Below are 57,671 nucleotides of genomic sequence, written 5' to 3' on the forward strand. Positions count from 1 at the left end.
GTTCATTGACGATATTTCCTCCGTAATCAAGTGCTTTTTCATACCACGGACGGTTGGCTAGCGCTTCTTGTTCCTTTGCAATCTTGCGGGCTTCTTCTTGATCCTTTTTGATTTTTAGATATTCAGAAGTTTGCTTCTCAATATCGCTTTTTGCCTTGTAGATTTCGCTATTTTGATACGATTTCTTGTCAAAATTCATAGGCGAAATGGATTTTCCGTCATTTGTCGCATTGATCATTTCTGCGTACAATGCCATTGTAGCCTTCTCCTCAGTCTCTGACAAAGCATATTCATCTTTTAGATTTTGATCAAGTTCTATTAAATCTTTAACCGTTTTCTTGCGTTCATCTTCCGCATCTGCAATCTTTTCGTCAAAGGTTTTACTATCAAATACCTCCAGAGAAATGAGGTCATCAATATTCTATTAAATCTTTTACCGTTTTCTTCCGTTCATCTTCCGCATCTGCAATCTTTTCGTCAAAGGTTTTACTATCAAATACCTCCAGAGAAATGAGGTCATCAATATCTTGAAAAATCGTTTTGAGTGCCTTTTGTTGATCCTTTACAATGCTTTTGGCGTTTTTGATGCCCATATGTACAGCGTTGTCTAAAAAGTGTTCTTCTACAAAGGTATCGCCGCCAAAGTTTGTATCATCAAGCGTTCCAGAAACACCTTCATGAAAGGCTTTTTGCTTATCAATAAAGCTGATGAACATGTCCACATTTCCTGCGAGTTCTTTATAGAAGCTTTTAATGTTATCGGCACCTTTTCCAGTGAAGTCGTCACCTAGATTCGCCACGCCCTGTAGCGCTTTTTTTAAATCAACCATTTCTTCACGGAGTGCCTGATAGTGTTTCGCCCTTGCATCCATGGCACTGGTTAGTGCTTTTGCATCAAGTATCTTACCCAGAAAAAGCCACTCCCTCCATTATTGATCATAAAGTCTATTTTACCTTTCTCACCGAATTGGAAAAATAGGCTTTAAGTTGCAAAAAATGCAGTCTGTATATTTTTATACAGCAGAAAACAAGTGACAATTGAAATGATTTTACCTATTCAACAAAAAAAGTCAGTCTCCCTAATTGGAAGACCGACTACCTGCTATTTAGAAAAAGCGTTTAAGGCTTTTCTTGAGTGGAGGGATATCCAGCTCACCTTTTTCAAAGAATTTTTTCAATAAATATTTACTAAAGCCTGCTGCTTGTGTGTAAGTGATTTTACCAGGTAACGGTGGTTCATTGGTCACCGCAACATCAATGATCACAGGTTTATCAGATTGAAGTGCTTGATCAAAGGCTGGAGCTAGTTCTTCATGTGATGACACCGAGATTCCTTTACCACCGCATGCTTCTGCAAATTTTGCAAAATCAATATCTTCCAGCTCTATACCATAGTTGATGTTGCCTTTTACCTGTTGTTCATATTCAATCATACCAAGGTTGTTGTTGTTTAAGATCACAACGACAATTGGCAGTTTATATTTTACTGCCGTCACAAAATCTTGCATCACCATTGTGAAGCCTCCGTCACCACAGACAGCAATAGCTTGGCGGTTTGGTTCGTTTAATTTAGCTGATATTGCGCCAGGTAAACCACAGCCCATTGTGGCAAGCCAGCTGGAAATAATGAAATCCTGCTGCTTCATTTCGAAATGACGTGCCATCCATACCGTCACATTACCGACATCAACTGAAAGTATGGCATCATCATCTACCGCTTCTTCTAATCTAGCGATGACTTGCTGCGGTTTAAGCGGTGATGTGGCAATAGATTTTTCCTTATCCATTTCTTCTCGCCACTTCATCATATGCTCTGTGCAAGCTTCAAGGAAACCGCGCTGCTCTTTATATTCAATATAAGAGGTTAGTTCATGAAGACCAGTCTTACTATCACTTACAATCCCCACTTCTACTGGATATCTTTTACCGATCTGATCCGGTTTGATATCCAATTGAATGGCAGGTGTGTCTTCCGGTAAGTAATCCCTATATGGGAAGGAGGTTCCAAGCATGATTAATAAATCGCACTCTTCCATCGCTTCATATGCAGGCTTCGTCCCGATCTGACCTAGGTTCCCTAAAAAGTATGGATGCCTGTCTGGAACAACACCTTTTGCAGGAAGTGTAATGACGATTGGTGCAGCTGCCTTTTCTGCAAACGAAAGAAGTTCTTCTTTAGCATTTCTTAATCCTTTTCCTGCTAAGATGACTGGCTTCTTCGCATTGTTAATGAGTTGAGCAGCCTTTAGCAGTTGATCTTTCTTCGGCCGCACATCTCCCTCTACATAAAGAGGTGATGTATAAATGGGACTCCGCTTAATTTTCTGAGAAAATAAATCATCTGAGACAGTGAGAACCGCCACCCCTTTATGGGTATAAGCAGCTTTGATGGCTTGATTCAATAAGTCAGGCAGAGCTTCTGCTGTTTGTACTTGCTGATTAAAGACAGCAACATCGTCAAACATCCGCTCTAATTTGATTTCTTGAAATGCATCTCTGCCTACTTCAGTTGAGGCAACCTGCCCTGCTATCGCTAATACAGGTGCACCGTCCGCTTTTGCATCGTATAGTCCATTTAATAAGTGGACAGCACCTGGCCCAGCAATTGATAAACAAACACCAAGTTTGCCTGTTAGTTTCGCATCAGCTGCTGCTGAAAGTGCTGCCACTTCTTCATGTCTTGTTTGTATAAATTGAATTTTGCTTGATTCATGCCTTAGTTCTTCGATTAATTCGTTAATACTGTCGCCGGGCATTCCATAAATATGTTTCACGCCCCACTCTTCCAGTAGCGCTGTTACTTCTTTTCCTGCGGTTCTTTGCGGCATGTGAGAAAACTCCTTTTTTCTTACTCCATACCACCGCACCCTTTTGATCAAACGTTTCAACTTGCTCTTGCTACTTTTTAAAGTGATATGGAAGAGTGGCGACAACAATATCCCGTTTCCATAATAAACGGAATCTTAATAAGAAAGCAGATTGATTATGCAAAATGGTGTGCCATCTTTTTTTCGGAATAAATTGAGGAACGAGCACCATCACTCTATATTGATGTGCATTTGCTTTCGCTTCAATCGTTTCAAGAAATTTATCAAGCGGGTGAATGAGACTTCGATAAGACGAATGTAAAATCACCAGACGCACATCACTATTCAGCTTTTCCCAATCAGCTTCAATTTTCTTGTCTTTCTCTTTATCAAACGATACATGAACCGCTATGACCTGGTCTGATAAGGATTTTGCATATTGCACAGATTGTTCGACGACACGTGTGACACCTGCTATTGGGACGATGACCACATTTCCTTTGATTTCGACAGGCTCGGTTTCATTCAATAAACGTAATTGTTCTCCAACAGACAGATAATGTTTCTTAATAGAATAAAAAATAAATAGAACAATTGGCATGAAAACAAATACTGGCCATACAAGATGGAACTTGGTCAAAATGAGAATCATGAAAACCGTAAATGAAATAAGTGCTCCTACGATATTGATAGGCATTTTCACTTTCCACCCCTGTGGTTTTTCACGAATCCACTTTACACACATACCTGTCTGAGACAAGGTAAATGGAATAAACACACCGACAGCATAAAGTGGAATGAGGTGTTCCGTTTTCCCATCAAATAGCCAAATGAGCAGCATAGAAGCTACACCTAAAAAGATAATACCATTGGAATAACCGAGCCGATCTCCTCTCACTGTAAACATGCGCGGCATATATTTATCTTTTGCTAAGTTGACAGCCAATAATGGAAAAGCTGAAAAGCCTGTGTTTGCCGCTAATATTAAAATTAAAGCTGTGACAGCTTGAATGACATAGTAGAAAAATGTCCGTCCAAATGTGTCTGATGCAATCTGTGACACAACCGTTTCTTCTGGCTTTGGGGAGATGCCAAAACCAAACGCAAGCAATGTCACTCCTACAAATAGAACGGCCAGTAATCCCCCCATCATCAATAAAGTTCTCGCTGCATTTTGTGCAGCTGGTTTTTTAAAGGATGGAATTGTATTAGAAATCGCTTCAACACCAGTTAAAGCAGAACAGCCAGACGAAAATGCCTTTAATAAAAGAAATAACGTGATGCCTGATACATGTGTGCCAAATGCTGTATGTTCAGGTGCTGGCGGCACTTGCCCAGTTAATAGTTTAAACCCGCCCACCCCAATTAAAATGAGCAATGAAAAGACAAATAGGTACACAGGATAAGCCAAAATAGATGCAGACTCTGTCAGTCCACGAAGGTTTAACACCATAATCACTAGGACTAATACGATTGAGATCATGACATGATATGGATATAGAGCTGGAAAAGCCGATGTAATCGCATCGGTCCCAGCAGAAATGCTCACTGCTACGGTTAAAATGTAATCGACGAGTAATGATCCACCAGCAACCAGCCCTGGTTTTTCACCTAAGTTTCTGCTGGAGACGACATACGCCCCGCCGCCTTCTGGATAAGCATAAATAATCTGGCGGTAAGATAGAATTAACGCCATTAAAAGAATTAATACACAACCTGCAATCGGGAGTGAGTACCAAAACGCTGCCGCACTAACAACTGATAGAACAATTAAGATTTGTTCTGTACCGTATGCGACTGACGACAATGCGTCTGATGACAATAACGCCAAAGCTTTGATTTTTGATAGTTTTTGTTCTCCTGCTGCCTGTGATTTTAATGGTTTACCAATTAAAATACGCTTCATCAAACTGTACATGTGATGCCCGCTCCTTTAGTGTCAAACGATTTGAGTTACAAAATTTGGATCGCCAAAAAGACACAGAGGCAATAGAATGCCCCTGTGCCTATTGTTTAGATCACAGGTTGGTCTTTGCTCTCTTTAACGCTTACGAGGTTAGCTGACGGATTCGGGCGCATGAGATTTTGCCCTACCTTAAAAGGATTCACCCCACGTGGTGTTTTATACCACCACAATTGGTTCCCCCGCTCATCGAAATGATTCAGCGATTGGTCTTTTATAAAAGAGATCATACTCCCGTTTGACACCAAAGTAAAGAGATTTTTTCAAGGTCTTTTGATCGTTTAGAACTCAGTGTTTTTACGGTTTTTTCGTACGAAATAGACAATCATCACAAGCACAAAAAGGATGAGTGCAGCGATACACACAAAGTAAATCCAAGCCTCGCTGCTGCTTTGTTTTTCATTTGTTTTCAGACTGTTCGATGTGCTGCTGACGGATTGATGATTAGAAAACACGCCTTTGTTTTTACTCTCTATTGCAACTGTTGCTTTTTCTGTATTAGTTTGAAGAAATTGCATGACTGCATTTGACACGTTAGCTTCAGTTGCAGTCATTCCTGAAAAGACTGTCATTGTCTGTTCTTTATTCCAAACAGATGGCTGCGTCCATACAATTCGAGCCGTTGTTTCGTTGATCATGCCGAAAGAAGATACATCATACTGATCCTTTTTCACCGGAACAACGAGATCGGCTGCGTTTTCTTTCAGAAGAGAGAATGTTTGAATGCCTCCGATGAAAATGAGAGGGTGATTTTTCAATTGTTCATTTGTCACTTGAGAAGCTTTTATTAAATGATATTGAGCTACTTCTGGCTGACTAAAAGATTCCGTCAGCATGGCCATTTGATTGATTGTTTCACGCTTGATTTGATCTGGTATGATGATCAATGTATTTTTTGAAGTGAACGGGAGCGGCCATGCGGCTAAATCTGGCTTTTCACTCGTTGTTCCTTCTGGTATTTGTAAAGTGCTATTTTTGTCAATGAATATCCAGCCTTCTTCATCTGTATGTCTGCAGGATTCCATGTTTTTAAAACCACTTGTGACAAATTGCAAATCAATATATTCATTTTTTTGAAGTATCTTTGAATCTACTGGAATCGAGACATGATAGAATCCATTCGCATCTTTGTTGCCTAGTTTTGTTAATGGTACGTCGTGCGGTTCGTCATTGATCATAACAGTTAACCGTTCTGTTTTGCTTGCTGCTGTATCAGATTTTTTGAATGAAAGATTGAGCTTTGCACCTGATTTTTGGTTAGCCAGTAGCGCTTTCGGATAATAGTAGTGGTCGGATGCCGTCTTGTTGGTCCCAACCGTGACATCATCTCCGCCAAAATCTTTCAAACGAATCTTGTGAGATGGTTTAGACGTTTGAGTTGCAGCCTTTTGAAGCAGCAGGTCTGTTCCAGTCAGTTGATCCGTTAATTCTGACTGAGTCAGAACATTGATTTTTTCAGCGATTGTCACAGGCTTTTCCGCTGTCACCAATAAAATGGGCTGTTCTGTTTTCTTTGCTGTCAAAGTTCTCATCGCTAACGTAAGATGACTGCTTTTCGTTTTAGTTCCTGCACCTTGTTCAATCGTTTTCATCCGTCCATCCCAGCTTCCTTTAGCTCCCACAGCAATCGTTGGGTGAGCCACTTGCTTGATGTCCTTTTCTTGGATAAGTTTGATCTCTTTTTGGCGATCTTTGTTTTTCAACGTACGGTATACTTTGATGGCTGCTTCTAATTCAGCTGCATCCGGTGAATTAGGAATGACAATGTCTGTCTGTTCTTTCTGATCACCTGTTTGAATAAAAGGTGATGGAAAGCTATCTAATGTGAAATCTTTCGTCTTGATTCCTTTGAATGTAAGTTCACTTTCAGGATACACTTTTAGCCAATTGGCAGGTGTCTCTTGGTTGATACACACGCCTTCTTTTAAAACACCATAAAATGTGACCTGAATGCGGTGAGTACCTTTTTTCAATTGTGCTTTATTCAACTTGATTTGAATCGACTTCTTCTGGTTTTCCCCTGATACAGGGATGGTCTTTTCGATCTCTCCATCAATCATAACAGTGAATGAGGAAGGTGAAATCAATAATGGTGAAGCCTCTATATTGAACGTCAATGTGCTTGACTCTGTTTTTTCCTGATCCACTTGATAGGTAAATTCAGTGCGGTCTTCTTGTCCATATAAGGTCACTACATCTTCTGATAGATGCTGCGTTTTTGTTTTGCTTTCTTTTGAAGGTTGAACCCAATCATCTTTGACTTGAACTCGGTTGGATTGCGCCATTGCTTGACCTGCCATGAAAAAAGGCTGGATCGCTAAGGATAATCCTAATATATAAATTAACCACTTTAACGATTTCAATATGTCACCCGCTTTTCTTTTGTTGTTGATTGTAACGCTCGGTTTTGTACCATTTCACTTCTTGTTTCAATAATCGGCTTTTCACCTCTACACATAAGGAGTACACAACAAGCGCAATCCATACTTGGGAATAGGTAAAGTACATGAGAACGACAATGAGAATGTTTTGTTTGGTCAGCTCTGTTTTCTCTATGCTTAACGTAATCATCACTTCTGTTAAAAAGAGGAAGAAGGCTAACCCCCATAGGATGAGTGCCACAGCTCCAACAGATAAGTGAAGATCAACGAATAAGTTTACGATAAAAATGCCGTTGGAGAGCAGTACACCAAAGAAAAATAAGAAATACGTAAAGAAAAAATAAAATAAATCGAAAATCATTCGTTTTCGTTTTAATTTCATAAACTGTCTTAAAAATTTGAGCACAACATATTGGTTGCCTCTAGCCCAGCGTGTTCGTTGCCGCCACCAGACTTTCCATGTTTCAGGCTCTTGTTCCCATGTAATCGCTGCAGGAAAGAACCGAATCACATAGCCCAGGTTATACACACGAATCGTTAATTCAGTGTCTTCAGCTAGTGCATGGACATCCCAGCCGCCAAGCTCTTCTAAAATGTGCCTGCGGATCGCAAAGTTGGTGCCTGGTATTGTCGCAATGCCAAACCATTTCCATCTCCCGCCTTGCGCCATCCACTGGAAGCAAATGGTTTCAATATTAATGAATTTGGTCAGGAGGTTTTTGGCTGCATTAATGACCCTGAATTTCCCGACAACAGCACCTGCTTTAGGATCATTCAATAATCCAAGAACCAAATGGTAGACGGCTTTCTTTTCAGGCATATTATCTGCATCGTATACACAAATAACGTCTCCTGTCGAAGCCTTTAAGCCCTCATTCAGTGCAGTAGATTTCCCCTTCCCTGCAAATGGCGGCTTTGTTTCAATCATATGAACATGATCGTATTGCTCACTAAATGATTGCACAATCTCCCCTGTATGATCAGTGGAATTGTCATTAATCACAATGATTTCAAGAAGGTGTTTGGGATAGGATAACTGGACCATGGCTTTTAGCGTCTGACGAATGACCAATTCTTCATTATGTGCTGGAATGAGAATGCTGACGGTCGGCAGATCTTTCCCTTGTTTCGTCCATTTAGGCAGTACTTTTTCGTAAGTTAAATAGTGCTGAAAGCCTCCCTGCATCAGAAACATATGATATAGGAGCATGATCCAAATCAGTATTAATGATAGGTAAAATAAGATATCAGCCACCTGATTTTCTCTCCTTAAAGATCCGTTTTTTCATCGTCAGCCTTAAATACAATGTGTAAAAAGCAAATGCCACAATAAAGAGCAGCACCACCATTGTGAGTATTCGAAGCATATTTTCCATCCCGCTTCGTTTGTTTGTTTTTGGTCCGGCTATATTGGATTGCTCTATTTGAATATGTCCATTTCCTGTTGTTTTGATCTGGACATTCTGAGTTTGAACAATCTGTTTTGTTTTCTTTAAATCTAGCCATTCACTAGAAGGGATCCCATCCATTTGTGTGATTACATCTTGCAGCCCATCTATCCCCGCTTCCACATCATAGGACAGCCCAATGGCGGCGGATTGGATATGCTGCATGGATTGAATTGTTTGCTCAGTCAGTATGTTTGCACCTTCTTGGTCAGACGCTGTATCTATAGACTGTTCAGGATATAAAGTCATGCCATGAAGCATGGCGGGTGTCGACAAAAACGGTGATGCACTTCTTGTTTTCCATGTACGGTCTGAGAGCTGCACCTGTCCAAATAGACTGGACACATGGCGGGAAATCACTTCATAGCCTTGCAGGGAAATGGCGTCATTTGGCACTTCAAATGCAAGTGGATATAACCCCTGCTGCGTGAGCAGTTCAATGCCTTTTGTCAGCTTTTCTTCTGTATAGATGGCTTCTTGATGTTGATTGGATGTGATATACGCATTAAAATCTTTTTCATTTGGAAAAAAGCTTTTGTTCAGCTGCTGATCAGCTTTCTCTGGTTCATTTGACGTAACGGGCTGATCGTACTTGACATCCCAAAATTCAAAGCCTTTCCCCGACTCATCCGCTCGATACGTACGGCTAAACCCATGAAGAACGACACTAGCTCCATTGCTTTGCAATTGTGTTAACACGTGGACAAGTTTAGGCCGGTCACTGAGCGTCACTTCATCCCCTGTTGCTGGATCAATCCATATAGGGGTCACCGCCAGCAGAAAAGGGATATGGCGAGCTGTTACGTATCGTCCAAGTTCAAGTAACTTCTTCTCATCCGTGACGGGGTTAATCTCCCCAATTTGTAAGTACTTTGTCGTCGTTTGATTAGAAGCCGGCAGGAGACTTTCCATCACCTCTGCAAGCAGCTTGTCGTGCTGAAGGATATTTAGCATTCCGATATATGCCGCACCTTCTTTTGTTTGAATCACAAATGGCTGCTCAGCTTGATTTTTCTTCAATAAGAATGTACGTTGCAGATCTGTCCCTTGAACCGTCTGAGCTGTGATTCCTCTCTCTAGCTGACGGTATTCTTGATCATCAGTATCTTTGATTTGACTGATGTGATCTTGTTTGTGAAAAGTAAGCTTGGAGAATGGGCGAAGCTGTTCCGCATTGTGTCCTATTGCAATTAAGCGTTTTGATTCGTTTATGAGACGTACGGTTTGTGCTTTCAACGTTTTCTTTTCTTCACCTATATAGATAACTTGCTGAAAGTCATTGAGGTTCTTTTCAGTGATTTGTTCATCAGATAAAATGGTCGTTCGTGTGGAAAAATGCCCCACAAGTACATCAAGCATATGAACAGTTGGCGTTGCCTCACCTGATTGTGTGGAATAGACGATGAGGGTCCTGGACTCTTTCTCAAGTGCACCGGCTGATGTACTGTCTTTGATCGAAAGCATAGAGAAAAGAACGAATAACAAACAACATTTCGTCAAAACATTAAAGTTCATTCATCATCATCTCGTTTTCTAGTTCTTCTAAAAATTGCTCTGGTGTCCGATAGTCCGAGCTGCTTGTTAAATGACAGACATGAAAAGTTAAGGTCACTTCACGACCATTTAGCAGGACATGCGTTTGCAGTTTGTCCTTTAGCTTTTCAAGAACGATCGAGACGTTTTCTGCAGGTGTGTGAGTGAGCAGCAGCCCGATTCGTTCTTCGGATAATCGAAATTTCTTATCCGTTTCTCTCACACTTTCGCGTATCTTCATACTGAGTTGCTGGAAAAGATGCTGCATTTCTTTTTCTCCATATAATGTTTTGAATTCAGCTGAGTAGTGCATATGAAGAAGGATAAAGACGAATGGCTGTTTGTATCGTTCTGCTCGTTTCATTTCCTCAGATAACTCGAGCCTCATCCGCTCTGCATTGTCAAATCCTGTGGTTGAGTCAATCGCTACAAATTGTTTGATGGCCCTCTTTTGTTGGTCAATGGTGTAACGCATCGTTTTTATTCGCTCATGCACGTTTCCAGCAGAAATAGCAAAAAAGAGAAGCGCCACGCCCCATATCACGACATCTTGCAACGTTTGATTAGAAAAGAGTGAATTTGTGTGACCAAGCTCTGTAAAGAACATCCCGCTTCCTATAAAGAACAAAATCAACAAAGTAAAAACCAATGCTGGCAAAATACCAAATAAAATGCCGCATCCTATCACGACAAATGTGAGTGTGATGATCATGACACTCTCCGCATCACGTCCATTCAAGTAGCCCATAAATAAAATGAGTCCCGCAAACGTGAGGAGCAACGTATAATACGTGCGATAGGTGTTACTGAATAACCTTTTCATTTAGAAGCTCCCTTTCTGCAATTAGAGGCAATAAATTATCAAATGAGTGTGTATCTTTTTCGTTCATATAGCCTCCGTAATAAGGCTTGAGAGGATCTTGGATTTGCAGCTCTTTCATTCGGTGATAGACGTCTTTTGCAAAATCATCTTCTCCTTGTTTGAGTGCATATAAGATCACCAGTGCATAGACTGAAGGCGATTCATACGTCACTGCTGGCTGTAATGTGCTCAGTTTATATCGTCCATACAGTTTTCCTTCCTTTTGGAAGTTGGTTTTCAGCCATTTCATGATGACTGATGTATCAACCTGTGCACGTTCGGCATAAAGAGCCGTATAAAGCTGGTCGATCAAGTTGATTTCCTGATCAAATGAGTAGACTTTCTTCGCTATGTCATAGGATTTTGGAAAAAATCCTTTTTGTCTCGGTGCATTTTTTAGAATGGCCAATTGGCTGTTCATCATTTGTTCTGTGAATAGGTGGAGGGATACTAGTTCTTTGATTGCTTTTGGGTCAATATATGAAAGTGTGATTGTATGTGAAGTTTGCTTTGTCGATGCATCATAATAGTCGGTCAACATACCCTTGAACATGTTTTTGTCTTTTAACGCTTTTGCGATTTTTTTGGCTGTGGTTTGATACACTGACTTCTGCCACAATTGATCTGCTTTTTGAAGTGCTGTTACTACACGTAAGTCATCAACTAAAGCATTGACTTTGCTTTTTTGATGAGATTCGATTTGCCAGCTAAGAAGATCATGTTCCAGTAAGAATTGAGTGCGCAGGACGTCTACCTGTTGATCAAAAGATGTTTGATCTTTTTTTCTAACAAGATAATCCATCCAAAGTCCGAGCGATTCCGATAAGTAAGTAGGCTGCTCCGCAAGCGAGGTGCGAATCATGCCTTGATCTGTCATTAAGTGGTGAGTCATAAAGTACTCTCCTGACAATACTGGCTTTGCAGGTTCTGGTTGAGCTGAATGTTGCTGCTGTTTCCAGGTACATCCGCCTAGTAGAATGACAATGAGTATAGCGATAGCTGTACGATATATGGGTGTATCCATTCGTGTCCCCTTTCAATCCTTGTTCTCTCTAAGCATCTAACGATTTATTATAGAGCGTTTCTGTTTAAATGAAAATAAATATTTTATACCAAATTACGAGTCTTTTCGCTTACATATTCCCATTTACAGAAAAACAACATGTCAAAATACTCTAAAAAACAAAAAACCCATGCGAATTCACATGGGTTTTTACACAACTATTGATCTAATTTTAGTTTCTTCAATTGTTCTGCAAGTGCGTTATTGATTGGTTCTTCCACTTTCTTTTGTTTCTTCATATATTTGGACACATCGTGCTTACTGGCTCGTTTTTGATTGGATTGTGATTTGCGTTTTTCGAAAACAGACAGTTTCTCTCTATGACCACAAACACAGGCAAATATTTTACCATCGCCTTCTCCGCGCAGCTCAAGCTTTTTATGACAGTTCGGGCAGCGTGCATTTGTTTTCTTTGCCACATTTTTTCGATGTCCGCATTCTCTATCCTGACAAACAAGCATGGTGCCGTTTTTCCCGTTCACTTTTAACATGAGTTTTCCGCAGCCAGGGCAATGTGTGCCTGTCATGTTGTCATGCTTAAAGGTTTGGTTCGTTTGTTTGATTTCAGATACGGCTTGTTTTGCATATGACTTCATTTCACTCATGAATTGAGAAGCTTTCAATTGGCCTTTCGCAATTTTAGAAAGCTTTTGTTCCCATTCCGCTGTTAACGCAGGTGACTTTAAATCTTCAGGTACTAAAGAAAGAAGCTGCTTCCCTTTCGATGTGATGAAGATGTCTTTGCCTTTTTTCTCAATTAAGAAGCTGTTAAACAGTTTCTCAATGATATCAGCTCGAGTTGCCACTGTCCCCAATCCACCCGTTTCGCCAAGGGTTTTCACTAAGTCTTTTTCCTTGTTCTCCATAAATGCAGACGGGTTCTCCATGGCAGATAAAAGGGTCGCTTCGTTAAAACGAGCAGGAGGTTTCGTTTCGCCTTTTGTCTCTTTTAATTGGCGTACGTCAAGTGACTGCCCCACTGTTAATGCCGGCAAGTGCTGATCTGCTTCAGCTGATTCCTCGTCTTCATAGGAATCATCGTACACGGCTTTCCAGCCGGCTGATTGCACAATTTTTCCTTTCGCTGTGAATGTCTCACTGCCGATCTTGGCGATCACTGTTGTTTCCTCATATTCAAAAGGAGTCATCAGTACAGCGAGGAATCGTTTGGCAATGAGGTCATATAATTTACGCTCTTTATCACTTAATGCACCTGGATACAGCTCTTCCTCGGTTGGAATGATCGCATGGTGATCTGACACTTTGGCATCGTTGACAAAACCTTTATGTGCTTTAATGCCTGATTGTAAAATACGATTCACATGCTGCGCGTAAGGTCTAACGTTCATTCCTTTGATTCGATCTTTTAATGTGGGAACGATATCTGCCGAAATAAAACGTGAATCTGTACGCGGGTACGTCACAAGCTTATGCTGTTCATACAGACGCTGAAGTGTAGACAGTGTTTCTTTTGCTGAAAAACCGTAGCGTTTATGGGCATCGCGCTGCAATTCTGTCAGGTCATACAATCCTGGAGCAAAGGATTTTTTCGCTGTTTTTTTCAGCGCATCAATCACTGCAGGTTTTCCTTTACAGGCTGCCAAGCGCTCCTTCACTACATCCTCTTGGAATGTACGGTTTTGTTTTGTCTTTGCATCCTGCCAAGTCAGCGTCAGTCCGTCTACTTGTGCCGTCAGCCCAAAGAACGGCTTCGGCTGGAATTGCTGAATGTCTTCCTCTCGCTTGGCGATCATAGCAATCGTTGGCGTTTGCACACGTCCACAGGATAACTGCGCATTGAACTTCGTTGTCAGCGCTCTTGTTGCGTTGATCCCTACAATCCAGTCGGCCTCTGCACGGGCCACCGCCGAGCGATACAGGTTATCATACTCTCTGCCGTCTTTTAATCGTTTGAACCCTTCTTGAATGGCTTTGTCTGTAACAGACGAAATCCATAGACGTTTTAGAGGCTTTTTCACATGTGCTTTTTCAAGAATCCACCTTGCCACAAGCTCCCCTTCACGTCCAGCATCTGTTGCGATGACAATGTCTTTCACATCTTTTCTCGCCAGCTGCGCTTTAACCGCTTGAAACTGTTTCCCTGTCTTTTTCATCACGACAAGCTTGAGTGGTTCTGGAATAATTGGTAAATCCTCTAGACGCCAGGATTGAAATTCTTTCCCGTAGCCTTCTGGATCAGCCAGTGTCACCAAGTGGCCCAGTGCCCACGTGACAATGTATTGATCTCCTTCTAAGAAGCCATTTCCTTTTTTATGACACTTCAGCACACGTGCAAGGTCACGTCCTACCGAAGGTTTCTCTGCTAATACAACTGTTTTTGACACTAGATTTCACATCTCTTTCTTCTATCCATCCTTTTATTATAGCAGACGTGGAGATGTGGTTCTAATGACTGAACATAAATGAGAAATAGAGCTGAAATACTAGTGTAAAGACAACACACTTGAAATAGAGACATATCTACACTGAAACGTATTCAGAAAGTACCACGAAATAAGAACTTGTAGTGCCGCATAGGCACCACCCCGTCAAATTTCCGTTCCATCATATGTTTTCCAGTCATACAAAAAACCCCTCTGTATTCAAAAGGCGTTAGAAAAAAGAATTTAGCATTTATGACCTAGCTCATTTCATGATATCGATTAATCTTTAAAATCCATCACAGCTGCAATTCTCCCATTTTTTAAAAATAACATGAACATATTTTGAATTTTTCGTAGATTTCAGCATGTCCAGACGATCTTTCGTTTATATTAGAAGATGAGAAACTAGCTTTTATACAGGAGGATTTGTATATGCATACAAGTATCAGCCGTCTGAGACAGGCGGGTTTTATTGAGGGTATGTCTCTTTTAACCCTTCTTTTAATTGCCATGCCTCTAAAATATTTTGCGGATATTCCGATGGCGGTCACCATTGTGGGCTCTCTTCATGGCGCATTGTTTGTAATCTATATGCTCATTTTGGCATATGTGACCTTTAAAGTTCGCTGGCATTTGAAATGGTCCATCGCCGGATTCTTTGCGGCATTCATTCCTTTCGGCAACTTCGCCTATGATAAGGTGCTTCGCCAGTATGATACAAAAGCTTAATCAAAAGGGCTAAAACGAAATTCGTTTTAGCCCTTTTTTTCACGCTGGGGAACGCTTTTTTAAATCGATGCATATTTCACAATGGCTGCTTGACGCGTCATGTCGTGATACGCCACCCATAATTCATCACCAGGCAAGACGCTAGTGATTGGATCGATTGGCTGCTTCACTTCATACATGATGCCATCTCTCTCAACCTGAATGATCGCTAACGGCTGGTTGCCGATGACACCGGAAAATGAGACATGGGTCACTTTTGCACTTCCTTGTTTCTCTTGCATAAGACTGATTTCTTTATCCAGCTCTTCTTGTTTTGTCTGCATCGTGATTTGAGTTCCTGGCGCGACCTCCATATGGTCAGGGATGAATTGACTGACCGTTTTTGTGATGGATTGATCTCCGCTAGAAACCGTCACATCCAGCATAATAGGCTTCTGATCATGAATTGTGACTGGATATTGTTTCACCCGCTGGATAGTTCCTGTTAATGTCACGTCTTTCCCCGCACGATTCCGCACTTCATGCCCATAGGCTGCCATTTTCAACTGACCGCTGATGTCAACGAGATCGGCTTTTTCTCCTGTTCTAAACTCAAAACCAGCGGCTTGAATCATCGGAATGGTATACCTTTTCTGATCTGCTTCAAATGTAAGCGATAAGACGGTGCCTCGTCCTACGGTTCCATATGATTCTATGTTTCTTAAAATAGCGCCTTTGATGAACTTTGGCTCGCTCGGCTGCGAGAAGTCACCCTCTTTTAAGAGCATCGCTTTTTTCTTTTTCGGATTGTAGAGAATGGCGATACGCTGACCCGGTTGCGGTATCTGAGTATAGGATACAACCGTTTTAACCGCCTTCTCGATATTTTCCCCATCATATTGAAATTGAAGCTGCATGTTGACCAGCGGCTGTTCATTGATGTAGGTACCCGTTTCTTTGACAGATACAATATTGGCTTCTAATGTGACACTGTCTTTTATCTTGTTCTTTCTCACCAGTCTCAAAATCGGCGGCAGGAAGATCGCTAGCACAAATAACAGCAGTGGGATAAAGAGCCATATCGCCCAGTTGAGAATGAGTGGTCCGCCCTTCATGACATATTGTATAAAGGTGTCAACAGACGTTTGGTGGGCTGGACTGGCATTTTCGATTGAGATGACCTTTTGCAAAGGAAATTCCTTTAGCTGTTTGCTTTTCGCCTCAAATGCCCCTGTTAATTGGTTGCCAAGTGAATAATAGAGCCAATTGCTCTTCACATTTTTATGAAAAGAGAGATCTTCTTTTTGTAAAGATTCATATGACAACGACTGAAAAAGCTTGCTGGCAGACGTCGCCTTATTCGTGCGATGATTATAAATATAACCAGTCAGCTTGCCTTTTGCTTCGTCCTTTGCTGTAGAGCCTGCAAGAAGAACTTCTTCTTCATTCAGCTGGTAGATAAAGGTTTGGTAAATCGGTTTTGGTGTTGGGACGACTTCCCCAAGCCTTCCCTCTGCATCCACTTTCCTTGGTCTTTTTGGATAGGTGGATTCGACAGCGACAGCAACGTTTTGTGATGATCCGATCGTTTTTTGCAGCTGCTGCACGACTTTATCTTCAATGAGGCTAAACGGTTCAGCACTTTTGGAGACATAGACCCCAAGCTGATGCTTCTCGTTTGAGATTCCGCTGACATACGCCTTCTGGTCATTTTTCAAAGTCAATTCAAACATGGGGAATGGGGTCTGCCCTCTAAAAGAATTCATGACGACATCGATGGAAACAGGTCTTGCTGGCAGCTTCAGCTCGTTGAGATTGTGCACATGAAACTGACCATTCTTTAGCTCACCGAGGACCGCAGCAGCGCCTTCCTTTTCTCCTGTAAACAAGAGTCGTCCATTCCATTGATATGTATTCGTTTTTAAAAATGAGGGAATCTGTAATCTTTGCTTAACGAGTTCTTTCTTTGCTCCGCTAGGAGACAGTTTCTCGATCAACAGCTGCTCGTCTTTATTTTTTAAAGCAAGTAAGAGATGGTTCCCTTGAATAGATGGCAGCATTTCATTAAACGTATCGCTTTCCGTGGTCCATTCACTGATTCTTTTTCCTGATTGAGGATCATACATTGCAAAATGGAGCTGCTGGTTTTTTGATACAGCACTCACTACTCGTTTTCCTTCATCGAATGTAAACATTCGTTTGACGTCATACTCTGTTACTTTCCCTGTGGATAAATCATCTTGATAATGGTTCCACACCAAAACACTAAGAATGATCGCTGGAATAAAGAAGACAATATACCTGAGGAAAATCACTGGTATTCTTTTCACTTGATCGCTTCCTTTCATGGAGTTCCTTTTTCTTATACGTCAGTGCAGCGAGAATGTTTCATGCTAGAAGAATACCATTCCAACTTTCTAAATCCATATTTTACATATTTGATTGTTTACGATAAAATCCAATCAGATTCAAAAAAAGGATGTTATCTCAATGGATAAGCTATCATCGATCATTCTAGCGGCTTGGCTGCGTGTTCCCCGTTGGTTCAAGCAAGGGGTGCTCGTATCTATGACCATTTTCTTTTTTTATATGTGCTTTGTAAAGGGGCTGACTAGCTGGTACACCTTGCCGCCTGTCACTTTGCTCGCATGCGCCATATGTTCCTTCTTCATCTGGATGGTGTGGCTAAACAGTCAAAAAAACAAGTAAAAAGGAGAATTTCATGAAAGAATCCATCTTTTATTTTGCTATCTCTTTTGTTCTTCAATGGGTTTGGTTTGGGGTTGTGCATCCAGATAGAGGCGTGACACTGCTGGACATGTTGACCTTCTCTATTTTGTTTACGGTGATGTTCTTTTTTATTGGCCGGATTTGGAGGTATCAGAAGAAAGGGCGAAGGGAGTGATGATGAAGCATTTCCTCTTTCTGTCGATGAGCAGTTCTATTGTGAGCGGAGAATCCTGTTAAAGGGGATGTCATGCGGATGGTGTCCGCTTTTTTTCTTCCTTTTTCCTATTTTATTGTTTAAAACGTAAAAAGGCTGCCAAATAGATGGCAGCCCGTTTCTTACTCTTTTCATGCAAATAAATAATCAATGTTTAATCTCCGTCACGGAGTGTATGAATTAAGATTCGATCATATCAGTGTGTCATATGTGTTCCGAGTGAACCTACGTTTGAAAGTAAACGCCATGGAAGTTCTGGATAACAAGACAACGAAAGCCCTACCTCTCATTCGTCCTTACGGCTCCGAAGCCGTGCCAGTGTGAATTGTAAATCAAAACGTCTTTTTTCCATTCTTCCGCTTTTATAGGGGGGCGGTTGCAGAAGGAAAAGAATAAGTTTGTTCGCTTTGACAGCGTCTCGTTCTTATCAAGTAGAAGCTCTATTGCTTCTCATTATGTCATAGAAAAAAGAAAGTTTACTTTCTTTATTTATTTGCTATTTCAACACTTAATACAGAACTATAACACGTTCCCCCAACTTACGCAAGTGTTAAAGTGATAATTCTGCTGGTGTCCGGTTTCCTTCGTTCATATAACGAATGGAGGTTGGGTCAATCTTAAGGATCACTAGGTTTGGATCATCTTTTCCTTTAAACCATTTCTCCATCTCATCAGACCAAAGGCGGTCGATCAGTTCTGGATCATCAGTTAATGTGGCTTTACCTGCGATTTCTGCATATGTGTCCCCAAATCCTTCACCTGAATAACCAATGAGAATATGAACATTCGGATTTTTTTCAATCTCATCAGCTTTATGTGTTTCTTTGCTTGTTGGTGTATATAATGTCAGTCCTTCATGGAAAAAAGTCATATAGCGGGTATGCGGCTTATCTTGTTCAACAGTCGCCAATGTTCCGACTTTTTGTTCGTCTAATAAATTCATTACCTTTTGTTTTAACTCTTCTTGTGACATGTATCTTCACTCCTTCAAAATGTCATCCGTACTCTTAGGTTTCCACGACAACCCATTCATTAAACAAAGAAATGTGTTTTTCATAAAAAGACATCTTCTAGCTGATGCTATAAAAAACGGATACATTGAAAGGGGAAATTGAATATGCATCATGAAACGATGTTCCATTTGAGTTCACTTGTTATTGCAGCGGTTGTTGTGGGCATTATCATATGGTCTGTCTCATCTGTACAGAAGAATCGGAAGAAATACTAAACATACCGCCCAATCAAATCTGGGCGGCGTGCTATTGATCATGTATTCATAAAGGAACCGCCGTTGACGTGAAGTGTCTGTCCCGTCATATAAGACGATTCGTCCGAAGCAAGCAGTACATAGCAGCCTACATGCTCCACAGGCTGTCCTGGTCTTCCCATTGGTGTCTCGGCCCCGAAGCTTTCGACACTGTCTTCATCAAATGTAGATGGAATGAGCGGCGTCCAAATTGGACCGGGTGCTACACCGTTTACCCGAATTCCATCTTTCACAAGCGACTGTGCCATAGAACGAGTAAAGCCGTTGATGGCCCCTTTTGTCGCCGTATAATCAATGAGCACTTTGTTGCCTCGATACGGGTTAATAGATGTTGTATTAATAATGGAACTTCCCGGTTTTAAGTAATCGAGTGCCTTCTTCGTAAAATAAAAATAAGAATAGAAATTGGTTCTAAAGGTTTGGTGAAGCTGTTCACTAGAAATATCTTGAATACGTTCTTTCGGATGCTGTTCGGCCGCATTATTGACTAAGATGTCCAGCTGTCCAAAGGCTTCAACTGTCTTTTCTACCGCTTTCTCGCAAAAGGCTTCGTCCCCGACATCCCCTGCAATTGTTAAACATTTGACGCCTTCCTGTTCTACACGTTTTTGCGTATCCTCTGCATCCTCATGTTCATTTAAGTATACGATCGCGACATGAGCTCCTTCTTTGGCATACGCAACAGAAACGGCACGTCCAATTCCGCTGTCTCCACCTGTAATCAGCGCTACTTTTCCTTTTAGCTTACCAGACCCTTTATACGATTCATCCTCATAGATCGGCGCAGGATTCATTTCTCTTTCACTGCCTGGCTGCTGATCCTGCGTTTGGCGCGGAATGCCATTTGTTAAGTATTCACGTAAATCCATGTGTAAGCTCCTCCTTGATTTGTTGATGTATCCTTTCATTACCACTTCATTTTTTCACTCAAACATCCCTATGCGTCATCGATGCGTTTTGAAAACTGACAGGTTTCAGGATGAGAAAAATCGGTTACATAAACATAAAAAAGGAGCGTTCTCACATGCTGTCAACCATTTCTAAAACCTTTAGCAGACCAAAAGGCTGGCTCGGAAGCATCGCAGGTTTTATTATGGCAAATGAAAATAAGGCACTGAATCAATGGGCGATCCAGCATTTAGATTTATCAGATGGTGAAAACATATTGGAAATAGGCTATGGCCCCGGCTATAGCATCAAACATATGCTCAAGCATTTTGACGATCTTCACATTGATGGACTAGATGCTTCTTCAACTATGAAGGAACAGGCGCATTCGCGTATAAAGAAACGATCCAAAGAGAAGCAGGTCCGGCTGTATGTCGGGAAAATTGAAAAAACGCGCCTGCCGGCAGATCAGTATGACAAAGTACTTTCTGTTAACAATTATACGATTTGGGATGACCCAAAGGCTGGCGCACTCAACCTTTATCACACCTTGAAGCCGGGTGGAACACTCGTCATTGTGATGCAACCAAGAGAAAAAGGAGCGGACGCCAATCGAACAAAAGAAATGAGCGAAAGCATCCTCAATGATTTAAAATTTGCTGGATTTGATCAGTTTTCTGTTGAATATGAGGAGATTCGTCCCACCCTCGCTGTCTGTGTCACAGCAAAAAAGCCGAGAAGCGAATAAGCTCTCGGCTTTTTTCTTACCATTTTGCCTCTTTGACAAATTGATAAAAAAGTTGATGTAATTTCTGTTCAATCTCTTCTTTTGTTCCTTGTCCATAAAGTGCCATGCTTTCTTCGCTTTCAATGATGGATGAACTGATCAGGCTAAACATTTCAGACCCTTCTTTGCCAAGCTCTAGCGGCGCCAGCATGAGGAGCATTCTGGACATAAGCTGCTGCCCGCCATCCATGCTTTTGATCTCGTATGCCTCATCAAGATCATAGATATGAAAGACCGGTTTCTTAATGAGATCATGCTTTAAGTGAAAAAGAGCAAACTCGGTTCCTGGAATGCCTAAACCACCTTGCTGCTCACGCTCAAGTAAACCGGCTGTCACTTCGTCTGCACGTTCTAAATAGCCTTGACTTTCAACCTGACGCATCAGCTCTCTCATTGTTGACTCATGCTGCTCTGTCGTCTTCTTTTTTTCGATTGTAAAATGGGACAAGATGCTGCGAATCACTGACATATAATTCGTGATTTGCTCTGCCATTCCTATCATATCAACCGTTTCCTCCACCGATTCTTTTGCAGATTCCTGCGCTCTTTTTTTCTCAATCAGATAAGGAATTTTTCGTTTAATATGAGACTTGACCCGTACTGCGTCATCCTCGTTTAAGAGCGGGCTGACCATAATGTAATCAATGTGCTCATAGGGGATCGGCACGGTTGATACGATCATGTCATAGCTTGCAGCGTCGATTTCCTTTAGCTCCATTAAAGAAGATAGATCGAATTTGGCGATCTCAGGCAATTCTTTTTTTAATCGTGATGCGAGCATTTTTGACGAACCGATACCGCTTGAGCAAACGACCAATGCATGAATCTTGGTCTCTTCTTTTTTAATTTCAAGCACCGAACCAAAGTGAAGCACGATAAAGGCAATTTCATCCTCAGGAAATTCGATCTCAGGAAAGAAGCGCTCCACACCTTCTTCAATCGCCATGAACAGCAAGAAGTAGTCTTTTTTTATTTGTTGTGTGAGCGGATTATAAATCCGCATCTTTTCTTTTAATCGGTTCATAGCTGGTTCAAGATGAGACACGAGTCCCTCATACAATGAATCGTTTTCATTTAAATGGTAGCCTGTTTTATGAGAAATAAAGTCAATGAGTTTTTTCGTTCTCAGCGCGATATCTAACTCAATCTCATCAATGCGGTATTCTGCCGTAAAGCTTCGATTTGCACTGCGCAAATGGATGGTCATGTATCCAACTTCAGCTTCAGGAATCTCTACATTAAACATGCGTTCTAATGCTCGTGCGATTCTAAGTGAAGATTCAAATTCCTTCGTCCGCTTTAATTCAAGCAATTCATCCTCTTCCATCCGAATGGTTTCACCGATTTGAATGCGTTCAATGGCATAGGTTAAGTGAACGACAAGTGCAATATAGGCACTATCTGACAACGAGAGAGAGAGTCTGTTTTTCAAATGAAAGAGAAGCCTTTCTACCTTGAGCAACTGTCCTCGACTGACTACCCCAAATACCTTTTCAGTCGCTTTCGTTCGATGTTTAATATTCATCTCAATCGTTTCGAGAAATAATTGAATGTCGAGACGGTCAACGATCAGGTTCCCGACAATTTTTCGTTTGGCTTCCTCCGGTCCTTTTAATTCAATACCGTACCCACGCTTGCGGATAAGCAGTAAACCGTAAGGAGCGATCCAGTCCGTCAGTTCATCTAAGTCGTAACTGATGGTCGCATTTGTGACCTGCAAGTCGGCTGCAAGTGTATATAATTTCACCGGTTCTTTTGCTTCAAGTAGGGCACACAGGATTAAGAGCTTCCGTTCATCAGAACTATATTCAATTTGGTCTTCATTTGAAATATGAGACAGAAGCCGCTGTTTGTCTTCCTGTTCACCGACCGCCTTCAAGCCCTTCCCCGGCTGTTTATCAAGTGATAGGTTGTAATTCTTTAAAATAGGTTTAATGGATTTAAGTTCTCTATGAATGGTTCTTGTACTTACTTGAACAGAATCGGCGATCTCACGAATGGTGACATAACGATTTTGCTGAATCATATATTTGATCACTTTCTGTTCTCGTGCCGTTATGTACATGAAATGCCTCCTTCTGCTTAAATAGGTCTATTGTCACACTTTAATATAAAACGCTTTCACTGATCGATGCAACCTGAAGTTGATCTAAATTTGGCACACAGGCTGTGACAAAATGAAAGACTCAAACGTTTCTCCAAAAGGAAGGTCCATAATCCTTTTGATGAAATTGAATCGTTTGTTCATGAAATGGCAGTGTGCCCCCGACCTTTAATGAATAGGTAGGGTTATAGACGGGAGAGCCAAAGCAATACTCCATCGTCCCTTCCTCCGGCCGAAACATGACGCTTCGCATCGTCCCAAACAGCTCTTCATAATTGTGCACAGTCAGACCAGCAGGGTATTCTGCCTGAAATAGTTCCGTAAGAGACTCGCTTGACGGCTGTTCTTCTAAAGCTTGAGTTAACATGTCGTACCTGACAACAGAATGATGTTTCGTCAACCCTTTTGCCGTGTGATCAGCAAGCGGATGGTTCGTAGCCGCAATAAATCCACGCTCCGGCCTTCTCACCTTTTTTTGCCCATCAATCATTTCAATCACAGCCGCCTCTCCCTTCCGGTCGGCAAGCATGAGGTGAACATTAGACGCGACGGGCATTTCCTGTACCAAACGGACGGCATCCTCCACCGTTTTACAGGACTCTAGCACAGCACGAATGACATGATATACTTGCAAGCCAGCAACAGCCGGCGGCTTTAAGCCTGGTTCGTTGCCAATAGGCGGACCACATGCAGAAAATGTCACCGATAGACCATGTTCATTCATCCCATCTGATCGACCAAATAAGATTAATGATGAGCCTGTATGGACTGCTGAGCCCTTCACATGTGTAGATACAAGACGCATATCATCAAACAGCGGAGAAAAATCATAGTTGCGCAGCATCACCGTCTGTTGATTGGCAGCCTCATTCCCCTGCATCACACAATGGGAACAGCCTGGCTGAAGATGCGAAGAATAGAAAAAGGTCAAATCGCTTTCATCTATTTGCATAGCATCACAAAATCCCGAGAGCTCTTCTTCTAACTGAGGAAGAAACGGTCGAATTAGCTGCTTTGTTTCCTTCACAGCCTCTTTTGATAACGGTTCTGATTGAATGTATTGTTTCTTAAGCAAAGGGCGTTCCTTCAGCCAAATAGCCTGCTGCTTTCCTACCTCATAAGCTGTTCCTTTCAATTCATGAAAATACGCACTCATCTCCTGCATGCATCCACCTCTTTTGTCTTAGTTTCTTTTATCATATCGAAACAGCCCTTCATTTAAAAGAATGAAAAAAACTGTAATCCCGCGGGATCACAGTTGCTTAGCGGATTGTTGAAACAGCGCTTCTGCCATTGCTTCATATCCTTTGTGGTTTGGATGAAATTGATCAATCGATAAGTATGCGCTTTGATGTCCTTCAAATACACCGTAAATATCCACCACTTCTACATGTGGATTCGCAGCAAGCTGGCGAAGGTGATGGTTGTATTGCTTCAGCCATCTCTCGGCGATCGGAATCTCAGGAAAAGGATTATATAAATTCAATAAATATACGCAGTATGGATGATGCTGCCCTCTTTTTATCAGAGCGATTTCTTGAACCATTTTGCTAAAATTCGCCTGACAATGCATAGACGCTTGCAGCAGTGTCTTTTCATCTTCCCCTTTTTCATACTGCAGAACAGCTTGAACAAGATCATTCCCGCAGCCTGTGATGGTGATGATGTCAGCATGAGCAATCGCCCGTCTTACATCAGACCGCTGAAAAAGCTGCAAGATCTCTTCCGTTGTTAACCCTGATTTCGCAAATACGGACAGTTTCACCGGTATATGCAGCTTCTTTTCAAGCTTCGCCGCATATCGCTCCGTAAAACCGCCGCCAAATAAACGTGCCCCCACCCCAACCGTTAAGGAATCTCCAATCGCAACATAGGATCGTCCCACTCTTATCCCTCACTCTCTCCTGCCTTCTCTTATATATACGAAAAAGAAGAGCAAATGCTTGTAGCAGATGGCTTAAAGGCATCCACCTTTTTTTCAAAAACGCAGGATGAGCGCATTTACAAACACTTTACTTGCGATATCGATCCATTTTTTGTTCAATGGAAGTAGGATTTTTTTGCTTAAATCGCAGCTTTGAAGCGTTTCTAAAAAATTTACAAACTTTTTATCTTGATTTCAAGACTTTATACCTTGACTTCAAACTATATAGTGATTACAATGAAAATATCAGTTTTTATGTAACTGTGCTTGTTACATCTTTTTCATAGCATTCCAATATGATTAAAGATGCCACATATTCAGTGTATCTTTGGGATACGCTAAAAAAAACATTGAAACAGGAAGGATTGAATGAACATGGCAAAAGTTTTATACATCACTGCACATCCGCATGATGAAACAGTTTCTTACAGTATGGCTACTGCTAAAGCATTTATCGAATCTTATAAGGAAGCAAATCCAAGTGACGAGGTTGTACATATCGATTTGTACAAAGAAAACATTCCTCACATTGATGCAGATGTATTCGCTGGATGGGGCAAGCTTCAATCTGGTGCTGGCTTCGATACACTTTCAGCTGAAGAGCAAGCGAAAGTTGCTCGCCTAAACGAATTAAGCGATCAATTCGTTTCTGCTGACAAATACGTATTTGTTTCACCACTTTGGAACTTCTCATTCCCACCAGTTCTTAAAGCATACATCGACTCTGTTGCTGTAGCTGGTAAAACATTCAAATACACTGAGCAAGGTCCTGTTGGATTACTAACAGACAAAAAAGCGCTACACATCCAAGCACGTGGCGGATACTACACTGAAGGTCCTGCTGCTGAACTAGAAGCAGGTCACCGTTACCTTGGAACAATTGCAAACTTCTTCGGTATTCCTTCTTTCGAAGGTCTTATTGTTGAAGGTCACAATGCTGAGCCTGCAAAAGCAGAACAAATTAAAGCAGATGCGATCGAACGTGCAAAAGCTTTAGGTAAAACTTTCTAATCATGAACACGCAAAAAGCCAATGATCTTAACGGTCATTGGCTTTTTATTTGTTCAGATGCAAAACCTAATTCTTTTGAAATGCCGCTGGCCGCTTTTTTGACCTGCTCAATTAAATAAGGAAGCCGTTCCTTTTGATAGCCTGCCTCAAACCCTGCAATACTAATGCCTGCTGCCACTTCTCCGTGATGATTGAAAATGGGCGCTCCAATAGCCGCAGTATAGTTTTCAAGCTCTGAATAGCTTAACGTATATCCGCGCCTGTTTGATTCTTCGATCATGTTTCGCAGGACATCTTTATCGGTAATGGTTCCGATCCCGATTTTCCCGAGCGCTACCGAATCAATATAGGCAAGTCTCTCTTCCTCTGGCAAAAAGGAAAGAATACTTCTCGCACAAGCTCCCGCATATAATGGGGATCTTCTTCCGACAGCGGTATAGAGCCGGACAGGCTGCGTTCCTTCCATTTTCTCCACATAAATCGCTTCATCTCCTTCACGAATAATGAGCTGAACAGCCTCACCTACCTCATCACGCAAGTTTTCCATAAAGGGCCTTGCAATTCTACGGATATCGAGGCGGTCGGCGACAAGCTGACCATATTCAAGGAACATCAAGCCTAATCGGTAAACACCTGAAGGATGCTTTTCTAATAACCCCATATCGGCTAACGAGTTGGCCATTCGGTGTACAGATGTTTTGGGCATGCTCGAGAGCTCAATCATGTCATTTAACGTTAATTGTTCGTGTGTGATAAAAAGCCGTAATATCTCCATTGATTTCACAACGGTTTTATTTGTGTTCTGCATGTTTCTCACCTTTTCTAAAACGAAAATGCTTCGAGTTTTAATCTTGCCGTCAGGTCCTTCATCTCTGCTTCTTGTGTGAATAAGGCTTGCTCTGCTTCTTGGCGGTCAATTTGTTGAAACGTGAGATTCGCTCCAGGCATCGCCTGCGCAATGAGCGGCAAATCGACTGTTGCCACCTCACCAATACGGGGATATCCACCTGTCGTCTGGCGATCTGCGAGCAGAATAATCGGCTGGCCGTCAGGAGGAATTTGAATAGAGCCAAAAGCAACCGCTTCTGAAATCAATTCAAGCTTTTGCTTTAAACGAATCGGTTCCCCTTTCAATCTGCATCCCATACGATCAGATTGGGGAGTGACCTGATAAGACCGTTCGAAAAAAGCTTGCTGCGATTCTTCCTGAAAATGAGATAGATGTCTGCCTGCCAGCACCCGAATGACTGGTGATTTCCCGAGAGGCAAAAAATGAGCATGATTGACTGTCCATTCTGGCGCACGTTCCCCTTTGCTTTTTAACATGTGAACGAGGCTCACCGCCAGTGGTGACGGTTCTCCAATCGGCAGGACGTCTCCTTTTTCTAGCGGACGCCCTTCTACCCCGCCTATCTTCGCTCTGACATACGTACTTTTACTTTTCATCACCGGCTCAACATCAAATCCACCGGCTACAGCGAGATAGGAGCGGCATCCCCTCTTACAAGGGCCAAAGGTGATCGTGCTTCCTGCTCGAATGAAGAGTGGTTTCCATAGAGGCGCTTGTTCTCCGTCAATCTCAATCTCCACATCAGCACCGGTCACGGCGATCAGCTGATCCTTCTGACATGTCAACACTGGGCCGGGTCCCATTAATGTGATTTCCAGCACCGCTTCGTTTTCTTGATTCCCGGTGAGGATGTTGGCGATTCGGAGCGAGAGCGGGTCCATGCCGCCGCTCGTTAACACACCGTACTTCTGATAGCCTATTCTCCCTTTATCTTGAATGGTGGAGAACATTCCTGGCTTGATGACATGCATACTCAACGATCTTCCTCCTTCATGCTGAAAAATTCCTTTTCAGACAGTTGAACAAATCGAACCTCGTCCCCTGCCTTTAGTAGACTAGGTCTCTCAGCATTCGGCCGAAATAAGGACAAAGGGGTTTGTCCAATGAGCTGCCAGCCTCCGGGTGTAGATATCGGATAAACCCCTGTCTGCTTCCCCGCAATACCCACAGACCCTTTTGGAATCGACATTCTTGGTGTTTCTCTACGCGGAGCTGCAATTTTTTCAGAAAGTCCGCCTAAAAACGGGAACCCAGGAGCAAACCCTATCATATAGACAAGATACGTCCCGGATGTGTGAATACGTACAACTTCTTCAGGCGTCAAACCATTGATACGGGCGACTTCTTCTAAGTCAGGACCGAGCTCTCCTCCATAACATACAGGAATGTCGACGATCCGGCGCTTTGCCTGATTCGCCTCCTGCCAGTTGTCTTCAAGGAGGTTTTCAATATAGTCTTTGACCCATTCATACGGAGAGATTGCACGTTGCTTAAGCTGAGCAGATTGATACACCTTATAGGGCTCATAAAAGACGGTCACGTTTGTAAAAGCTTGAACAGCTTCCACATATCCGTCAAATGGATGCTGTTCAATACATGAAAACAGCTGCTTCACACGCTCATGAATGTCTTCACTTATGTCAGTCCCGGCTTGAATGACAATGGCTGCGTCTCCTAGCGGGTGGAACGTGATCGTATCTTTTATCGTTGAAAATGCCACTCTTATGACACCTCTCTTTCTACAGGACACCGAGCTTTTGATCTCTTACATCTGTGATAAACATATGACCGGGTGCATGGGTGATCGCAATGTCTGGCTTAGTGTGCATGACAATGGCTTGCGGCGTCACACCACATGCCCAAAACACCGGGACTTCCCCTTCTTTGATCACAGATGGTTCTCCAAAGTCTGGTTGATCTACATGTTCAATGCCAATCACAGCTGGATCACCTATATGGATAGGACCGCCATGTACCGATGGGAATCTAGACGTCACCTGAACACTTCTTGTGACTTGATGCGCTGGGATCGGCCTCATACTGACAACCATCGGACCATGGAATACACCTGCCCTTTCACATGGAATGTTCGTTTGATACATTGGGACATTATGACCGTCTTCAATATGGCGGACAGGAATGTCATTCAGCATGAGTGCATGCTCAAATGTAAAACTGCATCCGATGAGAAAGCCCACCATATCATCCTCCCAATAGGAAGAAATATCTGTTACCTCTTCTTGAAGAACCCCTTTTTTGTAAACACGGTATTTAGGGAAATCCGTTCGAATATCCGCATCAGGTGCTGAACGCCTTGGCACTGGAACACCTGGGTCGAGCACATCAAGCAATGGGCACGAAGCCGGATTCCGCTGACAAAATAAAAGAAAATCGAAGGCCAGCTCTTTTTTGACGATCAATAAGTTGGCTTGCGCAAATCCCTCAGCAAAGCCAGCCGTTGGGCCTGTGATCTTCTGCTTACGAATCAATTCCCTTATTTGTGACGGCTTATAGGTTTGATATGCTTTCATGTGATCAGCTCCATAGTTTTGGAATTTCATTCATGATGGTATATCCGCCCATGATTGCCATGATGACAACAACAAACGCACCTGTTGCTGTCAAAAAGAATGGATGGCGATAATCACCGACAATTTCTTTTTTATAGGCAGCAATCAGCAATGTTCCGAGTGCAAGCGGCAAGATCAATGCATTGATGGCCCCAACCAAAATCAATATGTTCACAGGTCTTCCAATCGTGATAAAACAAATGGTTGAGAGCGCAATGAATCCAACGATAATGCCTCGTTGATTTTTCTCGATTTTTGGTGAGAAGGTTTTAAAGAAGGAAACGGAGGTGTATGCTGCTCCAATGACTGAGGTAATGGCAGCAGCCCACATAATAATCCCGAACATTTTATATCCAACATTTCCAGATGCTAATTGAAAAACAGACGCAGGCGGGTTCGACGGATCAATCTGTAAGCCTTTTGAGACAACTCCTAGAACGGCTAAAAATAAAGCCACACGCATCACGGATGTGATCAAAATACCGAAAATGGAACTTTTCGTCACTTGCGGCAATGCTTCCTTCCCCTTAATGCCAGCATCCAGCAGACGATGACCACCAGCAAAAACGATATAGCCACCAACTGTCCCGCCGACCAGTGTGACAATTGATAACATGTCAATTTTCTCTGGCACGAAAGTTCTCATGACCGCTTCTCCAACTGGCGGTGCTGTGGAAATAGCCACATACAGCATCAGACCAATCATGACAAAACCAGCGATTTGTGTGAATCGGTCCATCGCTTTTCCTGCCTCTTTGATGACAAAAATGAGAATGGCAATGACTGCACTGACCCCAGCCCCTATGCGGGGATCGACGCCGAATATGACCTGAAAACCGAGACCCGCACCGGCGATATTTCCAATATTAAAGGCAAGACCCCCAATAACAATCAAACAGGCTAACACATATCCAAGACCCGGCAGAACCATATTGGCAATGTCCTGTCCTCTTTTTTCCGAGACGGCAATGATACGCCATACATTTGTTTGCGCAAAAATGTCTAGCAAAATGGAAATCAAAATGACAAACCCAAAGCTAGCTGCGAGCTGCTGTGTGAACACCGTTGTTTGTGTTAAAAATCCCGGTCCAATGGCGGACGTTGCCATTAAAAAGGCTGCGCCCATCAGCATAGAACGGTTCCCTTTTGGAGCTTTCATCTGTTTGGCTTTCTCTCTTTTCATGCTGTTTCCCCCTTTGATGACGATTTATCGAAATGCCTTGAGTTGAATAGTGGCTTCTTTTAGCTTCGCTGTAATGGTTTTTGCAAATTGAAGCGCGTGACTGCCATCCCCGTGGATGCACACCGTATCTGCTTTGAGCTGAACATCTTCCCCTTGCACTGTCCGCACTTTCCCCTCTCTTACCATACGGATGACCTGCTGAACTGCCCTTTCATCCTCTTCAATGAGTGCATGAGGTTCACGGCGGGATGTCAATGTCCCGTCTGGTTGATACGTCCGATCAGAAAAAACTTCATGTGCCACTTGAAGACCGATTCTTTCCCCTGCTGACGCAAGTTCACTGCCTGACAGCGCAAATAACACAAGGTTAGGATCAATATCATACACAGCCTTCGCAATTGATTCAGATAATTCAGTATTTTTAGCCGCCATGTTGTAAAGGGCGCCGTGTGGTTTGACGTGCTGCATCGTACCGCCTTCTGCTTTCAGAAAGGCTGATAGTGCACCAATTTGATAGATCACAAGATCATAGGCCTCCTCTGCTGAGATAGCGATTGGACGTCTGCCAAAACCGACTAAATCTTGCAGACCTGGATGTGCACCAATTTGGACCCCTTTATCCAGTGCCATTTTAACCGTCTTTCTCATCACAGTTGGATCTCCCGCATGAAAACCGCATGCAATATTGGCTGAGGTGACATATTCAAGAATTTGTTCATCTGAACCGATGGTGTATTGACCAAAACTTTCTCCCAAATCACAGTTAATATCCACTTGATACATAGAACCCCTCCTTGTCGTTCCGAATTACGGAATAGAAAGTCCGAATATTCGAATTTATATTGATTATACCAACTTTGGATAGACTGCACATGAAATTGTCAGAAAATATAACAATAGAACTAGTAGAATGTGTCTCTTGCAAACTTTCGGTCTCATTCTCAAAGGTTATTCTATCAACCTTTTTGAACATTAAAAAAGAACAAACGTTTGCAAATAAATGCAGACAAAAACATTCATTTGGGGGAGTATTGGGGGAGTTTTTTTATAATTGACAGACGTAAAAGGAGCGTAAAATGAACATAAACAAAATAAGATCATTCCTTTATAAGACATCAAAATACCTGGGTGACGTCAATGCCGTTCAAAAAGGTACTATCGGAAAACGTATCATGCGACGTGCTGCGGGTAAAGCAACCGGCAAGCTAACGAAAAAGATATTCAAATAAGATAGTCCAAGGTGGTGATTTCATGAATGATTTTGAGAGGAAGCTATACAGGATCATATATAATATGTAGGAAAAGACGAACAGTCCATTAGAAAAGCCGTTAGAAACCTTATGAACTGGCGTGGGATAAGGAGAAGCAGGAATGGAGATTCAAATAAAAAAAGAAGCCCCGAAAAGGGCTTTTTTAATTAAGCAAAATAACCGATACTTGTTGTATGTCCCCGTTGGGCTTCATTATGGATATCGTTAGATGAAACATAACTAAAAGCACCTAACACACTGACAATAATTAATACGGCTGCTACTGACTTAAATTTCATAAAGACAATCCCCTCTCTTAATTTGGAGTTGGAAATAAAGAATCTTCTCATAAAATTCGTTTGCACGCTCTTTATCTCCTGCCTTATTATAATGCTTCGCCGCATCTTTCGATAAATCTTCAAGATTCGCATAAAGAAATTTTGACTCCAAATAAGCCATTGCTTCTTTTAAACGACTAACATTGTTTTCTAAATACAATGATCTCAATAGAGTGAATGTATTTAAAAATATGTCGTCTTTCAATTTTCCAGCCAATTCTATTCCCTCGTTTAAAGCGTATAACCCTAAATCATTTTGATCAGTTTTAAAGTATGACTTTGTCAACATAACCATCGGATCAAGAATTTTATTTAAATGTTCGTATCCTTGTTCTTTAAATGAATGGATTGATTCGTTAAAGTATTTGATAGCCATTAGTAGTTCATCATTGTGGAAATAACTTAATCCTATATTATAAAGCGCCGATCCTTTTAATCTTTTTGTTGAGTTGTCAGAAGCTTTTTTTAGTGCGTATTCAAAATGAGGCATTGCTTTTTCGGGGCAACCCATATCAATGTCATTTAATCCAATAACAAAAGAACACTGTATCTGCCTAACAGTATAAGTGTTTTTTTCTTTGTAACAATCTATTGCTTGGGCTATATGGTGCATAGACATGTGGTTTTGTTTCATGTGGTAATAGATTTCCGCTATCTTGAAATTAAACTCGGCACGTTCAATATCATCACTTACATGAGATAGCTTTTTTTCTGCTCGTTTGTAGAAGGTAATGGCGTTGAGGTATTCATAGTTTTCAAATTCGTACATGCCGTAGAAAAAGTTAAAATAATAATCTAGCAAGCCTGTTAATTTCTCTTGATCCTTTTTTATTTTCATTGCTAACTCTCTAAAGTTGGCGCGCTCTTTCCCATTTTCCAATGGGTTCAAATAATCCAACATTAATTTATGTCGGAACTCCATGAGTGAGAAATACAATAATAAATCTTGATTTTCTTCCATATCATCGAGCAAAGATTTTATTTCTTCTTTATATGCTTCGGCGTCCGGTACGTTAAATCTTTGAATATGATAATACCATTCATTGATTTTCATACCGACATGAGAAGATAGAACTATCTCCATAAGACCCTACCCCTTCCTTGCTATTCCCTATAATGACATATATTATCATTTTCCGAATAATTCCACACCGAAAAGAAACCGCAAAAGTTAGGGTGTTTGATAGGGTAAAGTCTTATTCAGAGCAATTTTGACTAACTAATATAAAAAAAGAGCCTAATTAAAATAAAACGGCTCTTTTTTAAGTCATCAGCTATTAGATGTTTTCGTGTTCTTTCTTTTAATAAAATAAATTACTGCTGCGATTATGACTACAGGTATAACCACAAATAGACTAACCCCAATAATCGTATTCCAAGGCATATTTACTATCTCCTTTCATAAAGATTTAATGCCATTTAGACCATGTTTTAGAAGCTACATCATACGCATTGTTTGACTTCGTCACCACAGATGCTTTTGTCCACATAGTTGTATATGCTGGAATAATAGAATTGTAACGGTGTGTTTTATCCATTGCATATTTTTTGGCATTAGCAACCTTTTTATGACTCACTTTTCCACCATATACTTTACCGATAGATGGAAAGCCTCCACCCCACCCTATAATACCGAATGAATCATGATACGTTTTAAGGGAGACTTGTTTTAGTTTTCCACTGTTTCGAGTCGCTATTATATTCCCGCGATACGATGATGTACCTGCAAGGAATGCAATATTTTGATACATTGTACCTTTTACAGTCACTTTTGTTCCATATTTCTTTTTAGAAACAGTGAAACTTTTTGATGATTTAATCCCTTTAGTGGAAATTTCTTCGTTTTGTTCCTGACGTTCAACAACTGCTTGAGTTAATAAAAATAAGGTATCTTCTTTTGATAAAACATCACCTTCATCATAACCCTCACTAATTGCTGTCTTTTGATCAATAATATCTTCTTCACTTAGAGCCTTGTAGTTTTCTATGTCTTCATTTGTTACAATATCCGTTGCTTTTTCAAACGTTAAATACTGATCGTTAGTTTCTTCTGCGGTTGCTACAATGGGTGTGATCGCAAACAATAATAGGACAGCAACAAAGATTTTCAAACTTGTTATAAATCTCTTCATTTTGTTTCCCCTTTGAATTGTATTATTAAAAAATTACGACTAGACTCGTAATTTGATAATCAACACTTTAACGATCTTTTCAAGTGTTAATTATAGAATATTATGGTATTGAATACAATATATTACTTAGATCGAATTAATCAAAAGGGATATGGGAATATGTATGTTTTTTATAGGTGCAAATACTTTAGATATTTAACTATACTTCAGAAAGTTTACTTATTAGATGTTACTAATCAACATACAAAAAAACCCCCATCCTAAAAAGGACAGGGGTTTTACTCATTTCAATGCTTTTTCTAGCGCTGCTTTAGTCTTCGGTCCATAGATCCCATCAGCAGCAAGACCATGCATCAATTGGAATCGTTTGACTGCATCCGCTGTTTTTGGTCCGTAATATCCATCGACGCCGTTATTTTTCGCCCCTTTGTCCGGGTAATAGTAAACCGCCGCCAGGGCTTCTTGTACGGCTTTTACTGCTGATCCTTTGTAAGAGGCTTTGTAACTTTTAAAATACCTGTTGGCAAGCTATATGACTTTTTAGCAGGCTTGGAAGCTGCTGTTTTGAATGGTGCTGCTGTTGTTGGTTTAACAGTCGGCTTTTTATTTGTGTGAGCAACGGCGATCCCGGCTTGGAAGCTGTCCCAACGATTAAGCAGCTTGCGGGGACATTGTTTACCGCTCCATCTCTTATGTGGCACAACGTTGGCCAATGGAATACCTTGATCATGCATCAGCTGACGAATTAGCCATTGAGCGTTCTCAACTGCCTTCTCAAAGTTACCATCAGCATTTTCACAAATTTCAATACCAATTGACTTCATGTTACCTGTTCCCCGGCCATCTCCTACATGCCATCCGTTTTCATTTAACGGCAGATGTTGATAAATGACTTTATCATCAACTGTAAAGTGCCAGCTCACCGCTGTGCTAGATCGCTTTACAAACGCTGCATGATTTGCTGCATCTGCTCCTTCTTTAGTATTAGCAGTATTGTGGACCGTAATATATAAAGGCTTCATGTAATTGCCAGGACGGTTCTTGTAGTTTGTTGAAATAAAATCTTTAATGATTTTTACCACGTTCATCGTCTCCTTTGATCAATTTAATATAAAAAGAGCCACCACGTGGCAGCTCTTTACTTCGTTAGTCCTTTTTGTTTCAGGACTTCTTTCTGTAATTTTCCTTTATCGGTCACATAGTTATTTTTGAACCATGCGACAAGAGTTGTTACTAACGTAAAGACCATTGAGAAGGCAAGGTATAAAGTTTCTGTTAATGTGTTTACCTGGTCCTCACTGATCGGCAAACAGGTTTGCCAAACATGATTAGCGCCTGGTTAGGCAGCTCGATAATATGAGGGTAAATTCTAATCCATTCGTTTTTTGCCATTGTTGACAGCCAATAGGGCGGGTTCTCTTTCAATGGCGAAATGCCTTTCAATTTTTCTTCATGCTGCTGCCGCTGCTCTCGTTCTTCGTTTGATATTTGCCCTTTTAATCTGTCCGTCATTTGTTTTCGTCTCGCCAATAAAAACCACCACCTTTCAGCAAAATCCAACCTATTAATTTTAGGCAATCAAACAAATGAGTAATTCCTCTCTATCTCAATGCCTGTAAAGGATCAAGCCATTTTATGAATAAGTGAAAAACCACAAAAAACGGGAAAAATCAAAACTCCATTTCAACACTTTTTTAAAGTTGAGGGGACGCCGATTTCCAGGAATCAAAAAAGCCCACCCCGTTAATTGTCGGGGGGACTTGAATAATTCTTATAAAGATTAGACAAAAAAGATTCTACAGTTCGTAAATAATTAAAACAGAAGTCTTTATCTAAAACGATAGTATTATGATTCCCAATGCTAATATCCTTCATCTTCTCTATTATCTTACTAACTTCCTTACATTTGTGTGATCTTCCAATATCACCACCATTATGAACTAATTCATTTCTAATTAAATTCACATCCGTAATAATTTTCCATTCTCTTGTTTGGTTAGGAAAATTTCTTTCAAGTTCTTTCATAATAAATATTTTCACTTTAACTAAAGTACTTTTCCTGCTAGCCTTTGAGTGTTTTTCCCATCTTTTCTTCTCGACCCTACAGAGTTCAACTGCATATTCCTCGAGTAAGGAATGTATCATTATCAAAAAAGAATATCTTCTTAGTTCCTCAAATTTCCTACCAAAGGGGTCTCGAGACTGTAAAAGCCCCTCTTCTTTACAATTTAATAGTTCTTCACCTGGTAAGTTATTTAAAAATTCACTTTCTCTTCTATTAAATTCTTTTTCTGAAAAATCCATGAAATACCAACAATCTCTTATTTTTTGAGAAATGAAGCAATCAAATACATTTGGCATTAGTTTAGGCGATAAAGAATGAAACAAAGTGACCTCACTCATATACTCTCTCCTCAGTAGGAAAATTTTCTATATTATAGAAAACATTATAAGAGATAGCAACTAAAAAGTAATCACTTCTTAAATGTCTCCTGGTTATGATGAAACTGGCAAAGCACTTCAAGATTGTTTAAATCATTGCGCTCTATATCGTCATGAAATACCTCTCTAAGCTCTTTATGCTTATGATGGACCACTAACCTATTGGACATGTTTACTCGTCCTTCTGCGGCACACATAGCGCATCTGTAATGACTCTCACGCTTCTTTGCTTCTCGAAGTAATTTCCATTCTCTGCTTTGATAGTATTTGTAATGCGCTTCATTCTCACTGTTGTATCTCACATCTTTGTTGTATTGCTTATCAGCATAGCCCCGGTGCTTCATACAATAGCGTTAAGTCCAGTCTATATATTCCCGGCATGCGGGAACGTTACAACGTTTTAGCGGCATTTGTTATCCCTCTGTGTCAATGTCATAAATCTTTATAAGATCGAATGTATAGTTTTGATCCATGACTAAAATACCCGTTTGCTTTGCTTCCTCTACTTCTGCTTTTAAAGCTGTCTTTGCCTTATCACTTAAAGCGGAGCGGCTTTTTATAATAAAAATACGCATGGTTACACTCTCCTTTTTATTTAATCTAAGCCGCCCCTGTTTGTTAGCCGCCATTGATTTTGTAAACAGGGACGCTTTACAGCAAATAAAAAAACACCCCGAAGAGTGTTTGTTAGATGTTTTAAAAAACAATGTTAGTCAAGCTCAAGTGCTAGTTCTGGATTTACCGTTGTATCTTTTTGTAATAATATAGACAACTCTAAATTAAAAAAATCTTCAACACTCATTAAGATTGATTCTTTTTCAATGTTCTCTATTTCTAGTACAATTGGATTATCACTTATAAGCGACGGAAAAACATATCTATATTCATTTTGATATTTAAAGAAATTATCTTTTTCAAAAAACCTTTCTTTCTTTACATGTAAAAAATTATCAACTCTATCACTATAGAGTAAATCTAATTTTCTATATTTTACCCTATTAGAGTACATAGAATGTCCAGCACTTTTGATTGCGCTTAAAAATGCTCCCGGGTTAATAATCAATACATGATCACCAAAATTATCTAAAATTTGTTGTTTAAATTCCTTTGGCAAAACTAATTTCACTCTGATTGTTTCTTTATTATCTTCAATTATTTCTAAATAATCAGAAGTTACTCCAGTAGCACAAAATACATGAGTTTGATAGTCCTCTTTATATTCGAGGGTTGCATTTCCTCTTCCATTAATAAGAACTTCTTTAGAATCCGGATTTCTAAAAGTCCACTCAATATTATCCATTCTTAAAGAAAGATCATATGCATCTCCTTGTCCCTTTCTTTTCTCTTTTTTTTCAACGTCTCTAAAATATTGAAAATTATTAAGGTATAACTTACCTTTTCTTAAATCTTCAAGATATTCCTTCTTAGAGAATTTCAATAAACTAAATAACCGATCATCATCAATAAGTACTTCGTTTAGCATTGTTGTCATAAAGACACCTCCCCCCTTAATATCGGCATAAAGCGAGCATATGGAACTATTTACGAAATTTGTCGAACGAATAGCATCTCCTTTGGAAGCCGTTCTCAATCTATCGCATAATACAATATTACAACCTTTTTTCCGTCATGCTGCGCCAACATTACGCCAATAAAAAAAGCACCATGAAAGGCGCTTTCTTTTTCATTCTGCTTAATATCTGTTCGTTGGCTCTACTTGTTGTGATATATTATTATGAAATTCTAGGCATTCTTCTAGCAATATAAAAATGAAGTAACGCTTGTCAACATTACTTGTCAATTTCTTATGTTCAAACCCCCAAATAACAAGTATCACCAAGAAAGGTATACAAATCACAATAATCATTAACCTAAGAATTGATGTAAAATCTATAAAATTTGTCAATTCTGATACCTCTACATTGCTCAAATCTATAGTTTCTAAATATTTATTATAAAGGCTGTTAATAAGTATAAAAAGGAAAGACATAGTTCCAATACTCGCAGAACCTAACGTACCGATCATTACCATGAAGAAATTAAATGGTAAGACATTAATAGATTGTGTATCTTTCGCTATTTCAATATCGGATTTAATTCTTCTCAACATTCTTTTTAAATCATCTTTGTTATGATCTAAAATAATTAATCTTTGAAGTTCCTTTTGACCATCAATAGTTAAGTTATAAATTTTTTTACCATAACGTTTTTCTAAATATTTTATTGTAGTTTTAGCTTCGTTATAATTTCTAGTCAATTCTTTCACCCCCATCTTTTATCGACCTCCACTAATAAAATTTTATATTCCGCAAAATTTGTCGAACAAAAAAACACCTCTAAACGGGTGCTTTAAATACAACTTCATTGAGAGCGTAAGCGAGATCAAGAAATGTCTTTCCTTTCAAGCGTGTATACGATCTCTCACTCATGCCGATCTCGTTGTAAACTTGATAGTCAAAAACAGGTTCTTGCTGCATATAACGTTTAATGATTATTTGCCTCTCATTATACGGAAGACGATTGACCGCTCTTTGCACCTTCTCAAGAAAGGCATTTCTTTTCTGCTCCCATTCAATCCGTTTAATAGCTGTGCTTTCAGTAGATGAGCGGAAAGCGTTGGTTGTGGCGGGCGGCACTATGCTGAATCCTCCTGTTATCTTCGGCAGCATATCGTCCGGGACTTGAGGAAGATATAAGCGGTAGTTGTCGAGAATCCTTTCAACTCTTTTTCTCGTTTCCTTTTTATCAATTGCAGGCGGTTCACCCAACATTAGCAAATCCCCTTTCTCCCGCTCTCAATTCCTCTACCTTTTGAGCGATCTTTTTCCTTGCTCTCTCTATATGTTTTTGAACCGAGCCTTTGGCTATCTCATAAAGTGCGGCGCATATGTTGAAAGATACATTGTGACCAACAACGGTTATGTATATCTATTTTGCAATTTTAAGCAAAGGTATACATGAGTTAACAGAACAAGAATGTCTTGATCTATTTCCAAAAGTACAACTTGCAATCGAATTAATACTCGATGAAAAAATTTATCAAAAAGAAAAACAAATGAAGATATCATCTGTAAAGAGCTTTGTGTCAGCTACTATTGAAAAATTTAAAAGTTAGAGGTTAAACCATCTTTTCAGGATGGTTTAATTTTCATGCAGACGCCTTTGAAGATGCAATCAATTTATAAACTAGGGGAGGTTTAAAATAAATACCCTAAAAACCCCTTTATACCAGTGTATTTCAAGCTCATATAACCATTAGAACTAGGAGAAAACAAAAAAGTGAGAGGTCATGTCCTCTCACTTTCAGCGTGTAGACAAACTCTCGCATTCTTTGTCCGTCCTACGCAAAGAAGACAAAGGGCTAAAATCAAGTTCATTTTAGCCCTTTGTAAACAATCTATTTTTTTACTCGTTTATTTAGACAGCACCCAATGCTGGATGGCTTTTGCTACCCCATGCTCTGTATTAGGAGCCGTAATCCAATCAGCCGCTTCTTTCACAACTTCTTGTGCATTGCCCATTGCAATGCCTAATCCGGCTTCTTGAATCATCGCCATATCATTCAGACTGTCGCCAAGTGACATGACGTTGTCCATTGTACAGCCAATGCGTTCTGCCACTTTTGCAAGAGCTGCCGCTTTGTTAATGCCTGCTGCATTGACTTCGATATTGGTTGGGCTGGAATTCGTGATTTCTAGCTGTCCATTTGTTTTCAATGTATGGAGGACTTCCTCACGAACAGCATCGTCATGAATATCAAAACCAAATTTCAGCCATTCGTGGTCATGAATGCGTTCTGGGAATTCTCCTCTCCACACTTTATCCACAGTAGATGCCCAGTAATCGGTTTCGTATCTGTTTTTTAGATCCCACATCATCTGAACGTGATCGGGATGCAGTAGTTCTCGCTCGATCAGCTGGAAGTTTGAATCCCAAATTTCACTTCCGTTCGCTGTGACAAGATAAGAAGAGAGTTTCAGCGGCTCGACCAGCTCTCGGCATGTCATCAGCGTACGTCCTGTGCTAATCACCACATGGACCCCTTTGGCTTCTGCTTCTTTAATGGCTTGTTTATTTTCCTCAGGAATGACGTGCTCACTGTTTAACAGCGTGCCATCCATATCAATGGCAATCAATCGGATGTCTTTCTTATCAGCTTGTGTTGACAAATTGAGTACCCCACTTTGTATCATTTTTTGAATCTATCTTTATTTTAATATAAAGATGAAGATGGCACAAAGGGACGAGTTTGATCCCATAGAAAAAAGACCTTGTGACAGGTCTTTTTACTTCTTCTTAACGTTCACACGCAATGCCGTCTTTATCACGGTCAAGGTGTTTATTTTTTAAGTAAAGTGCTTTTGATGCATAAGGCTTGTACTTCGTTTTTCCACCTTTGTTTTTCGTATTTTTGCTTTTTGCCACGCCGCCTTTATACACTTTGTTGAGTGCTTTGCAGTTTTTGTACTTGACTGTCTTTGCATCCGCTGTGTGAGTGTCAACTTGTGTAAAGCTAAGTAAAAGACCGAAAGACAAGACAGCTACCATAATTTTTTTCAACATGTAAGTCCCCCCTATTTTTTCTCATTTTACATTTTTATCATATGTCACCACATTTTGTTTTTCAAGACGATTGAGGTGAAAATATTGGTTTTTTTGGAATTTAATAATTCTTATGACCTATATGTTAAAATGAGTGGGAAACCTTTCCGGTTTTGACACGTATATGAAGAGAGGAGCTTTCCACATGAAAATGAAATATACCATTCTATATGTAAACGATGTTGAAGCAAGTATTCAGTTCTATCATCATATCCTCGGTTTCCCGATTAAATTGAGAGTTGAATCCTATGTTGAGTTTGATACAGGAGAAGTGACCTTATCGATTAATTCACGCCAAGATGTGAAAGAGGCACTTGGTCTGCCTGTTCCAGAGGCAGTTAGCTCGTCACAAACGTTTGAGATTGGCTTTGTTGTGGATGATGTGAATGAAACCATTGCGTCCTTGAAGGAAAAAGGGGTACCTGTCATCAAGGAACCTGCCAAGAAGCCGTGGGGACAAACGGTCAGTTATGTGTCTGATCCTGATGGACATTTCATTGAAATATGTGATGCGGTCTCCTAATAGCTGTCCGAAGGAGTGAAGCGTAATGAGAAAGAAACATGCTTTTTTTGCTGGTGTTTGCTCCATGCTGGTGATTTGCAGTGCGGCGCTCATATTACAGCACCATGAATGGATTGGATTCGTCAGTGGTGGAATCTCTATTATTGCGTTCGTTGCATCTGGATTTCTTATGGGTGCATGGACCAACGGGGAAGAGGCACGAGCGGCCTATCACTCTGAAACAAAAGAACACCGGATGTTTCGTCTTGATACGGCGTTTCTTTTCATCATCTTTGCTCTTCCGCATATGGGTGCAGCACTGTTATATGTTTTTATGTAAATAGTTGATTTAGTTCAAAGGAGTAATTAACATGGCTGTTTTTGTCTTATTCATTGTATTTGGTTTACCTATGATCTCTGTGCTGATTGGTATTTTCGGCACATTGTTTTTAAAGAACATTTGGTTCCCCACCTTGATTGTGCTGGTAGCGAGTGTGATTCTGATGTTCACCTTTATTGGTGGAAATAAAACCTTTCTCATTTGGGTCATCATCTACACAGCCTGTGCATTTCTCGGTGCATTCATTACAAAGCGATTCAAAGCTGTTTCATAAATACTCATCAAAAAAAGAACAGTTTGCACTGTTCTTTTTTTGATTAAATATCCGCACACCATAGCTCTATTTCGATTTTCAGCTCTGGCCACCCTAATGCAGTCACATAGGCAACGGTCATTGATGGATATGCCGTTTTGAAGATTGCATCCCACTGTGGATATAGATGATCCCAATCAATTTCTTCTGTTGCCCAAATATTGACTTTGATGACGTGTTCTTCATTTAACCCTTCTGATGCAAGGATTCTCTTTATATTTTCAAACGTATTGGTGACTTGGTCGTTTAAGCTTGATGGGATCTGTCCATCCGCTCCTGTCCCTACTTGACCTGATGTCACAAATAACCCCGCACCCTTTGGCACCCTTGTGATATGACTGTAGTTGCCAACGGGTTTCGGCATACTTTCTGGGTTTTTTCTCGTGATTTTTTCCATGTAAATCCCTCACTCACTATGATTTTTCTGCGTGTTTTTCCTCCTGTAGACAGACTTCACCAATTTTTGTCTATCCTAAAAGAAAACAGCAGTGGAGTATCCGTAGCCACAAGGTAAGAACATCAATATTTTCTTTTTCATGGACGAAACACTCCTTTTTGATTGCGTGAGCAAGGTTTAGATTTATTTCATCCTACCTGATAAATGAACCACAGTCAAAAATAAATGATAAATGATAACGTGCAATATTTTGATTCTTCATACCCATTATCTAAAATCGTTCTTTTCTTGTTCATGGTTTGTTCAAATTTCTTCTATATAGTAGATCGTAATAGGAGGTAGGATACATCATGGCAAAAATAAATAAGAAAATGATTAGTCTTTGCACCGCAGCCATTAGCAGCTTATACATCACTGGTTATGCAACTACCCATCACGCGCAAGCCTTTCAAACAGCACAATCAAATACACAAGCAGACGCTTCTTCAAACGATACATCTCTCACATCAGATACTACCGCCACGCAAACAGAAGATACCACTTCAGAAACTGAACTCAAGGATGGTACTTTTTCTGGTACTGGATCAAATGAGATTGGCTCTATCAGTGTATCTGTTACCATCAAACAAGGAAATATCACTTCTGTCGAGATTACGAGTGATAACACTAGATACGGGCAAAGCTCCATTTCATCATTACCTAATGAAGTGGTTATCAGACAAAGTGCTGATGTAGATACGGTGAGCGGTGCAACATTAAGTACTCAGGATTTTGAAACAGCCGTTGCTCAGGCTTTAGAGCAGGCAAAGGCATAGAGAGGAGACACTATGATGAAATGGTTAGGACAACAAAAACTGATGACTTATCAAAAATCCATGCTGGCTATGGGAACTGTTATCAATATTCAAGTGGTTGCCTATGAAGAAGATCGACGAGCTGTTTTAGAAGACATCAACCGTGCCTTTTCCATTTTTTACGATATCGAGCATCGTTTTAGCCGTTTCCGCTCTGATTCTGAAGTCATGAAGTTAGCCAATCGTTCAAAGCAAGAGGTAGTTGTCAGTGAAATGCTTTTCGATTTAACAGCCTATGCGTTAGAGTTAGCTGAATTAACAAATGGAAAGTATGATCCAACCATCGGGAAAGTCATGGAACAAAAAGGATTCAATCGGTTGTACACGACAGGACAAACTTTTTCATCAGATGACGTACCACATACAGCTGTTCATTACCGTGACGTCCAGTTAAACGAGATGAATCGGACGATTTATTTGAACAAACCGTTGATTTTGGATTTCGGTTCTATTGCAAAGGGATTTGCGTGCGATCTTGCCGCAAAAGAGCTTGAAGCATGGGAGGGCTTTATGATGAATGCTGGCGGGGATGTGTTGGTATCTGGGTTTAACGAACAACAAGAAGAGTGGTCAATTGGGATTCGGCATCCCCTTCAAAAAAAGACCAATATCATGGTCATGCAAACCACAAATTGTGCGATTTGTACATCTGGAAGCTATGAACGGATCAGCCGTAATGATCCTCATACGCACCATTTGATTCTCCCTCAAACGAAACAGTCTGAACAAAGTTTGTTAAGCTGTACCGTCATTGCACCACTCGGTATGCTCGCAGATAGTCTCTCTACAGCTGCTTTTTTATTAGGTAGAGAAGGAGGTTATTCTTTTTTAGCCGAACATGAAATACCTGCCGTGATGGTGGATCAAGATGCTGATATGACCCTAACACCGGAGATGAAGGAGGTTCCATCATGGAATTACAGCCAGCACCAACCACAGACCAAACATTTTTGAAATCATCGCCTTCACTAAAAACCTACATTCGGACGCCGAAACGGTATGTCATTGCCATTCTTTTGGTTCTTCTAGCCGCCGGCAGTCTGCACACTGGATTTCTTAGTGGTCTCACTACAGTTGCCACCAGCATTGGGACAGCACTGATTCTTGACACTTTTATTACAAGAGTGATTCGGAAACGTCATAAACACACATTCCCTGATGGAGCTCTGCTCACAGGGCTGATTATTGGCATTGTTCTCAGTCCAGCCACTTCTTTTGCTGTATCTACTTTCACAGCCGCAGTAGCCATTTTATCTAAGCATGTCATCACTTATCAAAAGAAACCAATTTTGAATCCAGCCGCATTTGGTTTATGGCTCTCAGTCATTTTATTTTCTTCCAATCAAAGCTGGTGGGGCGGTATGTCTCTTCTACCTTGGTGGACTATAATCCTAGTGGTGGTCGGCGGTTATTTGGTGACAAGCCGCGTACAAAAGTTCCCGCAAGTTTTCGCCTTTCTAGCCGCATACGGACTCATTCACCTCATATTGGGATTCATCGGCCTAACGGATGCTTCATCTGCTTTTATTACGCCCTACTTAAATGCCGTCTTGTTCCTTGCATTCTTTATGTTGACTGATCCACCTACTTCACCAGCAAAGAATCGTGATCAAATCATCTTTGGTATCCTCTGTGCTGTCGTTTCGTGTGTGGACTTCTATCTATTTAACAGCTTATCTTACTTACTCACAGGGCTTTTATGTGCCAATGCTTGGAAAGCCTATCGAACGTACCAAACAAATCAAAAGCGACGGGCAAAAAGGACGAAAGTCGTCTAAATAAAAAAACGGACATCGACTTTTCGACGTCCGTTTGGCCATACCTTATAAACGATAACGTGCAATATCTTGATTCAATCGCATGCTTAGCTCATTGAGCCTTTCTGCTGCCTTCGCCACATTGGAGATGGCGGTGACTTGTTCGTCAGTAGATGCAGTGATTTCTTCAATCGCAGCGGCATTTTCTTGAGAAATATGCGCTGCACCATGCATCGCTTTTGTGATGAGGTCGTTTTGTTCTAGTAAGGTATTCAGCTCTTTTGCCATCGCATTCGTTTCAACGATGGTTTGTGAAATCGATGTAGAGATGGAATTGAATTCTTGTTCTGTTGCATGAACCGCTTCATCAAGCTCGGCAAAACGATCCATTGTTTTGGACATCATGCCAGCTGTAGCCGTCGTTTCTTCTTTAATGCCTTGAATCATCTGCTGTATTTGAACAGCTGATTGCTTTGTCTGTTCAGCTAAATTCCGCACTTCACTCGCCACAACCGAGAATCCTTTGCCATGCTCTCCTGCACGAGCTGCTTCAATGCTCGCATTCAGGGCCAGTAAATTCGTTTCGTTTGAAATGCTTTCAATGGTATCTGTGATTTGAGAGATATCTTGTACTTTTGTACTTAACTGCTCAATCCCTGATCGAATGCCTTGAGATGCCTGAATGGATTGCTCATTTGATTGTTTTAATTGCTGGACAATTTGCTGACCCTGCTCGGAAGATTGGTTCGACTGGTCTGAAATTCGTTTGATCTGGTCGCTTTGTTCTTTGACGTTTTCAATGGATTGATTGAACTGAGTCATTTGTTGATTGGCTACCTCAAGGTCTGATGCCTGATGAAGGGTCCCAGTTGAGATATCTCCAATCGCTCTGCCAATTTCTTCACTGCTAGCGGATGTTTCTTCAGAGATGGCGGATAGATCTGTCGCAGATTCGACGAGCTGGCTGCTCGTTTCCTGCAAACCGCTCACAAGTGTTCTGAGCTCTCCTGACATATGATTAAAGCCTTTTGCCAACTGCCCAATTTCATCCGAGGTTTCTTTTAAGCTGGTGCGTTCAAGATTGCCCGCCGCAATTTCTTTTGAAGCAGCCGTGACTTGCTTGAGCAGTCTCACTTTACCTCGGGCTGCCAAATAAAAGACACCCATACTTAAAAGAGCAACACCTGCTGTAATGAGAATAATATAGAGCTTCATCTGCTCTAGTTCTTTATAAAATTCATCCTGAAATACGGCGATTCCTATACTCCAATTCCACGGTGTAAACTGGTTCATATAAGCGAGTTTTTGCTTTTCTTCCCCCGTGGCATCGTCTTTATCCATATAGGTGATATAGTGTGCATCCTCGCCTTTTGCTGTGGCTCCAGCGACCATTTTTTGACGATTTGTCGTGTTATCTGGGATGACGCCGATGTCGTTAACCGGATGAACCTGTGATGAATAATCGGCTCCATATGCGACAAGGTAGCCTTTATTTTTATAGATAAAATCTGATTTTTGAAATTGGTACCCTTTGCCGTTGTCATTTTTAGGCCCGCTCAAGTAAATACGGGCTTGTTCCTGCGCCTGTTCAAGCGTCAGTTCTTTGTTCTCCACACGGTCGTTCAATTGTTCAAGAGTGGCCATCGCTCCATTTACGATGTGTTTTAAATCTGCTTTCCCTGCATCAATTAAGACATTTTTCGCTAAAAAATACCCCGTTGTTCCTACAAGTCCGCCTGTTAAAATTGTCATAACGATAATGGCTGACATCAATTGAAAAAAGACACTTCTCGAAGCAAACGCTTTCTTTTTCATGTTCTAATTCCCCCTTACTACATATATCGTCATGCAGGGGAAAGTATTAAAAAAGTCATAGAAAAATCCCTTTCACGTTAGAAAGGGATTTTTTGATTATCGCTCGGTTTCTTTGAGGATGTCTTGATAGAGATCGTCTTCAGGTTTGAGTCCACATACCTCTTGAAGCACACCTTCAATGCCTTTTTCTTTCCTTAATGCCTGCAAGCGAACCGCTTCTTCGTCTTCTGCAAAGTCGTAAGCCAAAGCGGCAGCGATCCCTTTGATTAAGTACACTGGCTGCTTGATCTTTTTCGCTGGACCGATTAAACGGTCATCTGCTCCCAGCTTTCTAAGAGGAGAGCGTGCGACACGAGTCACTTCATCGGAAATAAAAGCATTTTCAAATCGCTTGATGATTTTTTGAATATACGCATCATGTTCTTCTTTTCGGAAGCCATACGCGTCAATTAAATAACTGCCCGTTTCATGAAGGGCACCTTCGACAACCTGACGAATGTCTGGTGTATCAACAGCTTCTTTAATGGTTTTTACGCCTTGCTGATACCCGACATAAGCCGCTAGTGCATGTCCTGTATTGACGGTGAAGAGCTTCCGTTCAATATACGGCGTCAAATCTTGGACAAAGGTCGCTCCGTCAATTTGAGGAACATCTCCAATAAAGCCCGTCTCATCAATGACCCACTCGAAAAATGGTTCAACCGACACTTTGAGAATGTCCTCATGGTGCTGAATCGGAACAATGCGATCAACCGCAGCGTTCGGAAAGCCAACGGTTTGTGATATCGCTGCTTGCTCATCTGCTGTTAAATGAGAGAACACCGCTTCTTTTAAATGAGCACTTCCCCCAATCATATTTTCACATGCCACGATGTTGATGATATGGTCCGGCTTTTTTTGTTTTAATCCTTCAGCAATCGATGAGGCAATGATCTTCAATACGGCTGGTCCAACAGCTGTTGTAATCAAATTGGCTGTGGCAACGGCCTCTGTTAATGCCGCTGGGTTTTGCGAAGAATTGATCGCTGATACTGGCCCGACTACTTCTTGCTTCTGCCCTGGTGCTGCGAGTTCAACCGTGTATTCTCCTCTTTCATTCAGCTCATTGATGACCGCTTCATTCACATCGGTAAAGACAAGCTCAAAGCCTGATGTCTTTAACAAAGATCCGATAAACCCTCTGCCAATATTCCCTGCTCCAAAATGAAGTGCCTTCATGTTAGTTCACCTCGTTAAAGATGGCGATCAGTTCATCCTGATCCTTTGCATGAATGATCCGTTCTACATTTTCTTCTTCTGAACAGACAATCGCAATTTGAGACAGAATATCAAGATGCTCGTTGTTTTTCCCAGCAATCCCAAAGACGACTTTCGCCACATTTCCTTCACCATATTCAACACCATCTGGAATTTGGATAATCGAAATCCCTGAATGAAGGACAGCCGCTTTCGCATCCTCTGTTCCATGAGGGATTGCAATGCCGTTCCCCATAAATGTAGAAGAAATCTCTTCTCTTTCAAACATTTTGTCGACATAATCACTTGTGACATAGCCGTTTGCTACGAGGACTTCGCCTGCTTTTTTGATGGCTTCTTCTTTAGAACCTGCTTGTTCGTTTAGAAAAATATTGTCTTTAGAAAGTACTTGTTTCATACATGATCACACACCTTTTTTAGAATAAAAATCAGGAAAACAACCAAAACGGGGAGTTCAATTAGGAAAAATTGGACTCAACCCGTTTCGTCATGTTATTTTTTCAATTTCTCAATCAGCTCATCATATTTCGGGCTGTTTAAGAAATTATCCACTGAGATATGCACAGCGCCTGGCAGCTTTGCCTTTGCTCTGTCTGTTAAATCTTTATGAGTAAAGACCACATCCGCATCGTCTGGGATGTTGCTGATAGAAGTGTTTGTCACATCGATATCAAGCTCTGCCTTTTTCACTTTGTTTTTCAGAATGGACGCACCCATTGCACTTGAACCCATCCCTGCATCGCAGGCAAAGATGATTTTGTTCACGTCATCTGGATTGACATCACTTGGAGATGCTGCTTGCTCGTTTGCTTGAGCGTTTTCATTTTGTGCCGTAAGAGCAGCGGCGGCTGCACTTTTCTTGCCTTTCATGTCCTGCATCTTTTCTGTTGCTGCAGTTAAATCTTCGTCAACTTCTTTAGATGCTTTCAAAATGACCGATGCGACAAGGAACGATACGATAGCTGCTACGACAACCCCTGCTAAAACGGCAAGGTGACCGCCTTTTGGAGACATCAGCATAAGCGCAATAATACTTCCTGGTGACGGCACAGCTTTTAATCCTGCATTTAATAATGTGAACGTCAGGACACCACTTGCTCCCCCTGCAATGACAGCCAAAATAAGTTTTGGTTTCATTAAGATGTACGGGAAGTAAATTTCATGGATTCCTCCTAAGAACTGAATCACAATGGCACCTGGTGCAGACTGTTTCGCATTTCCTCTTCCAAAGAACATATACGCAAGAAGAACACCTAAACCTGGCCCTGGGTTTGTTTCAAGCAAGAACAGAACAGATTGCCCTGTCTTCGCTGCTTGCTCGACCCCTAACGGACCTAAAATACCTTGGTTAATCGCGTTGTTTAAGAATAATACTTTTGCAGGTTCAATGAAGATACTTGCCAGCGGTAGTAAATGAGCATTGACAATGATATCTACACCTGCCGCAAGGGCTTTATTCAGACCTAGTACCACTGGGCCGATGGCATAGAATGCAATGGCAACGAGAATGGCACCGAGGATACCTGCCGTAAAGTTATTCACAAGCATTTCAAAGCCAGATTTGATTCGGTCTTTGAACAGCTGGTCAATTTTCTTTATGAGATAACCGCCAAGCGGTCCCATGATCATGGCACCTAAAAACATTGGAATGTCTGAGCCAACAATGACGCCAATCGTAGCCGTAGCACCGAGCACTCCGCCTCGATGGTCATAGACGAGTTTACCGCCTGTGTAACCAATTAAGAGCGGTAGTAAGTAGTTAATCATCGGTCCAACGAGTGTAGCTAATTGTTCATTCGGAAGATAACCACTTGGAATGAACAAAGCTGTAATGAGTCCCCATGCAATAAATGCACCAATATTCGGCATAATCATGCCGCTTAAATAGCTTCCAAAGCGCTGTACTTTCACGCGGAATCCGCTTTTTTCCTGCATCTGTGTAAACCCCTTTCTTCTCTCCCTTTATTTCGGGCTTTATAGGTCAAAAGATATAATAACGAGAGTCAGTGAAGCCCTTATACCTATCGTAAAACGCTTTCACTTTCCCTTCAATTGAAACTAAATGTCACTTTGTCACTTAGTGTGTGACAAAATTGAAAAATGATGTGACATCTCTCGGCATACCATAGATGATAGCGGGGTAAAAGTTGAATCTACTGTTGTTTTGGCGCAAAATTCATTGGAATTTCACAACTTTCAAATCGTCACTTCTTGTTTCCTCTTCTTAAATCGAATAGGCTTATATTGATCAAACCTATTCAAACAAGAAATGTCTGCGCAGACATGACACAGAAAAAGTGAACCATCTTGCTATTTGTTTCGTTTACCTTTTAGAGTGGGCGGTACAATAGAAAGAGCGGTTTTTTCTGTGACTCACAGTTTACTGCCGCTTTCTTTCTGATACATGAGACATTTTCATAGGTAGAAAGGCGGTTATTCACAGTGTTGAAATATAGTAAGTGGCTTCTGCTGCTTCTCTTCATGTTCTCATTTTTCATTTCAAAAGAAGCATTTGCTCATGCATATGTGGTGAGCTCAAATCCAGTAGCAAATGAAGAGCTGGATCAGCAGCCTCCTGCAGTCTCGATCACCTTTAGTGAAGGAATCGAAAGCGGATTTCATGCCATTAAGGTGTTCAATGCAAAAGGGGATCGTGTGGATCAAGGAGATACGGTCATCAAAGAGCAAAAGATCATGGAAGCAGCTTTAAAAAAGAATTTACCAAAAGGCATTTACACCATTCAGTGGAATGCGGTATCAGCCGATGGGCACTCTGTGTCTGGCATGATTCCGTTTAGTATCGGAAAAGCGGATGGAGGATTTGATCAATTAGATCAAGGACAATCAAGTGAATCCATTGATATGGCTTCAACCATTGACAAAGCCTTTCTGTATACGTCATTTAGCTTATTTCTTGGAACCATTTTATTTGGGCTTCTATGGTTTAAAGCGCCCATAACCGACGTTTTAGCCCGGCGAATGAAGCGACTTTTGACTGTTTCACTGATCATGATGGGCGGAGCACTCTTGTTCCAGCTGCCGATTCAAACAAAATCAGCAGCAGACGTGTCCTTTTTAGGGGCATTTCAACCATCGCTTTTACAAGAAACCATTGCGTCGACTTCGGGCGGGAGTCTGTGGATGATGCTAATGGCGTCATTTGTTCTACTGACGATCTGGACAATTGTGGCGATGAAAAAAGGAAACTTCACTTCCTTCCGGGTATGGCTGTTTCCACTGCTCATTTTCATCGTGCTTCTTTGGCTGAAAGCACAAATCGGTCATCCAGCCGCTACAGATAATAAAATACTGACAACGTCACTCGATTTCATTCATCTCGTTTCTGCATCTATTTGGGTCGGCGGCTTAACAGCCATTGTCCTTCTTTTGATGAAGAAACTGCCGAATGAAGATCAGCCGCTCATACGCAGCACCCTGACAGCTTTTCATCCGTGGGCACTGCTCTCAGTTGGACTGATTGTGTTTTCTGGGTTTGTGAATGCGATTTTTATCCTGCAATCATTTGATGCCCTTTTCCAATCAGCCTATGGACGCACCTTCTTAATCAAACTTGGTTTATTTATCATCATGGGTCTACTTGGGCTCGTCCATTATTTGATGCTGAGATGGGAAAAGAAGCAGAAACGAAACGTATCTTTACGAGCAGAGTGGATCATTGGGATCGCTATTTTACTATTAACAGCCGTATTCACCAATATCCCAAGCCCTCCGCCGCCTGCACCAGAACCATTCTTTGGAGCCAATCAGGTGGAGCATCGTGACCTTGTGTCTTTGAGCATTACCCCGAATGCTCCAGGTAAAAACACGTTCGAGGTGGCATTTACGAAGAAGGATGGACAAACGATCACAGACATTCAATCAGTGACAGCTAAGATCCACAAAGTCTCCTTGTTCGGTGATGAAACACCAAACGAATTTCAGCTGAAACGATTAAAGAATGGACACTTCTCGGCTGAAAACCTCTTACTAAATGAAAAAGGCACTTGGAAAATTGAGATTCATGCATTAACTGGTTCTTTTGACAACATCGATACGACATTCATTAGAAGAAACTAAAAGGAGTTCATATCATATGAAAAAATACTTTAAAGCTTTATTACCAATGCTTCTCGCTTCATTTTTACTGGCGATTCCTGTGAGTGCACACGTGACAGTCAAACCTGATACATCTGCAACGAATGCTTGGGAAACCTATACGTTAAAAGTACCTTCTGAAAGCGACAGTCCGACAACAAAGGTTGTCATCACGATGCCTAAAGGCGTAGAATTCCAGCAATACGAGCCAGTGCCTGGCTGGAAAACAACAACTGAAGAGAAAAACGGAAAAGTCACAAGAGTCACTTGGGAAGCAACTGGCGATGGTGTCCTTGCTGGCCAGTTCCAGCAATTCGTGTTTGTCGCAAAAAACCCTGAAAAAGCCGGCGAAGCGGCATGGGATGCCTATCAATATTACAAGGATGGAACAGTAGTTGAATGGACTGGCGACAAGGACGCTGATAAGCCTCATTCGATCACAAACATTGTTGCGTCTAATACCGTAACGGATTCACATGGTCAAGAAAAACCAAAAGAAGAAAAGGCATCTGAAACAGCCTCTTCTTCTTCTTCACCACTTGTTCTTGGTCTGTCCATTGCAGCCTTAGTTGTGGCATTAATTGCACTTGGACTTGCTTTTAGAAAGAAATAAGCCTTACATGAGCGATCGTTTTTTCAAGCGGTCGCTTTTTATTTTCCCAACCTATCATTTCCAATATAGGATTGAATAGGATACTCGTGCATGCCATAATGAGACACATGACCACCTAGGAGGCTATGAGATGAACCATCTAATCATATTTGCTCATCCCCAGCAAAGCTTAAATCAAACCCTATTAGATCTTGTTGTAAGCACTCTTTTGAACAATGGTCATGATGTGACGGTTCGTGATGTGTATAGCATTGGCTTTCCGCCAGAGCTGACAACAGCAGAAAAGGTTGCCATGAGAAACGGACATGTGCCGGTACCGGTTCAAAGAGAGCAGAAGCTGATTCAACAAGCTGATGTCCTCACGTTTATCTTTCCAATATGGTGGACAGGCTTGCCGGCGATGCTAAAGGGTTATGTGGAGCGCGTTTTTTCAGAGGGGTTTGCGTATGAGATCAATGAAAACGGAGTGGTGAAAAATCTGCTTCGAGACAAAAAAGGGGTCATTATTAATACGCATGATGCACCGAGGACCTTTCTTGATTCAAATATGATCATCACCCCCAGCCATCACATGACGACAGATACAGCCGCCTTCGATCTGATCGGCGTTCAGCCAGTCGAACGGCTCTTATTCAGCAGCATGGAACAAGCATCTGCAGACGACATCCACGAGATTCTCAAAGAAACAAAAGAAACGGTGGATCAACTTTTCCCACCGGCTGTTTAACATAAAAAAGACTGTCGAGGCTTCTCGGACAGTCTTTTTCACATGTTATTCGTCTAAACCAATTGACACATACTTCGTTTCTAAATAAGGCTCGATGCCTTCGATGCCGCCTTCACGACCAATACCGCTCTCTTTCATACCGCCGAAAGGTGCCTGCACAGCGGATGGTCCCCCGTCATTCCAGCCAATAATCCCGTAATCTAGATTCTCAGATATATAGAGGCCATTGCGGTAATTCTCTGTAAAGAAATAAGCCGCAAGTCCAAAAGGTGTATCATTTGCTAATTCAATGGCTTCATCTAAAGTGCTAAATGTCGTAATTGGTGCAACTGGACCAAACGTCTCTTCATGCATAATGTTCATTGAAGGGTCGACATGAGTTAGCACCGTCGGCTGAACAAAATAATACGACTTCTCCTCGTCAAAATGGGTATCGCCGCCGACAAGAACTTTCGCCCCTTTATCCATGGCATCTTGAATTTGGTCGACAATTTTATCGAAGCCTCGCTTATTGATAATCGGTCCGATGGACGTGCCTTCTTCAAACCCATTTCCTACTTTCAGCTTTCCCACTTCTTTGCTGAAGCTTTGCGCAAATGCTTCATGAATTTCTTCATGGACGATTAAGCGATTGGCACAAACACACGTCTGGCCTGCATTACGGAATTTAGATGCCACTGCTTGTTTCACAGCCAATTCAAGGTTGGCGTCCTTATCTACGATCAGCGGGGCATGACCGCCAAGTTCCATAGAAACGTGCTTCACTGTGCTCGCACTGTTTTTGATGAGATGTTTTCCAACTGGTGTTGAACCAGTAAACGTGATCTTGCGGATCAATGGACTATCTGTGAAAATTTCCCCCACTTCTTTTCCATCTCCAATCACCCATTGCAAGGCTTCCTCTGGAATTCCGGCTTCATGGCCTAATTTCACAAGCTCAATGGCCGTAAGCGGCGTGTCTTCAGCAGGTTTCACGATAAACGTACAGCCCGCCGCAAGCGCTGGTGCCGCCTTCCTTGTAATCATCGCCGCAGGGAAATTCCATGGTGTAATGGCGGCAACAGGACCGACTGGCTGTTTTGTGACAAATAGGCGTTTGTTTGTCGTATGAGACGGGATCGTTCTGCCGTAAATCCGCTTTGCTTCCTCTGCGTACCATTCGATATATCCAGCGGCATAGACAATTTCTCCTAATGCTTCTTGATACGGCTTCCCGTTTTCTTCTGTGATGATTTTTGCAAGTCTTTCTTTATGCTCGATCATGAGATCAAACCATTTGCGAATGATATTTGCACGTTCATGGGCTGACGTTTTTGCCCATGTTTTGAATGCTTTGTGTGAGCGAGTGATCGCATCTTCAATCTGTTCTTTTGTATGCTGAGCAACTGAGGCAATTTCTTCTCCGGTTGCAGGATTATACACTTTGAGTTCGTTTGTCATGCTCTATCTTCTCCTTCGTTCTTGGATTCATTACATATAGTATATACCCAATGAGTGCCCAACCTAAAAGCAAAATCCATTCAGCTGGCCATGATAAGGAAGCCGGCATCCCTGGAAAATAAAATGAAAGAAAAAGGAGACTGAGTCCAATGGCAAAAACGCCGGTCGTCCGCCAATATTTAATGCGGTATGGACGCTCAAGCTCAGGTTCTGTCTTGCGAAGTTTCATAAAGGCAATGGACACAATCAAATACCCAACGATGATGCCCACACCCCCTGCATTGACAATCCACACGAGGGCAGGTCGGCCTAGTAATGGTGCAAAAAAGGCCAATGCACCTAAGAACAAAATGGCATTTGTCGGAGTTTTATACTTCGGATGAATATACGCAAACCATTTGGAAATCATGCCTCTTTCCGCCATTGCGTAGAGGATACGGCTTGCACCAATGATAAATGCATTCCAGCTCGTCACAATGCCTGCTACACCACCAATGACAAGCACAGTCCCAAACGCCTGATGACCAAGAAGCTGTACCATGGCATCTGCTGTTGCTAGTGATGAAGCCTCAAGTTGACCTTTTGACAATCCTGCCGCTACTCCAAAGACAATGAGTAGATAAAATACAACCGCACTCACAATGGAGATAATCAAAATTCTCCCGATGATTTTCTTCGGTGCGTTAATCTCCGCCGCTACCTGCGGGATGACATCAAACCCAACGAATAAAAAGGGAATCATCACTAACACAGCCATCAGACCGCCAACCCCGCCTTGAAACATCGGCTCAAGGTTTGCAAAATCTCCATTAAATGTAGCTCCGCCTAATAGAAGAAAACCTGTCAGGATAATGGCCACTGTGAACACCGATTGAAAAATAGCAGCAGGCTTTGCGCCAATGTAGTTCAGAGCTGTTAAAAACAGCGCACCGCCAGATCCAATCAATACCCATGTAAAGTAAACATCCCATCCTCCTATATTCCATAGGAAACCAACATGCTGTGTTGGAATGACATAGTCAATGACTGTCGGAAGTGCGACAGCTTCAAACGTAATCACGGACACATAACCGAACAATACGCCCCATGCGGAGACAAACGCTGATTTAATCCCAAATGCCCGCTGGACAAAGACGAGTCCTCCGCCTGTTTCTGGAATCGCAGAGGAAAGCTCTGCATACGTTAGTCCAATAAAGATGACGAGAATGCCCCCTATGACAAAGGCAATCACACTTCCTAAAAATCCAGCTGTTAAAATCCAATCTCCCGAAAGTACAACCCAGCCCCAGCCAAGCATTGCACCAATGGATAAAAACAGTACGTCTGACTGCGACATGGTTTTAGCCATTTGTTGTTTTTGCATACAACCATCCCCCTTTGTTGTTTAGCGTGCTGTGAAGGCGTCTTCGATAATCCCTAGTCCTTCTTGCAGCAGCTCATCTGTGATGACAAGTGGTGTTAAAAAGCGAATAATATTCCCATTGATCCCTGCTGTTAATAAGAGTAGTCCGTGCTTGTTTGCATAGGCTGCAATCGCTGCGGCTGTCTTCTTATCTGGTGTACGCGTTTTTTGATCTTCCACAATTTCAATGGCCGCCATTGCCCCTAATCGCCGGACTTCCCCGATGAATGAATACTGACTTCTCCACTCATTCGCTTTGTCCTCAATGACTTGTCCAATGTGTTCAGATCGTTCATTCAGTTGTTCTGTTTCAATAATATCAAGTACTGCCAATGCCGCCACACAGCCTAATGGACTGCCAGCATACGTCCCCCCTAGCTCCCCTGGGTCCGCTGCATCAAGTAATTCTTTTCTGCCAACAACACCGCTCAGCGGCAGGCCAGCTGCAAGTGATTTTGACACAGTGATTAAGTCTGGCACCACATCGAAGTGTTCAATCGCAAAGTATTTCCCTGTTCTTGCGAATCCTGTTTGGATCTCATCTGCCACGAATACGATGCCATGCTGCTGACAGAATGAAGCAACGTGCTGGACAAAACGCTTCGATGGTACAATGAATCCGCCCTCCCCTTGGACTGGCTCCATCACCACACAAGCGACTGTTTCTGGTGCAACGGTTGCGACAAAGAATTGATTGAACTGATCAATAATGTATTCG

General features: G+C 41.4%; 52 protein-coding genes, 4 pseudogenes and 1 riboswitch (1 of these 57 running past the window's edge). Of the genes and pseudogenes, 14 read left to right on the forward strand and 42 right to left on the reverse strand.

Annotation, left to right across the window (positions count from 1 at the left end; genetic code table 11):
- From BA79_RS19960 to BA79_RS15565, 10 genes and pseudogenes are all read right to left on the reverse strand, one after another.
- Window positions 1-421: pseudogene (locus BA79_RS19960) on the reverse strand (T7SS effector LXG polymorphic toxin); the annotation flags it as partial.
- Window position 422: 1 nt separating this feature from the next.
- A pseudogene (locus BA79_RS15525) lies at window positions 423-872 on the reverse strand (T7SS effector LXG polymorphic toxin); the annotation flags it as partial.
- A gap of 234 nt (window positions 873-1,106) precedes the next feature.
- On the reverse strand, window positions 1,107-2,828 hold the full coding sequence (locus tag BA79_RS15530; protein ID WP_035703791.1) for a pyruvate oxidase: 1,722 nt from the start codon (window positions 2,826-2,828) through the stop codon (window positions 1,107-1,109).
- Window positions 2,829-2,898: 70 nt separating this feature from the next.
- The gene (locus tag BA79_RS15535) at window positions 2,899-4,725 is read right to left on the reverse strand and encodes an APC family permease (protein ID WP_035703793.1); all 1,827 of its coding nucleotides are present in this window, start codon (window positions 4,723-4,725) and stop codon (window positions 2,899-2,901) included.
- 112 nt (window positions 4,726-4,837) lie between these two features.
- Window positions 4,838-4,985, reverse strand: a riboswitch (cyclic di-AMP (ydaO/yuaA leader).
- Window positions 4,986-5,051: 66 nt separating this feature from the next.
- Window positions 5,052-7,133, reverse strand: coding sequence for a cellulose biosynthesis cyclic di-GMP-binding regulatory protein BcsB (locus BA79_RS15540; RefSeq protein ID WP_035703794.1), 2,082 nt, complete (start codon window positions 7,131-7,133; stop codon window positions 5,052-5,054).
- Window positions 7,134-7,137: 4 nt separating this feature from the next.
- A complete protein-coding gene (locus BA79_RS15545; protein WP_411801799.1) occupies window positions 7,138-8,361 on the reverse strand; it encodes a glycosyltransferase family 2 protein in 1,224 nt (407 codons plus the stop codon).
- Between the two features lie 37 nt (window positions 8,362-8,398).
- Window positions 8,399-10,114: a DUF2334 domain-containing protein gene (locus BA79_RS15550; RefSeq protein WP_035703797.1), complete on the reverse strand. Its 1,716-nt coding sequence runs from the start codon at window positions 10,112-10,114 to the stop codon at window positions 8,399-8,401.
- Window positions 10,104-10,955, reverse strand: a complete 852-nt coding sequence (locus BA79_RS15555) for a GGDEF domain-containing protein (protein WP_035703799.1) — start codon at window positions 10,953-10,955, stop codon at window positions 10,104-10,106. The genes BA79_RS15550 and BA79_RS15555 overlap by 11 nt, the downstream gene beginning before the upstream one ends.
- A complete protein-coding gene (locus BA79_RS15560; protein WP_035703805.1) occupies window positions 10,936-12,018 on the reverse strand; it encodes a glycosyl hydrolase family 8 in 1,083 nt (360 codons plus the stop codon). The genes BA79_RS15555 and BA79_RS15560 overlap by 20 nt, the downstream gene beginning before the upstream one ends.
- A gap of 197 nt (window positions 12,019-12,215) precedes the next feature.
- On the reverse strand, window positions 12,216-14,402 hold the full coding sequence (locus BA79_RS15565; protein ID WP_035703807.1) for a DNA topoisomerase III: 2,187 nt from the start codon (window positions 14,400-14,402) through the stop codon (window positions 12,216-12,218).
- Between the two features lie 471 nt (window positions 14,403-14,873).
- On the opposite strand from BA79_RS15565, the gene BA79_RS15570 reads away from it, so the two are divergent.
- The gene (locus BA79_RS15570; protein ID WP_008347156.1) at window positions 14,874-15,170 is read left to right on the forward strand and encodes a DUF3817 domain-containing protein; all 297 of its coding nucleotides are present in this window, start codon (window positions 14,874-14,876) and stop codon (window positions 15,168-15,170) included.
- A gap of 59 nt (window positions 15,171-15,229) precedes the next feature.
- Here BA79_RS15570 and BA79_RS15575 read toward each other — a convergent pair whose 3' ends face one another.
- Complete coding sequence (locus BA79_RS15575) at window positions 15,230-17,479, reverse strand: hypothetical protein (RefSeq protein WP_248596548.1); 2,250 nt, start codon at window positions 17,477-17,479, stop codon at window positions 15,230-15,232.
- A 160-nt stretch (window positions 17,480-17,639) separates the two neighbouring features.
- Here BA79_RS15575 and BA79_RS15580 point away from each other — a divergent pair, with 160 nt between their 5' ends.
- A complete protein-coding gene (locus BA79_RS15580; protein ID WP_035703812.1) occupies window positions 17,640-17,858 on the forward strand; it encodes a hypothetical protein in 219 nt (72 codons plus the stop codon).
- Between the two features lie 13 nt (window positions 17,859-17,871).
- On the forward strand, window positions 17,872-18,054 hold the full coding sequence (locus tag BA79_RS15585) for a hypothetical protein (RefSeq protein ID WP_025206773.1): 183 nt from the start codon (window positions 17,872-17,874) through the stop codon (window positions 18,052-18,054).
- A gap of 589 nt (window positions 18,055-18,643) precedes the next feature.
- On the opposite strand, the gene BA79_RS15595 is transcribed toward BA79_RS15585, so the two are convergent.
- Entirely contained in the window at window positions 18,644-19,066 is a 423-nt protein-coding gene (locus tag BA79_RS15595) for a pyridoxamine 5'-phosphate oxidase family protein (protein ID WP_008347166.1), read from the reverse strand.
- A 293-nt stretch (window positions 19,067-19,359) separates the two neighbouring features.
- Window positions 19,360-20,229 (reverse strand): SDR family oxidoreductase, encoded by an 870-nt coding sequence (locus BA79_RS15600; RefSeq protein WP_024720227.1) that lies wholly within the window; start codon window positions 20,227-20,229, stop codon window positions 19,360-19,362.
- Window positions 20,230-20,384: 155 nt separating this feature from the next.
- Between BA79_RS15600 and BA79_RS15605 the strand changes: the two genes are divergently transcribed.
- Complete coding sequence (locus tag BA79_RS15605; RefSeq protein ID WP_035703815.1) at window positions 20,385-20,996, forward strand: class I SAM-dependent methyltransferase; 612 nt, start codon at window positions 20,385-20,387, stop codon at window positions 20,994-20,996.
- Between the two features lie 16 nt (window positions 20,997-21,012).
- Here BA79_RS15605 and BA79_RS15610 read toward each other — a convergent pair whose 3' ends face one another.
- From BA79_RS15610 to BA79_RS15620, 3 genes are all read right to left on the reverse strand, one after another.
- Window positions 21,013-23,100: a BglG family transcription antiterminator gene (locus BA79_RS15610; RefSeq protein WP_035703817.1), complete on the reverse strand. Its 2,088-nt coding sequence runs from the start codon at window positions 23,098-23,100 to the stop codon at window positions 21,013-21,015.
- A 121-nt stretch (window positions 23,101-23,221) separates the two neighbouring features.
- The gene (locus BA79_RS15615; protein WP_035703819.1) at window positions 23,222-24,304 is read right to left on the reverse strand and encodes a C45 family autoproteolytic acyltransferase/hydrolase; all 1,083 of its coding nucleotides are present in this window, start codon (window positions 24,302-24,304) and stop codon (window positions 23,222-23,224) included.
- Window positions 24,305-24,391: 87 nt separating this feature from the next.
- Window positions 24,392-25,024 carry a GDSL-type esterase/lipase family protein gene (locus BA79_RS15620; RefSeq protein ID WP_017358492.1) on the reverse strand — a complete coding sequence of 211 codons (633 nt, stop codon included), beginning with the start codon at window positions 25,022-25,024 and terminating at the stop codon, window positions 24,392-24,394.
- Window positions 25,025-25,438: 414 nt separating this feature from the next.
- Between BA79_RS15620 and BA79_RS15625 the strand changes: the two genes are divergently transcribed.
- Entirely contained in the window at window positions 25,439-26,074 is a 636-nt protein-coding gene (locus tag BA79_RS15625) for an FMN-dependent NADH-azoreductase (RefSeq protein WP_024720223.1), read from the forward strand.
- A 34-nt stretch (window positions 26,075-26,108) separates the two neighbouring features.
- Here BA79_RS15625 and BA79_RS15630 read toward each other — a convergent pair whose 3' ends face one another.
- From BA79_RS15630 to BA79_RS15725, 18 genes and pseudogenes are all read right to left on the reverse strand, one after another.
- Complete coding sequence (locus tag BA79_RS15630) at window positions 26,109-26,882, reverse strand: IclR family transcriptional regulator (RefSeq protein WP_035703820.1); 774 nt, start codon at window positions 26,880-26,882, stop codon at window positions 26,109-26,111.
- Window positions 26,883-26,896: 14 nt separating this feature from the next.
- A complete protein-coding gene (locus BA79_RS15635; protein WP_035703821.1) occupies window positions 26,897-27,901 on the reverse strand; it encodes a 5-oxoprolinase subunit C family protein in 1,005 nt (334 codons plus the stop codon).
- On the reverse strand, window positions 27,898-28,644 hold the full coding sequence (gene pxpB, locus BA79_RS15640; protein ID WP_035703822.1) for a 5-oxoprolinase subunit PxpB: 747 nt from the start codon (window positions 28,642-28,644) through the stop codon (window positions 27,898-27,900). Before pxpB ends, BA79_RS15635 begins: the two co-directional genes overlap by 4 nt.
- A 19-nt stretch (window positions 28,645-28,663) precedes the next feature.
- A complete protein-coding gene (locus BA79_RS15645; protein ID WP_035703824.1) occupies window positions 28,664-29,455 on the reverse strand; it encodes a putative hydro-lyase in 792 nt (263 codons plus the stop codon).
- Window positions 29,456-29,459: 4 nt separating this feature from the next.
- Window positions 29,460-30,677 (reverse strand): NRAMP family divalent metal transporter, encoded by a 1,218-nt coding sequence (locus BA79_RS15650; protein WP_007498097.1) that lies wholly within the window; start codon window positions 30,675-30,677, stop codon window positions 29,460-29,462.
- Window positions 30,678-30,701: 24 nt separating this feature from the next.
- Window positions 30,702-31,460 (reverse strand): LamB/YcsF family protein, encoded by a 759-nt coding sequence (locus BA79_RS15655; protein ID WP_008347192.1) that lies wholly within the window; start codon window positions 31,458-31,460, stop codon window positions 30,702-30,704.
- 634 nt (window positions 31,461-32,094) lie between these two features.
- Window positions 32,095-32,226: a hypothetical protein gene (locus BA79_RS19845; protein WP_255816864.1), complete on the reverse strand. Its 132-nt coding sequence runs from the start codon at window positions 32,224-32,226 to the stop codon at window positions 32,095-32,097.
- Window positions 32,216-33,349 carry a response regulator aspartate phosphatase gene (locus tag BA79_RS15665; RefSeq protein WP_035703826.1) on the reverse strand — a complete coding sequence of 378 codons (1,134 nt, stop codon included), beginning with the start codon at window positions 33,347-33,349 and terminating at the stop codon, window positions 32,216-32,218. The genes BA79_RS19845 and BA79_RS15665 overlap by 11 nt, the downstream gene beginning before the upstream one ends.
- Window positions 33,350-33,674: 325 nt before the next feature.
- Window positions 33,675-34,397, reverse strand: a complete 723-nt coding sequence (locus BA79_RS15670; RefSeq protein WP_035703828.1) for a hypothetical protein — start codon at window positions 34,395-34,397, stop codon at window positions 33,675-33,677.
- A 282-nt stretch (window positions 34,398-34,679) separates the two neighbouring features.
- A pseudogene (locus BA79_RS15675) lies at window positions 34,680-35,479 on the reverse strand (peptidoglycan recognition protein family protein).
- Window positions 35,480-35,535: 56 nt separating this feature from the next.
- Window positions 35,536-35,789 (reverse strand): annotated as a pseudogene (locus BA79_RS19255) (phage holin).
- Window positions 35,790-36,140: 351 nt separating this feature from the next.
- Window positions 36,141-36,800, reverse strand: a complete 660-nt coding sequence (locus BA79_RS15690; RefSeq protein WP_035703830.1) for a hypothetical protein — start codon at window positions 36,798-36,800, stop codon at window positions 36,141-36,143.
- Between the two features lie 452 nt (window positions 36,801-37,252).
- The gene (locus BA79_RS19415; protein WP_155923906.1) at window positions 37,253-37,414 is read right to left on the reverse strand and encodes a hypothetical protein; all 162 of its coding nucleotides are present in this window, start codon (window positions 37,412-37,414) and stop codon (window positions 37,253-37,255) included.
- A 134-nt stretch (window positions 37,415-37,548) separates the two neighbouring features.
- Complete coding sequence (locus tag BA79_RS15700; RefSeq protein WP_035703832.1) at window positions 37,549-38,331, reverse strand: hypothetical protein; 783 nt, start codon at window positions 38,329-38,331, stop codon at window positions 37,549-37,551.
- A 201-nt stretch (window positions 38,332-38,532) separates the two neighbouring features.
- Window positions 38,533-39,111, reverse strand: coding sequence for a hypothetical protein (locus BA79_RS15705; RefSeq protein ID WP_035703834.1), 579 nt, complete (start codon window positions 39,109-39,111; stop codon window positions 38,533-38,535).
- Between the two features lie 64 nt (window positions 39,112-39,175).
- Window positions 39,176-39,610, reverse strand: coding sequence for an ArpU family phage packaging/lysis transcriptional regulator (locus BA79_RS15710; protein WP_035703836.1), 435 nt, complete (start codon window positions 39,608-39,610; stop codon window positions 39,176-39,178).
- Window positions 39,611-40,252: 642 nt separating this feature from the next.
- On the reverse strand, window positions 40,253-41,032 hold the full coding sequence (locus BA79_RS15720) for a Cof-type HAD-IIB family hydrolase (RefSeq protein ID WP_370539173.1): 780 nt from the start codon (window positions 41,030-41,032) through the stop codon (window positions 40,253-40,255).
- A 103-nt stretch (window positions 41,033-41,135) separates the two neighbouring features.
- Window positions 41,136-41,399 carry an excalibur calcium-binding domain-containing protein gene (locus BA79_RS15725; protein ID WP_035703887.1) on the reverse strand — a complete coding sequence of 88 codons (264 nt, stop codon included), beginning with the start codon at window positions 41,397-41,399 and terminating at the stop codon, window positions 41,136-41,138.
- 187 nt (window positions 41,400-41,586) lie between these two features.
- On the opposite strand from BA79_RS15725, the gene BA79_RS15730 reads away from it, so the two are divergent.
- From BA79_RS15730 to BA79_RS15740, 3 genes are read left to right on the forward strand one after another with little or no spacing between them, the layout of a single operon-like run.
- The gene (locus BA79_RS15730) at window positions 41,587-41,964 is read left to right on the forward strand and encodes a VOC family protein (protein WP_008347199.1); all 378 of its coding nucleotides are present in this window, start codon (window positions 41,587-41,589) and stop codon (window positions 41,962-41,964) included.
- Window positions 41,965-41,989: 25 nt separating this feature from the next.
- A complete protein-coding gene (locus BA79_RS15735; protein ID WP_035703839.1) occupies window positions 41,990-42,283 on the forward strand; it encodes a DUF5316 family protein in 294 nt (97 codons plus the stop codon).
- Window positions 42,284-42,314: 31 nt separating this feature from the next.
- Window positions 42,315-42,557 (forward strand): DUF2651 family protein, encoded by a 243-nt coding sequence (locus tag BA79_RS15740; protein ID WP_035703840.1) that lies wholly within the window; start codon window positions 42,315-42,317, stop codon window positions 42,555-42,557.
- A gap of 43 nt (window positions 42,558-42,600) precedes the next feature.
- Here the strand turns inward: BA79_RS15740 and BA79_RS15745 are convergent, their stop codons facing one another.
- Window positions 42,601-42,993, reverse strand: coding sequence for a RidA family protein (locus BA79_RS15745; RefSeq protein WP_007498112.1), 393 nt, complete (start codon window positions 42,991-42,993; stop codon window positions 42,601-42,603).
- 350 nt (window positions 42,994-43,343) lie between these two features.
- Between BA79_RS15745 and BA79_RS15750 the strand changes: the two genes are divergently transcribed.
- The 3 genes from BA79_RS15750 to BA79_RS15760 are packed head-to-tail and all read left to right on the forward strand — an operon-like array spanning window position 43,344 to window position 45,625.
- Window positions 43,344-43,808 (forward strand): FMN-binding protein, encoded by a 465-nt coding sequence (locus BA79_RS15750; RefSeq protein ID WP_035703841.1) that lies wholly within the window; start codon window positions 43,344-43,346, stop codon window positions 43,806-43,808.
- Window positions 43,809-43,820: 12 nt separating this feature from the next.
- The gene (locus tag BA79_RS15755; RefSeq protein WP_248596549.1) at window positions 43,821-44,801 is read left to right on the forward strand and encodes an FAD:protein FMN transferase; all 981 of its coding nucleotides are present in this window, start codon (window positions 43,821-43,823) and stop codon (window positions 44,799-44,801) included.
- Entirely contained in the window at window positions 44,759-45,625 is an 867-nt protein-coding gene (locus BA79_RS15760) for an RnfABCDGE type electron transport complex subunit D (RefSeq protein ID WP_035703842.1), read from the forward strand. The genes BA79_RS15755 and BA79_RS15760 overlap by 43 nt, the downstream gene beginning before the upstream one ends.
- Before the next feature lie 45 nt (window positions 45,626-45,670).
- Here the strand turns inward: BA79_RS15760 and BA79_RS15765 are convergent, their stop codons facing one another.
- The 4 genes from BA79_RS15765 to BA79_RS15780 all read right to left on the reverse strand — a co-directional run bounded on the left by BA79_RS15765 (window position 45,671) and on the right by BA79_RS15780 (window position 50,611).
- Entirely contained in the window at window positions 45,671-47,419 is a 1,749-nt protein-coding gene (locus tag BA79_RS15765; protein ID WP_035703843.1) for a methyl-accepting chemotaxis protein, read from the reverse strand.
- A 96-nt stretch (window positions 47,420-47,515) separates the two neighbouring features.
- The gene (locus tag BA79_RS15770; RefSeq protein WP_017366623.1) at window positions 47,516-48,637 is read right to left on the reverse strand and encodes a mannitol-1-phosphate 5-dehydrogenase; all 1,122 of its coding nucleotides are present in this window, start codon (window positions 48,635-48,637) and stop codon (window positions 47,516-47,518) included.
- 1 nt (window position 48,638) lies between these two features.
- A complete protein-coding gene (locus BA79_RS15775) occupies window positions 48,639-49,073 on the reverse strand; it encodes a PTS mannitol transporter subunit IIA (protein WP_019743148.1) in 435 nt (144 codons plus the stop codon).
- Between the two features lie 95 nt (window positions 49,074-49,168).
- Window positions 49,169-50,611, reverse strand: a complete 1,443-nt coding sequence (locus BA79_RS15780) for a PTS mannitol transporter subunit IIBC (RefSeq protein ID WP_035703846.1) — start codon at window positions 50,609-50,611, stop codon at window positions 49,169-49,171.
- 507 nt (window positions 50,612-51,118) lie between these two features.
- Between BA79_RS15780 and BA79_RS15785 the strand changes: the two genes are divergently transcribed.
- The 3 genes from BA79_RS15785 to BA79_RS15795 all read left to right on the forward strand — a co-directional run bounded on the left by BA79_RS15785 (window position 51,119) and on the right by BA79_RS15795 (window position 54,111).
- A complete protein-coding gene (locus tag BA79_RS15785; RefSeq protein ID WP_035703848.1) occupies window positions 51,119-52,753 on the forward strand; it encodes a copper resistance CopC/CopD family protein in 1,635 nt (544 codons plus the stop codon).
- Between the two features lie 16 nt (window positions 52,754-52,769).
- Window positions 52,770-53,384, forward strand: a complete 615-nt coding sequence (locus BA79_RS15790; protein ID WP_035703851.1) for a YcnI family copper-binding membrane protein — start codon at window positions 52,770-52,772, stop codon at window positions 53,382-53,384.
- 130 nt (window positions 53,385-53,514) lie between these two features.
- Window positions 53,515-54,111, forward strand: a complete 597-nt coding sequence (locus tag BA79_RS15795) for an NAD(P)H-dependent oxidoreductase (protein WP_007498130.1) — start codon at window positions 53,515-53,517, stop codon at window positions 54,109-54,111.
- A gap of 45 nt (window positions 54,112-54,156) precedes the next feature.
- Here the strand turns inward: BA79_RS15795 and BA79_RS15800 are convergent, their stop codons facing one another.
- The 3 genes in view from BA79_RS15800 to gabT are tightly spaced (at most 21 nt apart) and all read right to left on the reverse strand, a layout consistent with a single transcriptional unit that may run on beyond the window.
- Complete coding sequence (locus BA79_RS15800) at window positions 54,157-55,551, reverse strand: NAD-dependent succinate-semialdehyde dehydrogenase (protein WP_035703853.1); 1,395 nt, start codon at window positions 55,549-55,551, stop codon at window positions 54,157-54,159.
- A complete protein-coding gene (locus BA79_RS15805) occupies window positions 55,526-56,914 on the reverse strand; it encodes an APC family permease (RefSeq protein WP_035703855.1) in 1,389 nt (462 codons plus the stop codon). The genes BA79_RS15800 and BA79_RS15805 overlap by 26 nt, the downstream gene beginning before the upstream one ends.
- Window positions 56,915-56,935: 21 nt before the next feature.
- Window positions 56,936-57,671 carry the 3' portion of a 4-aminobutyrate--2-oxoglutarate transaminase gene (gene gabT / locus BA79_RS15810; RefSeq protein WP_035703857.1) on the reverse strand. Its footprint extends 581 nt past the window's final position, so 736 of the gene's 1,317 nt are visible here — the last part of the coding sequence; its start codon lies off the right edge, out of view; the stop codon is at window positions 56,936-56,938.

Source organism: Bacillus altitudinis 41KF2b, from assembly GCF_000691145.1.
In the GTDB taxonomy this organism is placed as follows: domain Bacteria; phylum Bacillota; class Bacilli; order Bacillales; family Bacillaceae; genus Bacillus; species Bacillus altitudinis.

Bases quoted from the DNA above. Each gene is read 5' to 3' on its own strand.
- BA79_RS15710 (WP_035703836.1), bottom strand. From the start codon at position 39,610: ATGTTGGGTGAACCGCCTGCAATTGATAAAAAGGAAACGAGAAAAAGA.
- BA79_RS15745 (WP_007498112.1), bottom strand. From the start codon at position 42,993: ATGGAAAAAATCACGAGAAAAAACCCAGAAAGTATGCCGAAACCCGTT.
- BA79_RS15570 (WP_008347156.1), top strand. From the start codon at position 14,874: ATGCATACAAGTATCAGCCGTCTGAGACAGGCGGGTTTTATTGAGGGT.
- BA79_RS15790 (WP_035703851.1), top strand. From the start codon at position 52,770: ATGAAAAAATACTTTAAAGCTTTATTACCAATGCTTCTCGCTTCATTT.
- BA79_RS15650 (WP_007498097.1), bottom strand. From the start codon at position 30,677: ATGAAAAGAGAGAAAGCCAAACAGATGAAAGCTCCAAAAGGGAACCGT.
- BA79_RS15655 (WP_008347192.1), bottom strand. From the start codon at position 31,460: ATGTATCAAGTGGATATTAACTGTGATTTGGGAGAAAGTTTTGGTCAA.
- BA79_RS15690 (WP_035703830.1), bottom strand. From the start codon at position 36,800: ATGAGTGAGGTCACTTTGTTTCATTCTTTATCGCCTAAACTAATGCCA.
- BA79_RS15645 (WP_035703824.1), bottom strand. From the start codon at position 29,455: ATGAAAGCATATCAAACCTATAAGCCGTCACAAATAAGGGAATTGATT.
- BA79_RS15800 (WP_035703853.1), bottom strand. From the start codon at position 55,551: ATGACAAACGAACTCAAAGTGTATAATCCTGCAACCGGAGAAGAAATT.
- BA79_RS15795 (WP_007498130.1), top strand. From the start codon at position 53,515: ATGAACCATCTAATCATATTTGCTCATCCCCAGCAAAGCTTAAATCAA.
- BA79_RS15805 (WP_035703855.1), bottom strand. From the start codon at position 56,914: ATGCAAAAACAACAAATGGCTAAAACCATGTCGCAGTCAGACGTACTG.
- BA79_RS15665 (WP_035703826.1), bottom strand. From the start codon at position 33,349: ATGGAGATAGTTCTATCTTCTCATGTCGGTATGAAAATCAATGAATGG.
- BA79_RS15615 (WP_035703819.1), bottom strand. From the start codon at position 24,304: ATGCAGGAGATGAGTGCGTATTTTCATGAATTGAAAGGAACAGCTTAT.
- BA79_RS15670 (WP_035703828.1), bottom strand. From the start codon at position 34,397: ATGAAGAGATTTATAACAAGTTTGAAAATCTTTGTTGCTGTCCTATTA.
- BA79_RS19845 (WP_255816864.1), bottom strand. From the start codon at position 32,226: ATGAAATTTAAGTCAGTAGCAGCCGTATTAATTATTGTCAGTGTGTTA.
- BA79_RS15720 (WP_370539173.1), bottom strand. From the start codon at position 41,032: ATGATACAAAGTGGGGTACTCAATTTGTCAACACAAGCTGATAAGAAA.
- BA79_RS15630 (WP_035703820.1), bottom strand. From the start codon at position 26,882: ATGCAGAACACAAATAAAACCGTTGTGAAATCAATGGAGATATTACGG.
- BA79_RS15595 (WP_008347166.1), bottom strand. From the start codon at position 19,066: ATGTCACAAGAAGAGTTAAAACAAAAGGTAATGAATTTATTAGACGAA.
- BA79_RS15550 (WP_035703797.1), bottom strand. From the start codon at position 10,114: ATGAACTTTAATGTTTTGACGAAATGTTGTTTGTTATTCGTTCTTTTC.
- BA79_RS15730 (WP_008347199.1), top strand. From the start codon at position 41,587: ATGAAAATGAAATATACCATTCTATATGTAAACGATGTTGAAGCAAGT.
- BA79_RS15600 (WP_024720227.1), bottom strand. From the start codon at position 20,229: ATGGATTTACGTGAATACTTAACAAATGGCATTCCGCGCCAAACGCAG.
- BA79_RS15775 (WP_019743148.1), bottom strand. From the start codon at position 49,073: ATGAAACAAGTACTTTCTAAAGACAATATTTTTCTAAACGAACAAGCA.
- BA79_RS15705 (WP_035703834.1), bottom strand. From the start codon at position 39,111: ATGGGGGTGAAAGAATTGACTAGAAATTATAACGAAGCTAAAACTACA.
- BA79_RS15610 (WP_035703817.1), bottom strand. From the start codon at position 23,100: ATGTACATAACGGCACGAGAACAGAAAGTGATCAAATATATGATTCAG.
- BA79_RS15585 (WP_025206773.1), top strand. From the start codon at position 17,872: ATGAAAGAATCCATCTTTTATTTTGCTATCTCTTTTGTTCTTCAATGG.
- BA79_RS15625 (WP_024720223.1), top strand. From the start codon at position 25,439: ATGGCAAAAGTTTTATACATCACTGCACATCCGCATGATGAAACAGTT.
- BA79_RS15560 (WP_035703805.1), bottom strand. From the start codon at position 12,018: ATGGATACACCCATATATCGTACAGCTATCGCTATACTCATTGTCATT.
- BA79_RS15750 (WP_035703841.1), top strand. From the start codon at position 43,344: ATGGCAAAAATAAATAAGAAAATGATTAGTCTTTGCACCGCAGCCATT.
- BA79_RS15770 (WP_017366623.1), bottom strand. From the start codon at position 48,637: ATGAAGGCACTTCATTTTGGAGCAGGGAATATTGGCAGAGGGTTTATC.
- BA79_RS15535 (WP_035703793.1), bottom strand. From the start codon at position 4,725: ATGTACAGTTTGATGAAGCGTATTTTAATTGGTAAACCATTAAAATCA.
- BA79_RS15700 (WP_035703832.1), bottom strand. From the start codon at position 38,331: ATGACAACAATGCTAAACGAAGTACTTATTGATGATGATCGGTTATTT.
- BA79_RS15765 (WP_035703843.1), bottom strand. From the start codon at position 47,419: ATGAAAAAGAAAGCGTTTGCTTCGAGAAGTGTCTTTTTTCAATTGATG.
- BA79_RS15760 (WP_035703842.1), top strand. From the start codon at position 44,759: ATGGAATTACAGCCAGCACCAACCACAGACCAAACATTTTTGAAATCA.
- BA79_RS15740 (WP_035703840.1), top strand. From the start codon at position 42,315: ATGGCTGTTTTTGTCTTATTCATTGTATTTGGTTTACCTATGATCTCT.
- BA79_RS15555 (WP_035703799.1), bottom strand. From the start codon at position 10,955: ATGAAAAGGTTATTCAGTAACACCTATCGCACGTATTATACGTTGCTC.
- BA79_RS15605 (WP_035703815.1), top strand. From the start codon at position 20,385: ATGCTGTCAACCATTTCTAAAACCTTTAGCAGACCAAAAGGCTGGCTC.
- BA79_RS15735 (WP_035703839.1), top strand. From the start codon at position 41,990: ATGAGAAAGAAACATGCTTTTTTTGCTGGTGTTTGCTCCATGCTGGTG.
- BA79_RS15580 (WP_035703812.1), top strand. From the start codon at position 17,640: ATGGATAAGCTATCATCGATCATTCTAGCGGCTTGGCTGCGTGTTCCC.
- BA79_RS19415 (WP_155923906.1), bottom strand. From the start codon at position 37,414: ATGCGTATTTTTATTATAAAAAGCCGCTCCGCTTTAAGTGATAAGGCA.
- BA79_RS15780 (WP_035703846.1), bottom strand. From the start codon at position 50,611: ATGCAGGAAAAAAGCGGATTCCGCGTGAAAGTACAGCGCTTTGGAAGC.
- BA79_RS15755 (WP_248596549.1), top strand. From the start codon at position 43,821: ATGATGAAATGGTTAGGACAACAAAAACTGATGACTTATCAAAAATCC.
- BA79_RS15530 (WP_035703791.1), bottom strand. From the start codon at position 2,828: ATGCCGCAAAGAACCGCAGGAAAAGAAGTAACAGCGCTACTGGAAGAG.
- BA79_RS15545 (WP_411801799.1), bottom strand. From the start codon at position 8,361: ATGCTCCTATATCATATGTTTCTGATGCAGGGAGGCTTTCAGCACTAT.